Source organism: Caulobacter sp. SRI_008 (genome assembly GCF_057586355.1).
Window position 1 is genome coordinate 166,204 of the sequence record NZ_JBYCZS010000005.1, and the last position, 45,800, is coordinate 212,003.

Below are 45,800 nucleotides of genomic sequence, written 5' to 3' on the forward strand. Positions count from 1 at the left end.
CCGACACGGAGGCCGCCCGCCAGGACATCCGGCCGCTGCGCATCGCCCTCCTGAACCTGATGCCCGACAAGCCGACCACCGAGCGCCACTTCGCGCGCCTGCTGGGCGCCAGCCCGCTGCAGATCGAGCTGTCGCTGATCCAGATCTCGGGCCACGCGCCCAAAACCACCTCGGCCGAACACATGCTGGCCTTTTACCGGCCGTGGGACGAGGTGCGCGACGAGCGCTTCGACGGCCTGATCGTCACCGGCGCGCCGGTCGAGACCCTGGCCTTCGAGGAGGTCAGCTACTGGGACGAGCTTTCCCGGATCTTCGACTGGTCGCAGACCCACGTGCATGCGGGCCTGGCCGTCTGCTGGGGCGCGCAGGCTGGCGTGCGCCACTTCCACGGCGTGCCCAAGCACGTGCTGTCGAAAAAGTGCTCCGGCGTCTTCCCGCACGCCAACCTGGCGCCGGCCTCGCCCTATCTGCGGGGCCTGGCCGACGAGATCGACATCCCGGTGTCGCGCTGGACCGAGGTGCGGCCCGAGGACCTGCCGGCCGACGGCTCGCTGAAGGTGCTGCTGGAGTCCGAGGAATCGGGCCTGTGCCTGCTGGAGGACGCCCGCCGCCGCTGGCTCTATATGTTCAACCATCCGGAATACGAGACCGGCACCCTGGCGGCCGAGTATCACCGCGACAGCCTGATCGACCCGACGACGCCGCCGCCGGCCCACTACTTCCCCGCCAACGACCCGACCCGCGCCCCGCGCAACCGCTGGCGCAGCCACGCCCACCTGCTGTTCGCCAACTGGCTGAACGAGGTCTACCAGACCACGCCGTTCGAGCTGGAGACGATCGGGGCGGCGTAAGGACACCTCTCCCTATGAGAGAGGTTTTTTGTGCGCGTCCCAAAGTCCCTTCAGCACCGCCGGCGCCAGGCCCGGCAGGTCCTCGGCGATCAGGCCCGGGCCGTGCGCCGCCGCGCATTCGGCGTGGATCCAGGCGCCGGCGCAGGCGGCGTCGAAGCTTTCCATGCCTTGGGCCGCGAGACCGGCGATGAAACCGGCCAGCACGTCGCCAGAGCCGGCGGTGGCCAGCCAGGGCGAACCGTTGAGGTTCACGGCCGTACGGCCGTCGGGGGCGGCGATGACGGTGTCGGGGCCTTTCAGCAGCACGATCGCCCCGGCGCGGCGAGCCGCCTGCCGGGCGGCGGCGATGCGTTCCGGAGCGGTCTTCAGCAGGCCGGGGAACAGCCGCTCGAACTCGCCCGGATGCGGGGTCAGCACGTCGTCGCGGTCGAGGCGGGCGAAGAGCTCGTCGGGCGCGTGGGCGAAGCTGGTCAGGGCGTCGGCGTCGACCACCAGGGCCGCGCCGGTGCCGGCAAGAGCCGTGAGATTGCGGGCCGTCGCCTCGCCCACCCCGGCGGCCGGGCCGATGACGGCGGCGGCGGCGTTGGCGGCGCGCTCGGCCAGATCGGTGTCGGTCTCGAACGGGGCCAGCATCACCGCCTCCAGATGGGCGGCGTTGACCGCCAGGGCGCTGGGCGGCGACAGCAGGGTCACCACCCCCGCCCCGATCCGCAGGCCAGCCCGCGCCGACAGCCGCGCTGCGCCCGTGCTCCAGGCCTCGCCACTGACCACCACCAGCCGGCCGCGCGCATGCTTGTGGGCGTCGTTCGAGGGCCAGGGGAAGCGCGCGCCCCAAAGCGACGGGTCGTTCTCGAAGAGGTCGCCGGCGCCGGTGTCGGAGAGGCCGATATCGACCACCTCCACCTCGCCGCAGGCCGCCCGGCCCATCCCTCCCCCTGGCGCGAGCACGTGGGCGGGCTTGCGGCGGTGGAAGGTGACGGTCAGGGCCGCCGCCAGGGCGCGGCCGGCGATCGGCCGGCCGGTGTCGCCATGGATCCCGCTGGGCGTGTCGATGGCGACGATGCGGGCCGACAGCCCCTCGGCGGCGCGGGCCAGATCGTCGGCCAGACCTTCCAGCGGCCGCGACAGGCCGGCGCCGAACAGGGCGTCGACATAGAGCTCGGCGGGGCTGAGCGCGGGGTTCAGCGGATGGATCTCGCCGCGCCAGCGCTCGGCGGCCCAGCGGCAGGACGGCGTGGCGGGCGGCGCCAGAGCCTCGACCCGCACCGGCCAGCCGCGCCGCTTCAGGTGGCGGGCGATGACATAGCCGTCGCCGCCGTTGTCGCCGGGGCCGCACCAGACCACCACCGGACGGCGCGACCAGCGCCCCCGGATCGCCTCGGCCGCGCCCTTGCCGGCCCGCTCCATCAAGGTGGTCGCCGGCGTTCCCGCCGCCACGGCCGCCGCATCGGCCGCCGCATCGGCCGCCTTCATCTCCGCGACGGTCATGATCTGGCGAGGCATGCTGGGCTCCATCAAAGAACGCCGGTGGAGGCTTCCCTGCCTTTCTCGACGAGCGCCAAGCCATTGTCGATGACCTCGAAGACGGTGACGCTGGTGTGGTCGGGCCGGAAGCTCATCACCGCCGCCGAACCTTCCGCCGCCGCGACGGCGGCGTTGAGGGCGACGAAGTGGCTGAAGACGGCGTATCCCTCGTATCGCGCCAGAGCCTGGGCCACTTCGCGTGTCCAGGCCAGGTAGTCGCGGTCGCCCTCGATTTCGGCCCAGTCGCCGGCGAAGGCCTGCCTCAGCCAGGCGGGCCGCGCTTCGGGAGACAGGGCGGCCGGGGTCGGGATCTCGCCGACCGCCGGCTCGATCTCGACCGAAACGCCCAGCAGCGCGGCCAAAGGCTCGGCGGTCTCGCGGCAGCGGCGCAGGGGCGAGGAGACGACACGGGTCGGGCGCTCGTCCGCCGGCAGGGCGAAGAGCGCGGCGGCGACCGCCCTCGCCTGCTCCTGGCCGGTCTCGTCCAGGCCCGGATCGTCGTCGTGGCCGCCCCAGGTCGCGGCCGGCTTGCCGTGGCGGATGACGTGGACGCGGCCCATCAGGCGGCGTCCGGCGTGAAGAGGTTGCGCACGCCGTCGGGATGGGGGCCCGCCGTTCCCGTCCGCCCCACGCCCTCGCGGCTTTCGAGATCGGCCAGGGTCGCCGGATCGTCGGGGGTGTTGGCCACGAACCGCGCGCCGTCCGCAGTACGGCCGACGACGATGCCCATGCGCGGCCCCTGGCGGGCGTGGACGACGGTGTAGGTCTCGATGCTCGCGCGCCCCTCCGGCTTCTCGACGATCGGCGGATGCGGCAGGGCGTCGATCTCTTTCTGGATCACCGCCGGATCCTCGCGCCGCCATTCGCCCTCGACCGGGCGGGTCGAATAGATCCCGACCGACTGCTTGGTCAGGAACCAGCCGTTGGCGGTCGACAGGCCATAGGCGCCTGGCCGGGCGCGCAGCCGCTCGACCAGCCGGGCCACGGCGTGGAGGCTGTAGTTGTTCCCCGGCCCGCCGAAATAAGGCAGGCCGCCGGTGACGGTGAGGCCGCGCGGATCGTCCAGCGCCAGGCCCAGTTCCTCGGCGGCGATCTGCACGGCCGAGGGGAAGCAGGAATAGAGGTCGATCAGGTCGAGGTCCTCGAGCCCGATCCCGGCCATCTCCAGCGCCCGCTGGCCGGTCAGGCGGATGGCGGGGCTGGAGTGGAAGTCCTGCCGCTGCAGAGGGTACCAGAGGTCGGCGGCGTCGGCGCAGCCGTGCAGGAACACCCAGCGGTCCTCCGGCACGCCCAGTTCGCGAGCCATGCCGACGCTGGCGACCAGCACGGCGGCCGACTGGTCCACCTCCATGATGGCGTTCAGGTACTTGGGGTACGGATAGCCGACCATGCGGTTGCGCTCGGTCACCGTGACCAGTTCCTCCGGCGAACGCTCGACCGGGAACCAGGCCTCGGGATCGGCGGCGGCGACCTTGCTGAACGGCGAGAACAGCGCGCCCAGCCGCGCCTGATGGTCGGCCAGGGACCGCCCGTCGCGGGCCCGCAGGGCGTTCTCGAACAGCGGATAGGTGTTGACCGGATAGCCCAGGCCATGGGCGGCTTCCTGCTCGGTGACGCCGGGACGCGGGTCGCCGATGCGGACGGGTCTGGTTTCGATGTCGTCGGCCCAGCCGTCGAAGCCCAGGCCGCCCTTGGCGCGCTTCATCAGCGAGCCGAGGAATTCGGCGCCGGTGACGATCCCCAGCCGCGACTCGCCGCGGGCGATGCGCTCGGCCAGGATGTTGATCGCCTGCTGGGGGCTGTTGCCGCCGGTCTCGGTGTAGACCGCCCAGGCCGGATCGGCGCCCAGCGCCCGGGCCAGGCTGGCCGGCGGATCCGACAGGCGGGGAAGCGGCAGCTTCGAAAGCGCGCCCGGAGCGTCGATGCTGAACGCTACGACCGCCAGAGCGTCCAAACGCGCAAGAACCGTCCCCGCGACTCCCGTGTCGGCGTCAGCGCGTTTCGCCGCAATTCTCAGCAATTCCAGCGGCGAAGGCGAATTTTCGGCCGGACCGCGAAACGTGAACTGCCCCGCGCCGATCAAAACCGGCGTCTCGTCCCGCATGTTCGCCCCCGTTCAAACGATTGTTTTCGTAATCCTAGGCGGGGTTGGGGGCGCGGCAAGGCCGTTTTGAGCCACAATTCCGAAATGCATATTTTTCGATCAAATCTCGCTCAAGATTTGCTCATATGCCAAAACCGAAAGCGGAAGCACGACAATCGCGAGACAGCCTGCTTGTGGCGTCCGGGGCGGCGTGATCCTTGCCGCTCAAAGTCAGAGGCCATGCGTCGTCCGGCGCGGAAGAGACCGATGAAAAAGATCGAAGCCGTCATCAAGCCGTTCAAGCTGGATGAGGTCAAAGAGGCGCTCCAGGACATGGGCGTTCAAGGCATGACCGTGCTGGAAGCCAAGGGCTACGGCCGCCAGAAGGGCCACACCGAGCTCTATCGCGGCGCCGAGTACGTCGTGGACTTCCTGCCCAAGATCAAGGTCGAGGTGGTCGTCGAGGACAGCCAGCTCGAACCCGCCCTCGAGGCGATCACCAACGCCGCCCGCACGGGCCGCATCGGCGACGGCAAGATCTTCGTCTCGGAGATCACCGAAGTCGTTCGCATCCGGACCGGCGAAACCGGTCCGTCCGCCGTCTAACGGCGATCCTCAGACTTTACTCGCTCAAAGGGGATATCAATGAGCACCGCCAAGGAAATCCTGGACCTGATCAAGGAAAAGGACGTGAAGTACGTCGACGTCCGCTTCACGGACGTTCGCGGCAAGCTGCAGCACGTGACCTTCGACATCGACCTGGTCGATGACGACTTCCTCAACGACGGCACCATGTTCGACGGCTCGTCGATCGCCGGCTGGAAGGCCATCAACGAGTCGGACATGAAGCTGCGTCCGGACCTGACCTCGGCCATCATCGACCCGTTCTACCAGCAGACCACCCTGGCTCTGTTCTGCGACGTCGTGAACCCCGACGACGGCACCCCCTACAACCGCGACCCGCGCTCGATCGCCAAGGCCGCGCTGAACTTCGTCAAGTCGGCCGGCGTGGGCGACACCGTCTACTTCGGCCCGGAAGCCGAATTCTTCATCTTCGACGACGTGCGCTGGTCGACCGCTCCGGAAAACACCGGCTACTCGTTCGACTCGAGCGAACTGCCGGTCAACTCGGGCAAGGTCTATCCGGAAGGCAACATGGGCCACCGCCCGGGCCCCAAGGGCGGCTACTTCCCGGTCAACCCGGTCGACTCGGCTCAGGACCTGCGCGGCGAAATGCTGGCCGTCATGGGCGAGCTGGGCATGAAGCCGGAAAAGCACCACCACGAAGTGGCGCCCGCCCAGCACGAGCTCGGCCTGAAGTTCGACACCATGGTCACCATGGCCGACCGCATGCAGCTCTATAAGTACGTGATCCACAACGTGGCCCACGCCTACGGCAAGACGGCCACCTTCATGGCCAAGCCGATGTTCGCCGACAACGGCTCGGGCATGCACGTGCACCAGTCGATCTGGCAGGACGGCAAGCCGCTGTTCGCCGGCGACAAGTACGCCGGTCTGTCGCAAGAGTGCCTGTGGTACATCGGCGGCATCATTAAGCACGCCAAGGCCATCAACGCCTTCTCGAACTCGACCACCAACAGCTACAAGCGCCTGGTGCCGGGCTACGAAGCCCCGGTGAAGCTGGCCTACAGCTCGCGCAACCGCTCGGCCTCGATCCGCATCCCGCACGTCGACTCGCCGAAGGCCAAGCGTCTGGAAGCCCGCTTCCCCGACCCGATGGGCAACCCGTATCTGACCTTCGTCGCCCTGCTGATGGCCGGCCTGGACGGCATCATCAACAAGATCGACCCGGGCGCTCCGGCCGACAAGAACCTCTACGACCTGCCGCCCCGCGAGCAGAAGAAGATCCCGGAAGTCTGCGGCTCGCTGCGCGAAGCCCTGGAAAGCCTGGACAAGGACCGCGCCTTCCTGAAGGCCGGCGGCGTCATGGACGACGATTTCATCGACAGCTACATCGAGCTGAAGATGGAAGAAGTGATGCGTCTGCAACTGCACCCGCACCCGGTCGAATTCGAGATGTACTACAAGTGCTAAGCCTTACGGCCTGAAGCACTTTGGGATCGGCCCGGGGCGCAAGCTCCGGGCCTTTTCTTTTGGAGAGGAAGTATGATCACGACCAGCTGCCACTGCGGGGCCGTGGGCTTCGAGATCGAGACGGCGCCGAGCGAAGTGACCGACTGCAACTGCTCGATCTGCCGCCGCTACGGCGTGCTGTGGGCCTATTACAGCCCCACGCGGGTGCGCCGCGTCGAGAGCGGGCCCACGGATACGTACGAGTGGGACGATCGCTCCATCGCCTTCCACCGCTGCCGCGCCTGCGGCTGCGTCACCCACTGGAGCTCCAACGACCCGACGCGCGACAGGATGGGGATCAACGCGCGGCTGATGGAGCCGGACGTGCTGGCGGCCGCGCGGGTGCGGCGGCTGGATGGGGCGGTGAGCGAGCGGTACGTGGACTGAGAAGCGATCTCGCTTCCCAGTCCCGTCGTAGCCTAAGCCAAGCCGATCAGGCGTCGGCCTGAGTGATCCCCTCGCGGAACTCGTCGGCGGGAACGAAGGCGGCGCCGTCCTCGTCCAGCACCCATGCGCCCTTGAAGGCGGCATGGTCCGGGTCGAGATCCGCGTCGAGCAGGTCGCCCTCATAGAGGCCGACATTGGTGTAGTCGAAATCCAGCGACAGCTGGCTGGCGAGATCGAGCATCTCGTCCGCCATTCGGCGGGCGTAACCCAGGGCTTCGCTCTCGTTGGAGAACTCGTCCGTCAGGGTGTTCACCTCCGCTGAATCGCTGCCTTGGGTCGCGCTGGTGGTGACGATGGTGAAGGCGGGCATTGGTCATCTCTCGAAGGTGTTGAACCACTCACCTAATCCCATTCGCCGGGAAGAGCGGCCCTATTTTGAAAAACCTTTCGCCGACGGCAGCGACGGCGGCGAGACCCAGCCCCAGGCTAGGCGCCCCCGCGGGCGTCCTTCCGCGCGGTGCGATATGTCTTCTGGGCCTTGCCGAGGCGGCGACGCTCGGCGTCCTTGAACGCCCGGGCCGCATTCTTCTCCACCGCGGCCGCTTCCTGGGCGAGCTTGCGGAAGTGGTCCCAGCGCCCGCGGTCGAGATCCCCGCTCAGCAAGGCGCTCTGCACCGCGCAGCCCGGTTCGTTGGCGTGGCTGCAGTCGCCGAACTTGCAGGTTTCCGCCAGGCGCTCGATGTCGTCGAACACCTGGGTCACCCCCTCGTCGGCTTCGACCAGCCCCACTTCCCGGACGCCGGGCGTGTCGATGATCAGTCCACCGCCGGGCAGCAGCGCCAGTTCGCGGTGGCTGGTGGTGTGCCGGCCACGATCGTCGGCCTCGCGGATGGTCTGGGTGGCCATGCGCTGCTCGCCCAGGAGCGTATTGACCAGGGTGGATTTGCCGACGCCGGACGAGCCGATCAGGACGCAGGTCTCGCCGGGGGCCAGGTGGGCCAGCAAGGCTTCCAGGCCACGCCCTTCGCGCGCCGACACGATGACGACCGGACAGCCGGCGGCCAGGGCCTCGACCTCGGCGGCGAGAGACGTCGCCTCGGCGCAGATGTCCGACTTCGTCAGCACGACCACGGGACGGGCCCCGCTCTGCCAGGCGGCGGCCAGATAGCGCTCGATGCGGCGTGGATTGAGGTCGCTGTTCATCGACGTGACGATGAAGGCCAGATCGACGTTGGCGGCGACGACCTGGGGGGTCTGCACGCTGTCGGCGGCTCGGCGGACCAAGGCGGTGCGGCGCGGCAGCACGGCCTGGATGACGGCGGTGCGCTCGGCCTGGTTCATCGACAACGCCACCCAGTCGCCGACCGCCGGATGGCCCGCCTCCTGGGCTTCATGGCGCAGGCGACCGGAAAGCTTGGCGCGCACCTCGCCCTCGTCCGTGATCACCAGATAGCCGTTGCGCTGCTGCACGACGACGCGGCCGGCCAGGTAGCCCGCGCGGTCGTGAGGCTTGAAAGCCTCGGCCAGCAGATCCGACCATCCGTAGTTCTTGATCAAGTTGAGCTTCCATAAGGCGGCGATCGGCCCTCGCCGATGTTCGAGGACGTCCATAGAGCAGCTTTCCCAAGGACGTCGAGGAAACCCTGATCGTCGCTGGAAACTACAATCCGACCCCGCCCACCGGCGTGGTCTCGAAACGGTGGCCGAAGCCGGCGATGATCGGCCGGGCCTTGGCGATGGCGGCCTGCACGGCCGGCAGCTTCAGCGACCCCGCGTGGCTGTCCTTGTCGGTCCAGACCTCGGTGATCCAGATGGCGTCGGCGTCGGTCGGGTCAAGCGCGAGAATGTAGGACAGGCAGCCGGGCATCTCGCCCGTCCCCTCCTTGAGGATCGCGACCAGGTCGTCGCGCTTGCCGGGGGCGGCCTTCATCTGACCGATCAGTCCGTACATCGTCTTGTCTCCCGCGAGCGCCAGCGACGGCGTCATCGCCGCGGCCGCGCCGCCGATCATCACCAGTCGCCGGTCCAGTCCTGTCAGCATATCGCTCACTCCGGCTTGCACTCGCCCTCGTGAGCGACGCTGGCGCCCTTTGCGGCCGCGCCGCAGGCGTTGCCGTAGGTCTTGCCGTCGCAGCCGCAGACGGGGCGATAGTCCATGGTGCAGACCTGCGGCCGCTTGCGGCAGATGCCCGAGGCGTCGGCGACCGTCCGGCAGGCGCCGACCGGCATCACGCAGGACAGGCCCTCGCCGCACTGGAAGCCGGCGATGCCGCCGCACATGCCGCCGGCGGCGACCGGAGCGCGCGACATCGGCGGGGGAGCGCTGGTGGATGGACCCGCGGGCTGGGCCGCGCAGGCGGTCAGCAGAATGGCGGCCAACAGGGCCGGAACGGGGCCCAGCAAGGAACGAAGGCGCATCGTGGTCCTCCCGCGTCGATTCAACGTCAGGAGGCGATCCTCGCACGAAGCGCAAGCGACAGACAAACGTCGCCATCGGGGAAAAATGGGGCGCCGATCGGCTTGATCAGGGGTCTGAATTAGTCTGTCCTCGCCGCCTCTTCCGAGAGTCGGGGAAAGTTCATGACGAGATGGGGTACGACGGCCGCGGCCGTCAGTCTGCTGGCGCTGGGGCTCGCCGCCTGCGCCACCACGGGCACGACGGCCAAGCCAGAGACCAGCGCCAAGCCGGCCGAGAAGGCGCAGGCCAAGCCGCTGCCCAAGGGCCTGGACGGCGAGGCCTCGTCGGGCTTCCCCTCGACCTATGCTCCCCTGCCCTCGCGCCCGACCGCCTTCGTCGGGGCCACGGTGCTGACCGCGACCGGCCAGCAGATCGAGAACGGCGTGGTCGTCGTGCAGGACGGCAAGATCCTGGCCGTCGGCGGTCCCGACACCGCCATCCCGGCCGGCGTCGTCACCATCGACGCCAAGGGCAAGTGGATCACCCCCGGCATCATCGACGCCCACAGCCACCTGGGCGTCTATCCCTCGCCCGGCGTGCAGGCCAAGTCGGACGGCAACGAGGCCACCGATCCCAACACCGCCCAGGTGTGGGCCGAGCATTCAGTGTGGCCGCAGGATCCGGGCTTCAACCGCGCCCGCGCCGGCGGGGTGACCACCCTGCAGATCCTCCCCGGCAGCGCCAACCTGTTCGGCGGCCGCTCGGTGACGCTGAAGAACGTGCCCTCGACCACCATGCAGGGCATGAAGTTCCCCGGCGCGCCCTACGGCCTGAAGATGGCCTGCGGCGAGAACCCCAAGCGCGTCTACGGAAGCAAGGGCCGCTCGCCCTCGACGGCGATGGGCAATGTCTACGGCTACCGCAAGGCCTGGATCGACGCGGCCGACTACGCCCGCAAGTGGGACGACTACCGCGCCAAGAAGGACAAGGGCGAGAAGGCCGACGCCCCCAAGCGCGACCTGCAGCTGGAGACCCTGGCCGGCGTGCTGAAGGGCGAGATCCTGGTGCAGAACCACTGCTACCGCGCCGACGAAGAGGCGGTGATGATCGATATCGCCAAGGAGTTCGGCTACAAGATCACCATGTTCCACCACGCGGTGGAGAGCTACAAGATCGCGCCTCTCCTCGCCAAGGAAGGCATCTGCTCGGCGACCTGGGCGTCGTGGACCGGCTTCAAGATGGAAAGCCTGGACGGCATCGACGCCAACGCCGCCATGGTGTGGAAGGCCGGCGCCTGCGTCGTCATCCACTCCGACGACCCGATCATGACCCAGCGCCTCAACCAGGAGGCCGCCATCGCCATGACCGCCGGCAACAAGCTGGGCTACGGCATCAGCCGGGCCGAGGCCATCAAGTGGATCACGGCCAATCCGGCCAAGGCCATGGGTATCGCCGACAAGACCGGCAGCCTGGAGGTCGGCAAGGCCGGCGACATCGTGGTGTGGAACCGCGATCCGTTCAGCGTCTACGCACAGGCCGAGCAGGTCTATGTCGACGGGGCCCTGACCTACGACCGCAAGGACCCGCGCTATCAGCCCAAGTCCGACTTCGAGCTCGGCCAGCCCGGCCAGGGAGCGTTCAACTGATGATCCGTTCAGCTCTTCTTTCCGGCGCGGCCCTGATCGCCGTCGCCGCCGGTCCGGCTTCCGCCCAGACCTTCGCCATCGTCAACGCCCGCATCGAGCCGGTGTCGAGCGCGGCCATCCCCTCGGGGACGATCGTCGTGCGTGACGGCAAGATCGCCGCCGTCGGCGCCGGCGTCACCGTCCCGGCCGGCGTGCCGACGATCGACGCCAAGGGCGGGGTCGTGACCCCCGGCCTGGTGGCCCCGTCGTCCAACATCGGCGCCTCCGAGATCGGCGGCGTGCGCGAGACGCGCGACGACGGCACCGGCGACGCCCTGTCGGCCGGCTTCGACATCGCCTACAGCGTCAATCCGGCCTCGCCGATGATCGGCCTGGCCCGCGACGGCGGGATCACCGCCTCGGCCGTCACGCCGGTGCTGTCGGGCGTGGGCGGCGGCGCCCACGAGCACGCCGACGACGGCGTGGTCGAGGAGATGACCGCCGGCAAGGACGGCGGCGGCGATCCCCCGCTGTTCGGCGGCCAGGCCGCCTTCGTGCGGCTGAAGGCCGGCGAGGCCGACATCGTCTCGAAGTCGAAGACCGCCGTGACCCTGTCGCTGGGCGAAGCCGGGGCGCGCGCCGCCGGCGGCTCGCGCGGCGCGGCCATCGTGTTGGTCAAGTCGGCCCTGGAGGACGCCCGGGCGTTCGCCAAGAACCGCGCCGCCTTCGAGCAGGGCGCGACCCGCGCCTACGGCCTCTCGCGCCTCGATCTCGAGGCCCTGGTCCCGGTGGTGCAGGGCAAGTCCCCGCTGCTGATCCGCGCCCACCGCGCCTCCGACATCCGCCTGGCCCTCAAGCTGGCGGCCGAGGAGAAGATCAGGATCGTGCTGGAAGGCGCCGAGGAAGGCTGGATCGTCGCGCCTGAGATCGCCCGCGCCGGCGTGCCGGTGATCGTCGACACCCAGGCCGACCTGCCCGACAGCTTCGAGACCCTGGGCTCGCGCCTCGACAACGCCGCCCGCCTGAACGCGGCCGGCGTCACCGTGGCGATCAACGGCGCGCGAGACTTCAACAACCTGCGCCAGGAGCGGCTGAACGCCGGCCTCGCCGTCGCCAACGGCCTGCCCTACCCGGCCGCCCTGGCGGCGATCACCCTGACGCCGGCGAAGATCTGGGGCATGGCCGACAAGATCGGATCCCTCGATGTCGGCAAGACCGCCGACCTCGTGCTATGGACCGGCGATCCGCTGGAAACCACCAACTGGGCCGACAAGGTGTTCATCGGCGGCGTCGAACAGCCCGCCGACAGCCGCCAGACCCAGCTGCGCGACCGCTACGCCGCCGGCGACAACGGCCTGCCCCCGGCCTACCGCTAGGGTCGGTTCGCAGGACTGAAACGAGAGCCGCGGCGCCTACGGGCGTCGCGGCTTTTTCGTGGGCGACGCGCCGCTAAACCTTGGTCTAGCCACCCCCTCCCCATGCGCTCACCGCCAAGACCTATGGATGGCTACCTCGCCAACGTCGCCGGGCCGACAGTCGGGCGGTCATCCAGCGAGGTCCGCAGCGGCGCTCCGGATGACGACAGCCAACAGGAGACGGCAATGTCGGACATCATCATCACGGACAAGCAACTGTCCGCCTCGGCCTACACGGCGATCATCAACGCCCCGATCGAGGCGATCGACATCGCCGACTGGCTGTTCAACCTGCCGGAGGCCGAATACCAGCGCTGCTGCGCGCCCGATCACATCTCGGCCGGCGCCACCTTCACCGACGACGGCCGGCGCATGTCGATCAATGTCGAGATGATCGGCCAGACCCTGATGGTCCAGCACTACGTGGCCGAGATCGCGACCCCGACCCTGTGCCGGATGGTGTCGACCTCGGACGCCTTCACCCCGAACGGCCGCACGCGCGTGCAGGTGATCTGGACGCTGAGCGCCCGGAAGATCGACGAGCGGACCTGCGAGTACACCAACAGCGTGGTCGCCCACCCGACCCAGGCGTTCCTCGACTTCATCGCCTTGCACGGCACGCCGTTCGCGGACGCCGCCGACGCCCGCCAGCGGGACGGCGGCGACCACAACAGCCGCGAGACGCCGCTGTTCGCCGCCAGCATCGAACGCCGCGCCCTGGCGGGGATAGCCGCAAAGGCGGCCTAGCGTGTCGCCATCAGCCCCGGTTTGTCGCCGGGGCTGACCACGTCCACTACGGCCAGACGTTGTTCGACGTCACGCTGTCGCCGCCCGTCGGCACGTCGCAGTCGTTGAAGGTGATCGCCACCGACTGGCCCCAGTTGGTCGAGTCCGCCTGGACCTGGAAGTGCAGGTGCGGGCCGGAGGTGCGGCCGGTGTTGCCGGAGGTGGCGATCGGCTGACCCCGCTGGACGGTGTCGCCGACCTTCACCAGCACGCCGTTCGGCTGGATGTGGAAGTACCAGCTGGTGAAGCCGCCGGGATGGCGGATACGCACGGCGTTGCCCCAGTTCTGCAGGCTGCCGTTCGCGAACGGGGTGTTGCTGGGCGTGGTCGGGGCGTTGGGGTTGTAGGTGGCGGTCTGGCCTTCCTGCAGCCACTCGACGGTGCCGCCGCGCACGGCCCTGATCTGTGTGCCGGCCGGCATCGAGAAGTCGAAGACGAAGGCCTGGCTGCCGGTGTGCGAGCCGCCGGCGTTGTTGTTGCCCTGGCCGACATTGCGGGTGTCGCCGGCCTTCCATGGATAGCGATAGGCGCCGACGGCGCTGTCCTCCTGCTCGATGAAGTCCATCCGCAGGCCGTCGGCGAAATGGGCGGCGTCCTGGGTCTTGAAGTCCACCGTGCAGCGGCGGCGGCTCCACCACTGGGTTCCCGAACCGGGCCGCCAGACGGCCGCGTAGCGGTCGCCGTCGACGGCCAGGGCGGTCAGGCGGAAACCCTGGTTGAAATAGGTCTGGTCCTGGGCCTCGATCTCGGCCCCGGTCATGCCCGACCGCCACCACTGGGCGCCGGACCCCGGCCGCCAGACGCCGGTGTAGCGGCCGCCGTCGACCTCCAGCAGCGAGAGGCGCAGGCCGTTGTTGAAGTGGGTCGTGTCCTGGGCCTTGAACTGGTCGACGGTCATGCCCGTGCGCCACCACTGCGCGCCAGAACCCGGCCGCCAGACCGCGGTGAAGCGGCCCCCGTCTAGCTCCAGCGCGAACAGGCGCAGGCCCTGGTTGAAGTAGGTCGTGTCCTGGGCCTTCAGCTCGTCCAGCGTCATGCCCGCGCGCCACCACTGGGTTCCGCCGCCCGGCCGCCAGATCGCGGCGTAGCGGCCGCCCTTCACCGACACCGACTGCAGGCGCAGGCCGTTGTCGAAGTGGATCTTGTCCTGGGCCTTGAACTGGTCGAGCGTCATGCCCGAGCGCCACCACTGGGCGCCGTTTCCGGGCCGCCAGACGGCCGCGTAGCCGGTGTCGGCCGCCGCCAGATCGGGCGCGGCCAGGGCCAGAAGACCGGCGCAGATCGCCGGCGTCAGGAACGCACGCATCGACACTCTCCCGTTTCGGGCGTCGCTTCGCGGGACGCCTCGTGAAATCCAGACGCTTTGGCCAGATACGATGGAAAGCTTGAACCGTGCGCCGATCGCCGGCCGGGGCCGGAACGTCGCGCGCGAGGAGCCTAGCCCCGCGCGCCGCGACCCGAAAGCGCGAACGGCCCCGCCGGACCAGCCGGCCGGCGGAGCCTCGCCGGCGTCAGGTCGACCAGGTGATCTTCACGATGGTCGGGTTGTCGCTGTTGTAGGAGACGGTGTGTTCCGAGCGCCGGCTGCTGGTGATGGCCAGCTTGTAGGTGTCGCCGGTCTTGTCGGTGAAGGCCAGGTTGATGCTGCCCGAGCCGATGCCGGCCGGTCCCTGGGCGTCGACGTCGACGCGATAGCTGTAGATGCCGGAATTGGGCACCAGCCGGATGCCGTAGACCTTGCCTTCGCTGTTGCCAACGATGCAGGAACTGAGGTCGAGGCTGCCGTTGATCGACACGGCGTCGCCGACCGACAGATTGCCGTTGGCCGTGCCGTTGGTGGAGCCGCAGTCGGTGGTGGTGAATTCGTCGACGCCAGCCGTCGCTTCCACGGTGCTCATGACGTTTCTCCCTTTGGAACCGGCCGCCCCATGGGCGGGCGGCGGGACGATCGAATCAACCCTGAGGCAAGACAAGCCAAATACACGTGATAGTTGTTAAGCTTGTATGCGCGCCGGAAACGTGCAGCTGCGCGCATGCCGACGCTTTCCTTGGGGGCGGCCACGGGTCATACGGGGCGAGACCCCCGAATCGCCGCAAAATCATCCGATGTCTTCCAAAGACCCCAACTCGCTGTTTTCGCTGTTCGACGACGACGCCCTGGCGCCGCCGAGCGCCCCGCCCCTGCCCGCCCGCGAACCCCATCCCGAGCCCAAGCCGCAACCGCCGCCTCCGCCCCCTCCGGGCAAGGCCGAGGCCGCCGCGCCCCAATCGTCAGGGGCCCCTTCGTCGGGCGGCTACGACGCCAGCTCGATCGAGGTGCTGGAAGGGCTGGAGCCCGTGCGCATGCGTCCGGGCATGTACATCGGCGGCACCGACGAGCGGGCCCTGCACCACCTGTTCGCCGAAGTGCTCGACAACTCGATGGACGAGGCCGTCGCCGGCTTCGCCAAGCTGATCGAGGTCAAGCTCGACGCCGACGGCTACCTGTCGGTCAAGGACGACGGCCGCGGCATGCCGGTGGATCCCCACCCCAAGCATCCAGGCAAGTCGGCGCTGGAAGTGATCATGACCGTCCTCCACGCGGGCGGTAAGTTCAGCGGCAAGGCCTACGAGACCTCGGGCGGCCTGCACGGGGTCGGCGCCAGCGTCGTCAACGCCCTGTCGGAACTGGTCGAGGTGACCGTCTGGCGTGACGGCTTCGAGCACCGCCAGAGCTTCGCGCGCGGCAAGCCGCTGGGCCCGGTCGAGAAGATCCAGCCCAGCAGGAAGCGCGGCACCATGGTGCGCTTCAAGCCCGACGAGCAGATCTTCGGCGAGGGCTGCGCCTTCAAGCCGGCGCGCCTGTACCGGATGACCCGGTCGAAGGCCTATCTGTTCCGCGGCGTGCAGATCAAATGGTCCTGCGCTCCGGAGCGCATCCACGACCAGACCCCGCCCGAGGCGACCTTCCACTTCCCCAACGGCCTGGCCGACTTCTTGGCCGAGCGCACCAAGGGGCTGGAGACGGTGACCCCGACCAGCTTCTCTGGCCGCATCGAGCGCCAGGGCGAGGCCGGCGCGGTCGAGTGGGCGGTGACCTGGACCCCGCGCGGCTTCGGCGAGCACGACGGCTTCATGCAGTCGTACTGCAACACCGTGCCGACCCCCGAGGGCGGCACGCACGAAAGCGGCTTCCGCGCCGCCCTGACCCGCGGCCTCAAGGCCTATGCCGAACTGAAGGGCGAGAAGCGCGGCGCGATCATCACCGCCGACGACGTAGTGGCCCAGGCCGGCGCGCTGATCTCGGTGTTCATCAAGAACCCCGAGTTCCAGGGCCAGACCAAGGAAAAGCTGTCGACGACCGAGGCCCAGCGCTTCGTCGAGAACGCCCTGCGCGACCCGTTCGACCACTGGCTGACCGCCAGTCCCAAGGCCGCCCAGGCCTTGCTGGAGTTCGTGGTCGAGCGCGCCGAGGAGCGCCTCAAGCGCCGCAAGGACAAGGAAGTCTCCCGCGCCTCGGCGACCCGCAAGCTGCGCCTGCCGGGCAAGCTGGCCGACTGCGCCGGCGGCGCGGTGGACGGCGCGGAGCTGTTCATCGTCGAAGGCGACTCGGCCGGCGGCTCGGCCAAGCAGGCCCGCAACCGCAAGAACCAGGCGATCCTGCCGCTGCGCGGCAAGATCCTGAACGTGGCCTCGGCCTCGGGCGAGAAGTTCACGGCCAACAAGGAACTGTCGGACCTGATGCTGGCCCTGGGAGCCCAGGGCGGCAACAAGTACCGTGAAGAGGATCTGCGCTACGAGCGGATCATCATCATGACCGACGCCGACGTCGACGGCGCCCACATCGCCTCGCTGCTGATCACCTTCTTCTACCGCACCATGCCGGACCTGATCCGCGCCGGGCGGCTGTATCTCGCCCTGCCGCCGCTCTATCGCCTGAGCCACGGCGGCAAGACCGAGTACGCCCGCGACGACGCCCACAAGGACGAGCTCTTGGCCACCATGTTCAAGGGCAAGAAGCCCGAGATCGGCCGCTTCAAGGGCCTGGGCGAGATGATGGCCGCCCAGCTGAAGGAAACCACCATGGACCCGGCCGTCCGCACCCTGGCGCGCGTGACCCTGCCGCGCCACGAGGAGTCGGTGGAAGACCTGGTCGAGACCCTGATGGGCCGCAAGCCCGAGCTGCGCTTCAAGTTCATCCAGGAAAACGCGGCCTTCGCCGCGGACGATCTGGATCTGTGAAGATAGAAACCTCCCCCTGTGGGGGAGGTGATCGCGAAGCGATCGGTGGGGGGCGTGGCTGCGAGATCGGCCCGCTCAGTTGAAGCTGAAGACGTCCCCCCCACCGGCCTTCGGCCGCCTCCCCCACAGGGGGAAGTTCCCCCTCAGTCGCTCCGCGACAGCTCCCCCAAAGGGGGAGCATCTTGGTCTGCTGACTTGCTGGATCCTCCCCCTTTGGGGGAGGTGGCCCGGAGGGCCGGAGGGGGTCGGCGTCAGCCGATCAGCGCCCGCGCCGCAGCCCGCGCCGCCTCGGTGACTTCCGCCCCCGACAGCATCCGCGCGATCTCTTCCTCGCGCTCGGCGGGCGACAGGGGCTCGACCTTGGTGCGGGTGGAGGTGTCGTCGCCGGACTTGGAGATGCGCCAGTGGGCGTCGCCACGGGCGGCGACCTGGGCCGAGTGGGTGACGACCAGCACCTGGGCGTTGGCGGCCAGACGCTTGAGGCGCAGGCCGACGGCGTCGGCCACGGCGCCGCCGACGCCCTGATCGACCTCGTCGAAGATCATCAGGGGCTGCGGACCGCCGCCCTTCGCCGCCAGCGCGGCCTTCAGGGCCAGGGCGAAGCGGGCCAGTTCGCCGCCCGAGGCGATGGCCTCCATCGGGCCGAACGGCGCGCCGGGATTGGTTGAGATCTCGAAGGCGATACGGTCGAGGCCCGTCGGGCCGGCCTTGTCTTCGTCGAGCGTATCCAGGGCGACGCGGAAGCGGGCCTTTTCCAGCTTAAGCGGGCCAAGCTCGGCCTCGACGGCCTTGGCCAGGCGGTCGCCGGCGGCGCGGCGCTCGGCCGACAGGGCTTCGGCGGCGTAGAGATAGGCCTCCCGGGCCTCGGCGGCCTGGGCCTCGGCGGCGACCAGCGCCTCGCCCGAGGTCTCGATGGCCTGCAGGCGGGCGGCGAAGTCGGCGCGGACGGCCGGCAGGTCCTCGACCAGCACGTTCAGCTTGCGGGCCATGCCGCGCAGGGCGAACAGGCGCTCCTCGGTCTTTTCCAGGCGGTCGGGCTCGAACTCGAAGCTCTCGGCGGCCGCGTCGATGGCGGCGCTGGCCTCCTGGGCCTCGACCAGGGCGCGATCGACGGCCTCGCAGGCGGCGGCCAGGCGCGTCATGGCCGGACCGTCGGCAGGCGCGCCGGCGTTGGCGGCGCGATCCCTCGCTCGCTCAAGAGCGCGGAAGGCCGAAGCCAGCTTGCCCGACAGGTTGTCGCCGCCCAGGGCGTCCTGGGCCGAGGCGATGTCCGCCAGGGCCTTCTCGGCCGAGCCCAGCAGAGCCCTCTCCTCGGCCAGCGCCGTCTCCTCGCCATCGCGCGGATCGAGCCGGTCCAGCTCCGACAGGCGGAGGGTCAGTTCCTCGGTCTCGGCCGCGGCGCGGTCCGACAGGGCCTTCAGCTCGGCGGCGGTCTCGCGGGCGGCGCGCCAACCGCTCCAGGCCGAGGACACGGCCCCGACGCTGACCTGGCCATAGGCGTCCAGCAGGGTGCGGTGGGTGCGCGGATCGAGCAGGCCGACGGTCTCGTGCTGGCCGTGCACCTCGAGCAGCAGCGCCCCGAGATCCTTGAGCACGCCGACGCTGGTGGCCTGGTCGTTGACGAAGGCGCGCGAACGGCCGTCGGCCGACAGCTGGCGGCGCAGGACCAGGTCCTCGTCGCGGGCGTAGTCCAGGCCCTTGTCGTCGAGATAGGCGAAGGCGGGATGATCGGGGGCCAGGGCGAAGATGGCGGTGGCGCTGGCGTGGCCGGCGGCTCCACGGCGCACCAGGCCGGCGTCGGCGCGGGCCCCGGTCGCCAGGCCCAGGGCGTCGAGAATGATCGACTTGCCGGCCCCGGTCTCGCCGGTCAACGCGGTCAGGCCCGGCCCGATGGCCAGGTCGAGGCTCTCGATGAGCACCACGTCGCGGATGGAGAGACCGATCAGCATGGTCGCGAGGATCGCCGGGAATCGCAGTTTTTCAAAGGGGGATGGGCAGCCCTTTGAGAACAAAAGAAAAACGGGCCGTTTTGCAACGGCCCGCCTGTCTGATGTCTCTTCTGATGTCTCTGCTTACATCCCGAGGACGCCCATCAGGCCGCCCTTTTTCTTCTTCTCGCCCGGAGGCGCGAGGGTCGCGTCCTTGTCGCGGGTCAGGACGCGTTCGAGCAGGTTGCGCTTGTTGCCGGCCTTCAGCGGCTCGACGGCGGGCTTCAGGCCCGCGTCGTTCAGCAGCTTGTAGGCGTCGGCGTACCAGCGGTCGCCCGGGAAGTTGTAGCCCAGCACCGCGCCGTTGCGCTTGGCCTCGTCGTTGAGGCCCAGGGTCAGATAGGCCTCGACCAGGCGGTAGAGGGCTTCGGGCGTGTGCGAAGTGGTCTGATGGCGGTCGACGACGGTCTTGAAGCGGCCGATGGCGGCCAGGGTCTTGCCGTCGCGCAGGTACCAGCGGCCGATGGCCATTTCCTTGCCGGCCAGCTGGTCGTTGACCATGTCGATCTTCAGGCGGGCGTCCTGGGCGTATTCGCTGTTGGGATAGCGCTGGACGACGTCGCGCAGGGCGGCGAGCGCCTGCTCGGTGGCGGCCTGGTCGCGGTTCACGTCGACGATCTGCTCGAAGTAGCAGACGGCCTTCAGGTAGAAGGCGTACGAGGCCGACGGATTGCCCGGGTACAGCGAGATGAAGCGGTCGGCGTCGCCGATCGCTTCGGAATACTGGTTGCCCATGTAGTGGGCGTAGCCGGTCATCAGGATCGAGCGGCGCGACCATTCCGAATAGGGGTGCTGACGCTCCACTTCGCGGAAGTAATCGACGGCTTCGTTCCAGCTGCCGCGGTCCAGGCGGCTTGAGCCGGTGGAGTACAGCAGTTCGACCGGACGCTCCTCATAGACGAGGGTCGGCTTCTTAGGCTTGCCGGCGCAGGCGGTCACCGACAAGGCGGCGAGCACGGCCATGATGGAAACGGCCGAACGTCCCGAGATTTTGCGAAGCACGGACTCTCTCACCCTAGAAGCATTAGCGCGCCCCCGCGCCGAACCAAGGCTTCTACACCACGTCGATGCGGGCGCAAATGAAAGCCGAAGCGGCGGGAGCGTTCCCCCGATTGATCAGACCGCTTCGGCGAGCTCCGGCGCATAGGCGCGCCAGCGCCAAGCGCGCGGTTGCCCCATCAACGCACGAACCGCGGCGTTATTGAGGCCGTGTCCGGCCAGGATTCCTTCGAACCTGCCAAGGATCGGAGCGCCGATGACATAAAGGTCGCCGACGGCGTCCAGGGCCTTGTGGCGCACAAACTCGTCCGAGCGGCGCAGGCCTTCGGGATTGAGCACGCGGTCGCCGTCGATGACCACGGCGTTCTCCATCGAGCCGCCACGGGCCAGGCCGATGTCGCGCAGGGCCTCGACCTCGCGCAGGAAGCCAAAGGTGCGGCAGTTCGACAGTTCCTTGCGGAAGCTGTGCTCGTCGATGACCAGATCGACGCGCTGGCGGCCGATGGCCTTGCTGGCGAAGGCGATCTCGAAGGCCACTTCGAAGGATTCGGCCGGAGAAAGGGTGGCGCGCTTGTCGCCCTCGATCACCTCGATCGGCGACAGGATCTCGATGTAGCGGCGCGCGGCTTCCTGCCGGCGGCGACCGGCGCGGTCGAGAATCTGCACGAAGGGCTCGGACGAGCCGTCCATGATCGGCACTTCGGGACCGTCGAGCTCGACGACGCAGTTATCGACCGACAGGGCGGCCAGGGCGGCCATCAGGTGCTCGATGGTCGAGACGCGGACGTCGGCGGCGTTGGCGATGACGGTGCCCAGCTGGGTCTGCACCACGGCGTCACCGCGAACCGGCACGCGGTTGTCGCGGTCCTGGACGTCGGTGCGCACGAAGACGATCCCGCTGTCAGGGGCGGCGGGGCGCACGGCGACGCGCACATGCGCGCCCGTGTGCAGGCCGATCCCTGCGAAGATCACCGGTCCTGCGACCGTGTGCTGATGATAAGGCGAAACCGACACGAGAAACCTTTGATCTACTTTGGGAGCGGCTCTAGCGGCCGCCTATTCGTCCCCATTTACCGTCTACGAGCTTCGCCGCGCCGCAGCAATGCAAGTCCTGTTTCTGATTGTTACCTCCCCAAGGCCTTGTGGGATAAGGCGTTTTCGCCATTTCGACGCCCCATTTCCGCCTTGCTCTCAGACGGCGCCGCAGCATGCTCCAGCCTCGGCGGAAACCTTTACCCTCGCCCCTGGCATCGGACGCAAGGCGCCGCTAGGCTCCGCGCGTTTTCTGGCATCAGAGCCGCCTGGACCACGACTTCCATGACCAAGACCTTGCGCATCGCCGCCTCCGCCCTCGCCCTTTCGCTCGCCGCCTTCGCGGTAGCCCCGGCCGCTTCCGCCCAGGGTCGAGGCTTCACCGCCAAGGACATGGTCACGCTCGAGCGCGTCAGCGAGCCCAGGGTGTCGCCGGACGGCCGCCAGGTGATCTACCTGGTGCGGACGATGAACCTGCCGGCCAACAAGGCCTCGTTCTCGCTGTGGGTCGCCGACCTGAAGGCCAAGATCGCCCCGAGGCGCCTGGCGGTGTCGGACGGCGGCGTCTCCAGCGCCCGCTGGTCGGCCGACGGCAAGAGCATCTACTTCCTGTCGGGCCGCGCCGGTTCCGACCAGGTGTTCCGCACCGACGTGTCGGGCGAGACCGCCGTCCAGGTGACCAAGGCCCCGTTCGACGTCGGCGCCTTCAAGGTGTCGGCCGACGGCAAAACCGTGGTGGTCAGCCAGGCCGTCTTCCCCGACTGCCCTACCCTGGCCTGCACCCAGGAGCGCCTGGACGCCCGCAAGGCCCAGAAGACGACCGGCGTGGTCTACGACAAGCTGTTCATCCGCCACTGGGACACCTGGAACGACGGCACGAAGAACCATCTCTACGCCTACACGCTGGACGCCTCGGGCGTGGCTACGGGCGAGGCGAAGGCGCTGATGGCCGGCTTCGACGGCGACGCGCCAACCAAGCCGTTCGGCGGCGACGAGGACTTCACCATCAGCCCCGACGGCAAGACCGTGGTGTTCTCGGCCAAGGTCGCCGGCCGCGACGAGCCCTGGCAGACCAACTACGACCTGTGGTCGGTTCCGGTCGACGGCTCGACCAAGCCCGCCAACCTCACCGAAGACAACAAGGCCTGGGACGCCCAGCCGACCTTCTCGCCGGACGGCAAGACGGAAGCGTGGCTGGCCATGAAGCGCCCGGGCTTCGAGGCCGACCGCTTCGGGATCATGGTCCGCGAGAACGGCAAGGTGCGTGAAGTGGCTCCGACCTGGGACCGCTCGGCCCAGTCGATCACCTTCAGCGCCGACGGCAAGACCATCTACACGACCGCCGAGGACGTGGGTCAGACCCGGTTGTTCGCCATCGACGTCAAGACCGGCAAGGCTGCGGCCCTGACCGGCGAGGGCCACGTCAGCGCGTTCAGCGTCGCCGGCGGCCAGACCGTCATCGCCCAGGACAACCTGAAGACCCCAGGCCAGCTCTACGCCCTCCTCCCGAAGGGCAAGGGCGAGCCGATCAAGCTGACCGGCCTCAACGCCGATAAGCTGGACGGCGTGGCCATGGGCGAGGCCGAGCAGTTCAGCTTCAAGGGCTGGAACGACGAGACCGTGCACGGCTATCTGGTCAAGCCCGCCAACTTCGACCCGTCGAAGAAGTATCCGGTGGCCTTCCTGATCCACGGCGGCCCGCAGGGCTCGTTCGGCAACCTCTTCCACTACCGCTGGAACGCCCAGACCTACGCCGGCGCCGGCTATGCCGTGGTGATGATCGATTTCCACGGCTCGACCGGCTACGGCCAGGGCTTCACCGACGCCATCAGCCAGCACTGGGGCGATCGCCCGCTGGAAGACCTGCAGAAGGGCTGGGCCTTCGCGACCCAGAAGTATTCCTTCCTCGACCAGGACCGCGCCTGCGCCCTGGGCGGCTCGTACGGCGGCTTCATGATCAACTGGATCGCCAGCCAGTGGAAGCAGCCCTGGAAGTGCCTGGTGAACCACGACGGCATCTTCGACAGCCGCTTCATGGGCTACTCGACCGAAGAGCTGTGGTTCAGCGAGTGGGAGAACGGCGGCGCGCCGTGGGAGCCCAACACCACCTACGCCAAGTTCAACCCGGCCGACCACGTGGCGCAGTGGAGCGTGCCGACCCTGGTCGTCCAGGGCCAGAACGACTTCCGCGTGCCGCTTGAGGAAGGCATCGCCACCTTCACGGCCCTGCAGCGCAAGGGCGTGCCCAGCAAGCTGCTGTACTTCCCCAACGAGAACCACTGGGTGCTGAAGGCCCAGAACTCGGTCCAGTGGCACGACGAGGTGCTGGGCTGGCTGAACGAATGGACGGGGAAGTAAGGCGCGAAAGCAAACTCCTCCCTCGCGCAGCGGGGGAGGTGGCGCGGCGCGAATACGCGCCGTGACGGAGGGGGCGAGTGACAGAGCGCCTTGCGCGCCGCCGCCCCCTCCACCGCTTCGCGGTCCCCCTCCCCCGTTTCGCTTTGCTGCTCGGGGGAGGAATAATCAGATCCGGCCCGTCGCGACCGACCAGGTCAGGCGGGCCTTTTTTTCGAGTTCGCCCAGGTCGCGTCCCCTCGCCTGCTCGCCCGCCAGGGCGACGACGGCCACGGCCGGGAAGGCCGCGATCGGCAAGGCCTTGAGCTCGGCGCGAGCCACAGCCTTCTGACCGGCCACAAGGGCCTGCACGTCGGCGGCGGTCCACTTGAACGGCAAGCGCGAGCGGCCGGCCAGCTTCAGCCGCCACAGGCCCGCCAGGCCGTAGGCGCGGGCCGCGGCGCGCACGGACGCCGGATCGGCGGCGGGGTCGAGGCGCTGGGCGACAAGACCCGCCAGAGCGCCGGCGGTGGCGTCGAGATAGGCCAGCACGGCGGCCTCGTCGGCGAAGGGCGTTTCTTCCAGGTCGGCCAGGCGCGCCTCCGCCATCCGCGCCAGGGCCAGCGGATCCACGCCCGAGGCGGCCAGGGCCTCGACGGCGGGGTGCTTGCGCGGCGGCTGGCCGGCGGCCAGTTCTTCCATCGCCTCGCGCCACCAGGTCAGGCGGATCTCGCCCATCAGGGCGTTGGTGACGCCCCCGGCCACCCGCGCCAGTTCGTAGTTGAAGGCCAGCAGGGCCACGACATCGGCCCGCGCCGCCAGGTCGGCGACGAAGCGGCTGGCCAGCCAGCGATCCGGGTCCATGCGGCGGACCAGGTCGTCGAGGCCGGAATCGTAGGGGTTGTCGGGGGCGGCGGACATGGCGCGGCTTATGCCCCCGTATGCCCCAAAGAAAAAGGCCCGCCGGATGGGCGGGCCTTGATCCGAACCATTCGGCCGATCAGCCGAACAGCGTCTGGTACATCGTCATCGTCACCAGCATCGGGATGCTGAGCAGGGTGTTGATGCGCGAGAACAGCATGGCCAGCTTGGCTGCCTTGGCCTTGGTCTCGTCATCGACCGGCACGAGGCCCAGGGCCCGCTTCTGGTTCGGCCAGATCACGCCCCATACGTTCACGAACATGATCGTCGCCAGCCACATGCCCATGCCGATGAAGGTGAAGCCCATGTCGACGCCGCGCTGGTAGCCGTGCCAGGCGCCCAGGGTCATGGCCTCCATCAGGTAGCCGCGGCTGAAGGCCACGATCATGCCCATCAGCCAGGTGGCCAGAGCCGCCCAGCGGAACCAGAACAGGGCCTCGGGGGCGATGTACTTGGTCACCGCCGGCTTCAGCTCGGCCGGGATGCTCGGCATCACCCGGATCTGCACGAAGTTGAAGTAGTAGAGCAGCCCGATCCACAGGATGCCGAACAGCACGTGCAGCCAGCGGAACACGGCCTGCCAGTAGGCGCCGTGGAAGCCGCTGGGGCTATGCCCGAAGCCGAACACCATGATCAGGGCCAGCACGAAGCTGACGATGATGGTGCTGCGGAAATTGGTGAGGATCCCGGACAATTCAGCCCCCTGAAGCCGTTGCGTGGCGGCCAGGATAGGGACTGCGGGAGAGTCGGGGAAGCGACCCCCTCAGTCGCTCCGCGACAGCTCCCCCAAAGGGGGAGCATCTGCGGCGTAGATCCTCCCCCTCTGGGGGAGGTGGCCCGGAGGGCCGGAGGGGGTCTTCACACCGCGATCAGCGCCGCGGCGAGCCGGCGGCCTTCGCTGGCCAGGACGTTGTAGGTGCGGGCGGCGGCCTCGGTGCTCATGAACTCGAGACCCAGGCCCGCGGCCTTCAGAGCGTCGCGCACGGGGCGCGGCGGCAGAGCGTTGGCTAGGCCCACGCCCAGCAGCACGAACTCCACCGCCCCGCCCGCGGCGTAGACCGGGGCGAAGGCTTCGGGCGTGAGGTCGGCCAGCGACGTTGCGCCCCAGTCCACCGGCTGATCGTCGATGATCAGCAGCGAACCGGGACGCCAGACGCCGGAGACCCGGAAGCCGCCGCCGCCCCAGGAGTCGATCGACGGGGGCTGGCGCGGAGTGAGCGCCTGGCTCACGGCCGGCTGGCCGCGCCGAGCTTGATCGGCTTGGCTTCCTCGTCGCCTCGCTTCAGGCCCCAGACCAGGATGATCGGCAGGGCGATGTAGATCGACGAATAGGTGCCGATGATGATGCCGAACACCATGGTGAAGACCAGCGGGAACAGCACCGGGCCGCCGAAGATCATCGTGCCGCCCAGCGCCAGCAGCGCGGTCGAGCCGGTGATGATCGTCCGCGACAGACGCTCGTTCTCCGACAGGTCGATGATCTCGCGCAGCGGCGTCGACTTGTACTTGCGCAGGTTTTCCTTGAGGCGGTCGAAGGTGATGACCTTTTCGTTCATCGAATAGCCGATGACCGTCAGCAGGGCCGCGACCGAGGTCATTGAGAACTCGATCTGCATCACCGACAGCACGCCCAGGGTCAGGATGATGTCGTGGAACACGGCCACGACGGCGCCGACGCCGAACTGCCACTGGAAGCGGAACCAGATGTAGCCGAGCATCAGCAGCAGGGCGATGCCCAGCGCCTTGAAGCCGCCCATCAGCAGCTCGCCCGAGACCTTGGCGCCGATGACGGTCGGCGCCGGCATGGTCATGCCGGGGAACTTGGCGATGATCTCGCCCTTGATGCGGTTGGCCTCGACCTGGGCGTTGCCGCCCTCGGTCGGCAGGAAACGGACCATCGCCGAGTTCGGCGCGCCGAAGCCTTGGACCTGCACGTCGTGCGCGCCGGTGCCTTTGGCCACTGCGCGCAGCTTGTCGAGGTCGATGGGCGCGGTCGCGGGCGTACGGGCCTCAAGGGCGACGCCGCCCTTGAAGTCGATGCCCAGGTTCAGGCCCTGGGTGAAGAACGACACGCCCGAGCCGAGGATCAGGACGAGCGAGATAACCGCGGCGACGGGCGCCCAGCGCACGAAGCGGTAGTGGGTCGAGCGCGGGATCAGGCGGATGAGGGGCCAAGCAGCCATGAGCTTTGATCCTTACGCGATCGGCAGCTTCTTCGGCTTGGCGGCCTTGAACCACCAACCGATGAGCACTTGAGTGATGATGATGGCGGTGAACAGCGAGGTGAACACGCCGATGGCCAGGGTCCAGGCGAAGCCCTTCACCGGACCCGAGCCGAAGCTGAACATGATGCCGGCCGAGATCAGGCTGGTGATGTTGGCGTCGAGGATCGACACCAGCGCCAGCCGGTAGCCGGTGTCGGCCGCCGACATCGGCGATCGTCCCGCGGCCGCCTCGTCGCGCATACGCTCGTAGATCAGCACGTTGGCGTCGACGGCGACGGCGAGGGTCAGGATCAGGCCGGCGATGCCCGGGAAGGTCAGGGTCGCCTGGGTGAACGACATGATGCCGACGATCAGCAGCACGTTGGCCACCAGGGCCATGGCCGCGAACACGCCGAACAGGCCGTAGGCCAGGATGATGAAGACGAACATCGCCGCGGCGCCGATGGCCAGCGAGATGGCGCCGGCCTTGACCGCGTCCGCGCCCAGTTCGGCGCCGACGGTGCGTTGCTCTTCGATGTTCAGCTGGGCCGGCAGCGCGCCGGAGCGCAGCAGCAGCGACAGTTCCGCGGCGCTTTCGACCGTGAAGTTGCCGGTGATCTGGCCCGAGCCGCCCAGGATCGCGCCCTGGATGGTCGGCGCGGAGATCACCTTGTTGTCGAGGACGATGGCGAAGCGCTTGCCGATATTGCGAGCGGTGGCGTCGCCGAACTTGCGCGCGCCAGGGCCCTTGAAGCGGAACGAGACCACCGGGCGGCCGCTCTGGCCGTCGAAGGCCTGGTCGGCGCTTTCGAGGTCGTCGCCCGAAACCAGGGCGCGCTTCTTCAGGGCGTAGGCCGGCGCGTAGCCATCGGCGCTGGGCACCATGACGACGCCGGGCGGCATGCGGCCCGACTGCATTTCTTCCGGCGTGACCGTTTCGTCGACCATCTGGAAGGTCAGCTTGGCGGTCTTGCCGATCACGGCCTTCAGGCGTTCGGGATCGCTTTCACCGGCGGCCTGGATGACGATGCGATCGGTCCCTTGGCGGGTGATCGTCGGTTCCTTGGTGCCCAGGCTGTCGATCCGGCGACGGATGGTCTCGATCGACTGCTCGACGGCCTTGGCGGCGTCGGCGCGGGCGGCCTCGGGCGCGAAGGTCAGTTCGATACGCTGGTCGGACTTGGTCGAGACGACCACGTCCTTGGTCAGCGCGCCCGGCAGCGGGCTGCCGAGCTTGTTCAGCTCGGTCACGGCGGCGGCGACCTTCGAGCCGTCGTCGATCCGCACCGAGATGACGCCGCCCGTTTCACCCAGGCCGTTGAAGCTGATTCCCGCCGTGCGCAGGGTGGTGCGCGTGTCTTCGACCAGGTTGCCCAGGCGCTCCTTGCGCAGGGCGGCGGTGTCGACCTCGTACAGGAGGTACGACCCGCCCTGGAGGTCGAGGCCGAGGTTCAGCTTCTGCTTGGGAACCCATCCCGGCAGGGCGTCTAGCGTCTTCTGCGGCAGCAGGTTCGGCAGGGTGAAGACGATGCCGAAGATCACCGACAAGGTGACGATGGCGATCTTCCAGCGGGATAGGCTCAGCATGGACTACGGGGCTCTCGACGACGCCGGGGCGCCAGGGCGGGCTAGTTGGACCTGATCTTACTCAGTTCTTCGGATCGTTGGCCGGAGCGGGATCGCCCTTGGCCGTGACTTCGGTGATCATGCCCTTGCGCACCTTGACGGTGACGCCCTGGGCGATCTCGACGCCGACTTCCTTTTCCTCGACACGGACAACCTTGCCGAGCACGCCGCTCGACAGCACGACGTTGTCGCCGCGCTTCAGGTTGTTGATGGTAGCCTGATGTTCCTTCTGACGCTTCTGCTGCGGGCGCAGGATCATGAAGTAGAAAAACACGATCAGGATCACAGGCAGGCCAAAAGCCTGGATCAACGCGTTCGGATCGCTCGGCATAACGTCTCCAAGAATTTCAAGCGGCAGGGGACGTCTGAAATGGGGCCCCCGCCAAGTCGGCGGAAGCTATGCGTTCACCCTCCCTTTTGCAATGAGGGCGCTTTTGCAATACCGGCCCTTTTGCAATGCCAACCCTTTTGCAATGAGAGCGCGAGGGGGTAAGGAGCGTGGCCATGACCGAAGCCGCCCTGCCCCTGCTCGCCCGTATCGCCGACGCCCTGGAGCGCCTGGCCCCGCCAGCCACCGTCGCCCCGGACTTCAGCGGCGCGCGTCTCTTCCGCCATGAGCCGGTATCGGGCGCCTTCCTGCCCGCGCCCGACTACGCGATGGATATCGAGCTTTTGGTGGGGATCGAGCGCCAGAAGGACCGCTTCATCCAGAACCTGCGCCGCTTCGCCACCGGCTTGCCGTGCAATCACGTGCTGCTGTGGGGCGTGCGCGGCACGGGCAAGAGCTCGCTGACCAAGTCGGCCTTCATGGCCCTGACGGCCGAATATCCGGACCTGAAGCTGGTCGAGGTCGATCGCGACGAGGTCGCCGCCCTGCCCCCGCTGTTCGACGCCCTGCGCGTGCGGAGCGAGCGCTTCGTGGTGCTGTGCGACGACCTGTCGTTCGAGGACGGCGCGGCGGCGGCCAAGGCCCTGAAGTCGGCGCTGGAAGGCGGCGTGGCCGGCCCGCCGGAGAACGTGCTGTTCGTCTCGACCTCCAACCGTCGCCACCTGATGCCGCGCGACCACGCCGAGAGCCAGGGCGCCATCGCCTCGGCCGAGAACGCCGAGGAGGAGATGAGCGTCTCCGACCGCTTCGGCCTGTGGATCGGCTTCCCGCCCATGGACCAGCCGACCTACCTGGCGGCGATCAACACCTACGCCGAGCGCTTCGGCCTCAAGGTCGAGAACCTGGAGCGCCGGGCCCTGCAATGGTCGCAGTTGCGTGGCGCGCGTTCGGGCCGGGTGGCCTGGCAGTTCGTGCGCGACCTGGCCGGCGAACTGGGCGTACATTTGCCCGCATAAGAAAACATCGGGGGAGGCGCGGCAATGGCCAAGCCGTGGTTCAGGGTCAAGCGGTTCGGCTACGGCGCGGGGTTGCCCTGCGCCTGGCAGGGCTGGGTCGTTCTGGCCGTACACCTGGCCTTGCTGATCGCCGCTTCCGCCCTCCTGGCGGGCCGCCCTCTTCCGCTATCGATCGTGGTGATCACGTCGACCCTGGGCGTGGTCTGGATCGCCTGGAAGACCAGCGACGCGCCCTGGCGCTGGAGGGATGGCGGAGAGGACTGAGGCAACCGCTCTCCCCGCCCCCTCACATCGTCATCCCGGAAAGCCCGAAGGGCTTATCCGGGACCCAGGGGACTGGGCGCAGCGATCAGGTTCGCACTCGTTAGCCGGCGTACTGCGGCCGCCCCTGGGTCCCGGCTCTCCGCTTCGCTCCGGCCGGGATGACGAGGAGTTTGGCCTCAGTTCTTTTTGGCGTCCTTGACGGCGCCTTCCAGGTCGCCCGAGCGCACGCCGCCGACCACCTTGTCCTTCTTGCCTTCCTTCTTGAGTTCCTTGTCGCCGGTGATCGTGCCGACGGCGGACTCGACCTTGCCGGTGGTCTTCTGGGTCTTGCCGGCGTCCTTGTCGCAGGCGGAAAGGCCCAGCAGGGCGACGGCGGCGACAGCGGCGAGGGAAAACGGACGGGTCAGGTTCATGCGGTGAAGCTCCATGTGTGGAAGCTCAACGCGCCTTGTCGCGCTTTGGTTCGCCCTGCCTAGAGCCTCAGGCCGGTTCGACGACCGGCGGAGTCTTCTTCTCCGTCAGGGCCACCAGGGCCACGCCCAGCATGGTCGCCCCGCCGCCGATGACCAGCTGCGGCGACAGGTCGTCGCCCATGAACAGCACCCCGATCGTGCACGAGACCAGCGGCGTCAGCAGGAAATAGGGCGTCACCCGCCCGGCCTCGCGCCGCTGCACCAGCCAAAACAGCAGGGCGCTGGCCCCGATGGTCGAGACCACGCCGGCGAACACCACGCAGGCCCAGGCGATCGGCGGCGCGGCCGTAACGCGGGGGATCACGTCCGGCTCGAAGGCGAAGGACAGGGCGATCAGCGCCGGCGCGGCGACCAGGGCCGTCATGCCCTGCACCTTCAGCGGCTTCACGCCCGGGGTCTTGCGCACCAGCACCGTGGCCACCGCCCAGATCGCGGCGGCGATGACCCCCAGCACGATGGCCGGCAGGTCGGCCGCGCCATGGGGATCGAGACTCATCCACGCCACGCCGGCGAAGGCGACGGCCAGCCCGGCGACAGCCGGCATGCGCATGGTCTCGCCCAGCATGCGCCAGGCGAACAGGGCCGTGAACGGGATCCACAGCTGGGTGGCCACCACCAGCGGGCTCAGCGACTTGGCCATGCCGAACGCCAGATAGATGATCCCGAAGTGGATCGGGCCCGACAGCAGCACGATCGCCAGAAGCCGCTTCCAGTCGGGAAACGGCGGCCGCACGAACGGGAACAGGAAGGCCAGGGCCAGCGCGAAACGCAGGCCGCCCACCATCATCGGCGGCAGGGCGGCGGTCGCCACCTTGGCCGCGGCGTTGTTCAGCCCCCAGGTCATGATGATCGCCAGGATCGCGAGACGCTCGAGCGTCGTCAGGGGGCCGGTGGAGGCGGACATGGGGCCGCTTGGATCAGACCCCGCCGGTTCCTTCAACCCCGCCAGCGATTACGACGTCGCGAATGGCCGACAGCAGGATTTCCAGGTCTGTGTCCGGGGTGGTGAAGGCCGGCGTCAGATAGACCACCTTGCCCATCGGCCGGATCCAGGCGCCCTTCTCCGCGAAGGCCTGGCACAGCGCACCGACGGCCACCGGCGAGGCGAACTCGACCACGCCGATCGCGCCCAGCACCCGCACGTCGACGACGCCCGGCGCGCCGCGGCACGACTCCAGCCCGGCCTTCAGCGCGGCCGAGATCCGCGCCACGTCGGCCTTCCAGGTCCCCGCTTCGAACAGGTCGAGAGAGGCGTTGGCGGCGGCGCAGGCCAGCGCATTGCCCATATAGGTCGGCCCATGCATCAGAGCCGCGCCGGCGTCGTTGGACCAGAAAGCCTCGAACACCTTGCGCGAGGCCACAGCCGCCGACAGCGGCAGGGTTCCCCCCGTGAGGGCCTTCGAAAGCGTGACGATGTCGGGCTCGATCCCGGCCGCCTGCATGGCGAAGAGCGTCCCCGTGCGGCCAAAGCCGGTGAAGATCTCGTCGAAGATCAGCAGCACGCCGTGCTTGTCGGCCAGGCGGCGCAGGCGGCGCAGCACTTCGGGGTCGTGGAACAGCATGCCGCCGGCGCCCTGCACCAGGGGCTCGGTCAGCATGGCGGCGATCTCCCCGCCCCGCTCGGCGAGCAGGGCGTCGAGCGCGGCTTCGGACGCGTCGTTCAGGGGCAGGTCGGCGATCACCTGGCTCGGCATCACGCCCGAGAACAGGCTGTGCATCCCCTCCTCCGGGTCGCAGACCGTCATCGTCGCCAGGGTGTCGCCGTGATAGCCGCCGCGGAACGACAGGAAGCGCGTGCGCCCGCGCTCGCCGCGATTGATGTGGAACTGCAGCGCCATCTTCATGGCGATCTCGACCGAGACCGAGCCGGACTCGGCGAAGAACACGTGGTCCAGCTCGCCCGGCAGGATCGCCGCCAGCCGCGCGGCGAGGCGATAAGCCGGCTCATGGCCCAGGCCGCCGAACATCACGTGCGGCATGGCCTTCAGCTGCTCGCGCACGGCGGCGGCGATGTGGGGATGGTTGTAGCCATGCACGGCCGTCCACCAGCTGGCGATGCCGTCCACGAGTTCGCGCCCGTCGGCCAGAACCAGCCGCGAGCCATGCGTGCGCACCACCGGAAGCGGCGCCGGGGCCGTCTTCATCTGGCAGTAGGGCCGCCAGACATGCTTGGCGCCTTCGGTGAGCCAGTCGGGGGTGCTCATGACGATCCTTCGTTGCGCCGGCGGGGTGGCTTGCCTAGAGCGTCCCGGCCCACCCACGCAAACGGGAATCTGGGCGAGGAATTGGAATGCACAGTCTGGACGCCTTCGCGAGCGGCAAGCTCGCGGCCCTGGAGGCCATGAGCCTGCGCCGCCGGCTGAAGCCCACCCGCCGCCTGCCCGGCGCGATCGTCGAGCGCGACGGCAAGCGGCTGCTGTCCTTCTCCTGCAACGACTATCTGGGCCTGTCGCAGCACCCCGCCGTGATCGCCGCCGCCCAGGCCGCCGTAGCGGACTACGGCGCGGGCTCCGGCGCTTCGCGCCTGGTCACCGGCGACAGCCCTCTGATCTCGGAACTGGAGGCGCGCCTGGCCCGCCTTAAAGGAACCGAGGCCTGCGTGGTGTTCGGCTCCGGCTACCTGGCCAACACCGGCGTGATTCCGACCTTCGCCGGCAAGCAGGACGTCGTCTTCGTCGACGAGCTGGCCCACGCCTGCATCTGGGCCGGGGCGCAGCTTTCCGGCGCCAAGGTGGTCAGCTTCCCGCACAACGACAGCGACGCCCTGGCCGAATTGCTGGCGGAGCACCGCTCGACCTTCCGCCACGCCATCGTCGCCACCGACGGGGTGTTCTCGATGGACGGCGACGTCGCGCCGCTGGACTGGCTGTCGGCGGTCTGCGAGGCCAACGACGCCTGGCTGCTGGTCGACGACGCCCACGGCGTCGGCGTGCTGGGCGAGGGCAAGGGCACGGCCGCCCTGTTCCCCGACGCGGTGATCCCGCTGCAGATGGGCACCCTGTCCAAGGCCCTGGGCTCCTACGGCGGTTATCTGTGCGCCTCGCAGAGCGTGGTCGACTTCCTGAAGACCCGGGCCCGCACCGTCGTCTACACCACCGGCCTGCCGCCGGCCTGCGCCGCCGCCGCCATCGCCGCGCTGGACCTGATCGAGGCCGATCCCGTCTTCGCCGCCGAGCCGCTGCGCAAGGCGCGGCTGTTCACGCAGGTCGCCGGCCTGCCGCGCGCCGAGAGCCCGATCGTGCCGGTGGTGATCGGCGAGGCCGATGCGGCCCTGGCCGCCTCCACCGCCCTGGAGGCCGAGGGCTTCCTGGTCGTGGCCATTCGCCCGCCGACGGTGCCCGCCGGTACCGCCCGCCTACGCCTGGCCTTCAGCGGCGACCATCCGGACGACGAGGTCCTGCGGCTGGCCGCCCTCGTCCGCCCCTATGTGGACGCGAAAGCATGACCGCCCTGTTCGTCGCCGGCACGGGCACCGACATCGGCAAGACCCACGTCGCCTGCGCCCTGATCCGGTCGCTGAAGGCGCGCGGTATCGCGGTGGACGCCTTCAAGCCGGTCGTCAGCGGCTTCGATCCCGAGGATCCCTCCGCCAGCGATCCCGCACGCCTCGCCCAAGCCCTGGGCGACCCTGCCGCCCTGCCCCGGATCTCGCCGCGCCGCTATCTCGCCCCGCTGGCCCCGAACCTAGCCGCCCGGCTGGAGGGCGACACGCTTGCGCTCGAAGACCTCGCCGCCGACTGCCGCACGGCCCTGGCCGGCGACCACGAGCTGATGCTGGTCGAAGGCGCAGGCGGCGTCATGTCGCCCCTGACCGACGAAGCGACCAATCTCGATCTGATCGCCGCGCTCGACCTGCCGGTGCTGCTGATCGCCGGCTCGTATCTCGGTACCATCAGCCACGTGCTGACCGCCCTGGTGGCCCTGCGGGCCCGGGGCGTGACCATCGCCGCCATCGTCATGAGCGAGAGCCTCGACGCGCCGGACCTCGTCCAGACCGCCGACGCCCTGCGCGCCTTCGAGCGCGAGACGCCGATCTTCCTTGCGCCGCGCGACGAACATTGGGACGCAAGCCAACTGGCGGAGCACTTGGGCAAGGGGCTTTAGGACCATGCGCGTGGCGATGATCGGCCTGGGCGACATCGCCCGCAAAGCCTACCTCCCGGTGCTGGGGATCCGCCCCGACGTGCATCTGGCCTTCGTCACCCGCAACACCGCCACGCTCGACGACCTGGGCGCGGCCTGGCGCGTCGACCGACTGCACACCGATCTCGACGAGGCCCTGGCCCAGGGGCTCGACGCCGCATTCGTCCACGCCGCGACCGAGGCCCATCCGGAGATCGTCCGCCGCCTGATCGAGGCCGGCGTGCCGACCCTGGTCGACAAGCCGATCGCCGACACCTTGGCGGAAACCGAAGCTCTGGTGGACCTGGCCGAGACGCGCGGCGTGTCGCTGGCCGTCGGCTTCAACCGCCGCTTCGCCCCCTCATACGTCGCCGCCGCCGGCCTGAAGGCGCCGCTGGTGCTGATGCAGAAGAACCGCCGCACCTATCCCGACGGCCTGCGCCGGGCGGTGTTCGACGACTTCATCCACGCCATCGACACCATCCGCTTCCTGGCCCCGACGGCGAACGAGGCGCGGATCAGCGGCAGCGCGATCGACGGCAAGATGCGGCACGCCAGCCTTCACCTCAAACGACCGGGCGTAGACGCCTTCGCGATCATGAACCGCGACAGCGGCGCCGACGAGGAGGTGCTGGAGGTCTCGGGGCACGGCGCCAAGCTGCGGGTCGCCGAACTGTCCGACGTCATCGACTACGCCGGCGGCGAGCGTCTGACCCGGCGCGGCAACTGGACCTCTGTCGGCCGCCAACGCGGCTTCGAGGGCCTTGTCGAGGCCTTCCTGTCGGCCGTGCGCGAAGGCCGCCGGCTGTCGCCCCTCGACGCCCTGGAGACCCATCGCCTGTGCGAGCAGGTCGTCACGGCCCTGACGCCGACCGCCTAGGCCGGCGCCGAAACCGCCCCCGCCTCAGGCTTGGGCTTGCGGGGGATAGGAGACGACAACGCGCTGGCCGTCGGGGTCGACGGTGTGGAACTTGAAGGTCTTGCCGGGGAAGACGTTGGCGGCGAGGTCGGCGAGGATCTCGTCCTGGCCGCCGAACGGAGCGACCAGCTCGATCAGCCAGGGACGATCGCCGGCCTGCCATTCGTCGGCCCGCAGCTTCTTGGCGCCGGCCACCAGGCGCTCTTCGGTCTCCTCGGAGACGAAGGCCCAGAAGGCCACCGCGGCGGGGCTGTTGGGACCATTCCAGATGCGGAACTGCTCGAGCAGCACGGCCGGCATGGCGAACCATTCCAGATCGCCGATGAACAGCTGCTTGTGCACCGGCGACTGGGTCAAGAGCCAGGTGATCTCGCCCAGAACCTGGGACACCGTCTTCTGGGGAGCGGTCGCGGAAGCAGCGCCGTCGGCCATGATCGAAACTCCGTTGGGTCGGCCGGCTCTCCATCGTGGAGAGCCGGCGCTTGTACTCAGGGTGGTAGCAGTTAGGTCCTAGGCCGTCAGCAGCGGCTGGGTCGCCTTGAGGCCGGCCGAGGCCGCCAGCGGCGTTTCGCGCGAAGCCCCGTCGCGGCTCCAGACCGCCGCCCCGCCGCCGGCCTGGCCGCCGAAGCCGGCCATGGCTTGGCGCAGCAGCGCCTGGTTCTGGACCAGCGACGCATCCAGCGCGCCGGAGGCGGCCAGACCCGAGCCTTGGCCGGGCCCTGCGTCCATCGCCGCCAGCCGCGCGGCCAGCGAGCCGCCGCCCAGCAGGTCCGAACCAGCCTCCTGACGCCACCAGGCGCTGGCGGACTGGTTGGCCCCGCCATAGGCCGAGCCGGCGTCCAGCGGCTCGCCGCCGGCCAGCGACAGGCCCAGGCCCTGCGAGCCGAAGCTCACGCCCAGGCCCGAAGCGTCGGCGGCCGAAGCCCCCTGCCCGCCGGCCTGGCCCAGACCCGTGACGCTTACCGACCGGGCCGCCTGGGCGTAGCCCTGGTCGACCACGTCCTGACGGGCCTTGGCCGCGGCGTTGAGGTCGTTGGCCAGGGCCTGCTGCGTGGAGATCAGCCGCACCTTGCCCTCCGGCTGCTGGCCGGTGAGCCAGCTGGCCTTTTCCGAGGCGCTCATCTTCGTCCACCGCGCCGCGATGGTCGCATCGACGCGGTCGTGGTCGCTGAAGTCCAGCTGGGCGGCGGCCTTGACCTCGCCGTAGCTGGCGCCGAGTTGGTCGAGCAGCGCCTTCTTGACCTTGATCCGGGCGGCCTGGGCGGCCGTCTTGGCGTCATTGGTCAGCTGGCCAAGCTCGCCGTCCTCGTCGGCCGCGCCCCACTCGGCCTGGTAGGCGCCGCCGTCGAGGCCGTTCGAGCCCAGCACCCGCCGCGCCAGGGCCACGTCATAGCCCTCGCCCGTGCGGCCGTCGGCCCAGATGAAGCTGATCGTGTTCTGCACGAAGCTTTCGGTGGTCTGGTCGCGGGTCTGGCCGGTGGCCAGGCCGCCCAGGTTGATGGCCGCGATCCCGGCCTGTTCCAGCGTGCGCAGCTCCTTGGCCGTCGAGCGGCCGTTCTGGTTGGCGTCGACGAACAGCAAGATCTTGGAGAAGTCCTTGTCGTTCTTGTCGAGCAGCCCGTCGCCGTTGCTGTCCCAGGTGCGCAGGCCTTCCAGGTCGCTGGTCGCGCCCGGCTTGTCCTGCACGAACGACAGTTCCGACAGCTGGTTGATCGCCCCGTCGCCGTTGCGGTCGACCGCCAGGAAGCCGTCGGTCGGCCCCACCCAGCCGATCTGCGAGACGCCGCCGCCGGCCGTCCTGACCACCACGCTGGAGCTTTCCACCGTCGACAGGTCCAGCCCGTCGCCGTCCAGGTCCAGGGCGATCGGATAGGCGTAGTCGTAGTTGTAGGTGATGCTCTGGGTCCAGGCGATGTCGAGCTTGCGCAGGTCGATCGAGGTCCCGCCGGCCAGCACGTACTCGACCGTGTTGAAGCTCTCGTAGAGGACGGTGTTGGAGTAGCCGTCCATGGTCACGTACTTGACCCCGCCGCCGACGATCTGCACCCGGTCGGCGACCTGGCTGGCCGTCAGCGCCGTGTTGGAGAGGTTGCGCGCGCCGATGTAGAGGTCGTTGCCGACCACCTGGTAGATCACGTCCTCAGCCGCCACCGAGGCCCCCAGGGCCAGGGTGTCCTCGCCGCCGGTGTCCCAGATGATGTCCAGCCCTTCGCCGCGGTCGTAGCCGAACTGGTCATCGCCGTTGGAGGTGTGGATCTGGTCGTTGCCCAGCCCCCCGATCACGACGTTGCCGTTGCTCTCCACCTGGCCGCTCTGGGCGCCCCAGACGATGTCGTCGCCGTTCATCGCCATGATCAGGTCGGAATTGGTCTTGCTGCCAACCAGGGTGGTGGAGTTGTCGTCGCTGGCCACGCCGAAATTGACCGAGCCGATGTCGAGCTGCGAGGCGCCGCCCATGTCGATCGACTTGATCTTGTTGTTGCCCGCCGTCGGATAGAAGTTGGCCCCGATCCGCACCTGGGCGTCGCCCCGGATGCCCAGGTCCAGCCAGCCGCTCGCCCCGCCCGCTGTGCCGCCCCACAGGTCCGAGAACTTCACGTCTTCGCCGAACGAGACCACGTTCCAGCCGGCGCTGTCCTCGACGATGGTGTCCGAGCCGTGCCCGCGATTGAGAACATAGGTGTCGGCGCCGGCCCCGCCGTAGAGATAGTCGTTGCCGGCCCCGCCGATGAAGGTCTCGTCGGCCGCCCCGCCGCCGATGGTGTCGGCATAGTCCGTGCCCACCACGCCCTCGACGCCGGTCAGCGTGTGGTTCGATACCACGCCGTCGGTCCCGCGCACCTGGGCGTAGCCGCTGCCCAGGTTGATGTTCAGGGCCGCGACCGTCGTCGTCGTGGTCTCATAGTGGCCGCCCGTCGACACCCAGTACTGCGAGTAGTCGTAGTAGTCGTACTCCCAGTAGCCGTCCTCGACCCAGGTCTGGTAGGTCGAGGTTCCGCTGGCGAAGCCCTCCGAATAATCGACGAAGTCCTTGCCCTCGCCGCCGACATAAGTGTCCTCGCCGTTGGTGGCGAGGAACCAGTCGTCGCCGGCCAGGCCCTCCAGGCGGTTGTGGAAGAAGTTGCCCTTCAAGAGGTCGTCGCCCGCCGAGCCGCGCAGGTTTTCGATTTCCTGGAAGGTGTCGCCCTCGGCGTCGCCGCCGAACGCCTGTCCGTTCGAAAGATCGACATAGACGGCTTCCAGCGAACCTTGATAGCTGGCGGTGTCGTAGTAGCCGCCCCCGACCAGCAGGTCGGCGCCCGCGCCGCCTTCGAGGATGTCGTCGCCTTCGCGGCCATAGAGCTGGTCGTTGCCCCCGCCGCCCTTGAGCACGTTGTTGCCCGCGGTGCCGTACAGCCGGTCGCCGTACTCCGAGCCCGTAGCGTTCTCGATGCTCAGCAGGCCTTCGCTGGTCACCCAGGCGCCGGTGACGGCGTTGGTGACGATCGCCGCTCGGCTGATCGGATTGCCGGCAACGACATCGGGATGGCCGTTCCATTCCGGCGGCCTGTAATCCAGATCGAACGCCACGCCGAAGGAGAGCTGCTCGGCGCTGATCGTGTCCTTGCCGTTGGGATCGCTGTTGGGGTCCATCGTGCCCCCCCAGAACCAGTTGAAGGTGGCGTCCTCGGCGATCAGGAAGGTGTCGTCGCCGTCCTCGCCCAACAGGCATTCGGAGCCCTGGCCGTCGGCAAGAACGTCGTTGCCCGCGCCGCCGAACGCCCCGTCCGCGCCATCGCCCGCGGCGAGGTAGTCGTCGCCGTCGCCGCCCCAGAGGTTGTCGTTGCCCGCGCCGCCGATCAGCGTGTCGTTACCGGCTCCGCCTTCCAACGCGTCATTGCCGGCTTGGCCGTCCAGCCAGTCCCAGCCATCGCGGCCGTAGAGATAGTCGCCGCCCTGGCCGCCGATGAAGATGTCGTCGCCGCCAGAGACCGTCGTCCAGTAGGACGTGTCGACCCACTCATAGTCCCAGCCGTTGTAATAGTTGTAGCCGTCCGAGACGTATTCGTCGTGATTGTCGTCGATCACCACGCCGCCGATGGCCATCTGCTGATCGATGAGGTCATTGCCCGACGTGGCGGGCCCCGGCGTGCGGTTGACGTAGCCGATCTGGCTCAGGTCATCGATGCGGACGGCCTGCCCCTGCGTCGTCCAGTCGGCGGCGGCGCTGCTGACGGGACGCGAGGTCGGCTGAGTAAAGAAGGCATAAGGATCGGACTCGCCCGTCGTCACCATGCGCAGGTTGATCCGGCGATAGACCGTCCCGGGCGGCGCCGTGGCCGTGCCGCTGATAAGGTTGAAGTTGGCCAGGTTGCCCTGGTAGGCGCCGCCCTCCAGACCCTGGCCATTCATGTAGGCCGCGCCGATGTATTGCCGGTTGGCGTCGTAGAACTCGATCAGCAACTGCGTCGTCGAACGGTGCTCGGCGGCCATCACCGAGGCCTCGTAGACCGTACCGGCCGTCGAGATCATCCAATCGGACCGATTGTCGACCAGGCCGCCGGCCGAGGTCGCGCCGCCGACGTGCGTCCAGAATACGTCGTTGCCGTTGCCTGACCAGTCCACGCTCAGATTGACGCTACGCACATAGTTGGGCACGCCCCAGACGGCGATGTCCCAGCCAGCCAGGCTCTGCTGGAAGCGGCTGTTGACGATGTCGTTGTCGCTCGGCGCGTCGATGGCCTGCGGCAGGACCGAGAACAGCCCGTCGGACGTCTCGCCGCGCGCCTGGATCTCGATGGCGCTGCCTTGATTAACGACGCGAATGTCCTCGTAGGCCACGCCGTGGCCTTTCAGGTCGAAGCTGTCGAGGAAGCCGCGCAGCCCGCCGTAGAAGTCGGAGGTGGCGAACTTGTCGAGACTCAGTTCGCCGACGCGCTGGAGCGTCGCCTGCCAGGAAGCGGAGAAGGATGTCGGCGTAGCCTTGGTGATGATGGAGTCGATCACCGCCTTGTTGGCGTTGTAGGCGTTCTGGTCGGCGGCCGAGAGCGGCTTGTCGCCCATCGCGAACACGGCGTTCACCAGCGCGGTGTTCTGCTCGTAGAAGGACCGTTCGGCGCTGCTGAGGCTGTCCCAGCCCTTTTTCAGTTCCGCATCGATCAAGCCTCGATACTGGCGATAGACGCGATAGTCGTTGCCCGACTGGATCTCCCCCAGAAGCGTCATGAGGTCGGTCGCCGTGGAGCGGGTGATCGCCCGCTTGGCCAGGATGTCGCCCCCAACGATCTTGGTGTTCTTGATGGCGCTGAGCGAACCGAACTCGACGGCCTGGTCCGCCGAAGCGAAGTTCGTCTGAGCTCCGTTGATCTTGACCCAGATCTGGTTGCCCGTGTGACCGTAGATCTGGGTGGTGCCGACGCCGTTCAGATTGCTGACATAGCCCGTCGTGTTGGCGTACGAGATCATGCTGATCACGCCGTTCAGCGTGTCGCGCGCCGTGGTGGCCATCGTGGTGACGAGATCGCGGTTGCCATTGTTGGTCACCGTGACCGCGCCGAGTTCATAGCGGGCATAGGGGATCTGCAGCACGGTCTCGGCGTTCGCGCTCGGAACCTTCGGCTTCTTCTTGCCGAACAGATTGCCGATCAGCGCGCCAAGCACGAAGCCGATCAGCGCGCCCACACCGGGCGCGATCACATTGGCGGCCATCCAGCTGCTGCCGAAGAGCGAGGCGCCCAGCGTGGTTCCCGCCGCCGTCGCCGAGGCGCCGATCGTGACGCCGATGGACGAAAGCGCCCAACTGCCGATGGCGCTGCCGAGAGACGAAAGGATGCCCGCCGCCTGCGTCCGCGGCTGTACGATCATCGAACCGAGCTTCGCGCCCAGGAAGCTGGCCACGGCGGTGGCGGCGAAAGCCCCGGCGCCGCCCACGATCTCGCCGCCGGTAACCTTCGGGGTGTTCCAGAAGGTTTCGCCGTTGAACCCGGCGAAAGCGGAATCGAAGCCGCCGGCGGCGATATTGCCAACGACGGTGTTGACCACCGAACCGGCCATGGTTCCGAACACGTCGCCGATCGCGCCGTGAAGCTTGAGGGCCTGGCGCAGTTCGCTGGTGATCGTGGAGCTGATGAAGCCGACCCCTGCGTTGGTCAGGGCCGTGCCCAGCCCCTTGGCGGTGAAGGTTTCCTGAACCCCGACCTTGACGGCCGAGATGACGCCCGCGCTGGCGTTCAGGGCGAGTTGCCGGCCCACTTGCAGACCGATCTGACCGAACACCGCACCCGACACGCCCGACAGGATCTCGTTGCCGCCGCCCAGCAGGGAACCGATCTGCGAGCCGATTGTCTGCCCCAGCACGCCCCAACGCGCGGCGCGGTCCAAGGCCTGAGCGCGGGTGAGGACCTCCAGGCCATTATCGCCTTCCACCACGATGGATTCGACAGAGTCCGATCCCTCGGTGCGGGTCAGCGCCTCGGCCACGGCCTGCCCCGGAGCCGGGCATACGTTGCTGCCGGCGGTTAGAAGAGCAGTCGCGGTATTCAGATCGCGCGCAGCCTTGTTAGTCAGCTTGATCTCGGACGCCAGGACACCGTCACGATGGTTTTTATTGTTTTTCTGGATGACGCCATGCGCCTCCAAAGTCTCGATATCAGCCTTTGAAAATACGGCCTTCGTGGTCGCGTACTTAACCTCAAGCAAATAATATTGCCTAGAAACTTCTCCGGCAAAATTGTCCTTTAATCGCTGCACCAACTCCGGCACTTCAGATGATAAGACACCAATTCCACCAGGATTATTCGCTATCGCATTCGCCGCTTTTGAATATACAGGATCAGATGCCCACCAATTATTGGAATAATACGACGACGACAACGCCGCCAAAGATCCAAAATTAGATATTGGATTCGCATTCGAGAAACTTCCCGCGTAAAACGCATGGCCATTCTGACTAGATATATGAAATATCTCATGAATTATGATCGCCTTCAGGGTCAGCTCATCGTAGGGATTTCCCGCGGCGTCATATGATTGAACGACAATAATGGGATTATTCGGATCTGCGGTCGTGACACCGCCGTGCCCGGTACCCTTCAGCCTTTTATCCGAGAAAACGATCGTAAGATTACCATTCGCCCCGAGACCGCTCAGCGTATTCCGCAAGCCCGCCAAGTCCGCGGCGTTGTTCGTGCCGGCGCTGTCATTGATGAAGTTGATCGTATCGAGCGCGAACTGATACCGATCCAGGGTCACCCGGCTGACCCCGTCGTACATCGAACCGCTGAGCGCTGACGCCCCCGCGCCTGGAGCCAGGACCGACAGCGAATAGGACCCCGCCGCGACCTGCCCCTTGAAGCCGGTCAGATTGACATTCGGCCCGAGCGACCGGCCATAGGCCAGCGCTCGCCTGAAGTACACGGGCAGATCGCAGGACGCGATCGCGTAGCTCGGCAGCATAGATTTAGTGACAGCCATGACCCCACCTCATGCCAGATCGTCAATGTTGGTCGGCGCCGGACCCCACGGGTCCTGACCGCGCCGCGATGCAGTCGAGCCGCGCCTCGAAAGTCAGATCTCGAGAGCGGGCGCAGTTTTTCGGAGCGACCGCTCCGCTTCGGGAACCAGCGAGCCGGCGCATGCGGTCGGGAGCGGAGTGATAGAGAGACGAGAGCATCCGGGAATCGGCGAACACCGGCACGAAGCCGCTGGGCCTGCGCTCCCCCTCGCCCGTCTGGCTGGCGATCCATCGATCGAGATAGGCCGACCGGCCTCGCTCACCGCTCAAATGGACCAGCGCCCTCAGATCTAGCGCGGCCGCATACAGCTGAAGATCGGGCTCGCTCGAAATTCCGCAGCCAACGACGCGATCGTCCGCGCGTCGACACCGGAGAACTTCTCTGGCGATCGGCTTCAGGACCGGATCAAGCACATCGCCAAGCCCAGCCCGGGCCCGATCATCTCCAGGCGACAGAGCCTCCAGGAGAGCAACGTAGTAGACATAGCGGGCGTTCGCCTCCGACAGGCGCCGACAGGACGGTTCCGACGGCCGGTCCCGACAGCCATCCTCGGCTCGCCGCAGCGTCGCCAGAGCACGCCCCGCCGCCTTGATCACCCCCTCGTCGAGAGGGACCTGAACACCCTTGAGTTCGAGCCAGACGCGCTTGGCGATGTCCGGAACGCTCCCGCGATAGGACGCGCACGCTCGCTTCGACGAACCGGGACGCGCGCACCCCACGACCTCGTCCAGACCGATATCCAGCCCAGACGCGGCGGAGGACGGCGCGGGGCCGCTCACGCTCCGAGGCGTGGCATAGGTGTAGTCGAGCGCATAGATCTGGCGATCGAGATCCGAGGGCGACAAGGGCTCTCCGCCACCCGGTTCCGCCCAGGCCTGCCCGGCCAGCGCGAGGCCGGCGACCGCCAGGCCGATCAGGGCCAACATGCCCGGGCGGTCACGGCGCGCTCCGAGATGCAAACGCCTCGACGCCCCCGCGGAACGCAGAAATAGGCGCCTGACGCCCTCGCTCCGACAAACGCTCACAAACGAACGAGCCACGTAACGCCCCGCCAAACGATACAAGCGAGAGCTTAAGCGACATCACCTAATGGTTGCAATTGAGAAATACTGTCTCAATCGTCGAATTTTCCGAATTTAACGGAAATTACGTGCGACGGCCGGGCGCGCACCCACCCTTCCAAAACGAAAAAACGGCCGGCTCCTCGCGGAGCCGGCCGTCTTCAGATCCAGGCGCTCAGGCGAGCCCTTAGAACGGGATTTCGTCGTCCAGGTCGGCCGAGAAGCTCTCGCGCGGGCCGCTGGGCTGGCTGCGCGGAGCGCCGCCGCCGAAGTTGCCGCCGCCTTGGCCGCCGCCGTAGCCGCCACCGCCGCCGCCCTGGCCATAGCCGTCGTCATAGCCGCCCGACGGAGCGCCGGCGCCGGCGCCGTCGCCACGGCCGCCCAGCATGGTCAGTTCGCCGCGGAACTTCTGCAGCACGATCTCGGTGGAGTACTTTTCCTGGCCCTGCTGGTCGGTCCACTTGCGGGTCTGGATCGCGCCCTCGATGTAGACGGTCGAGCCCTTGCGCAGGTAGCTCTCGGCCACCTTCACCAGGTTGTCGTTGAAGATCACGACGCGGTGCCACTCGGTCTTTTCCTTGCGCTCGCCGCTGGAGCGGTCGCGCCAGGTCTCGGACGTGGCGATGCGCAGGTTGGCGACGCGGTCGCCCGAATTGAGGGTGCGGATCTCGGGGTCGGCCCCGAGGTTGCCGACCAGGATGACCTTGTTGACGCTGCCAGCCATTTGGCGAATGCCCTATTCTCGCCCGGCGACCCTATGCGCCGGAATCTCAAGCGGAGACGTTAACGACTCAGCAAGGCGGAAATCAAGAATTGTTCACCAAACGTTCCTGTGAACAGAGAGCGGTTATCCACCGCCCTCTCCTCGCCTCCCGGAAACGGTCCTAGCGCGCCGGCAAGGCGCCGGGCACGGCCAGACGGCCGTCGCCCGTGCGCACCAGCGACATGAACCGGGCGCCTTCGTAGCTGTCGCCCAGATAGATGCCCTCGCGTTCCACGAAGATGAACTTGCCCTGGTAGGAGCCGGTCAGCTGCTCCTTGCGGAGGCCCATGCGCAGGAAGCGGATGCGCATCCCTTCCAGCGTGGCCGCGCAGGTCTCCATGTTGGGCACGTTGCGTTCGACCGAGTTGAACTGCAGCGTGCCGTCCTTCTTCTCGATGACGTGGTTGCAGACGCCCTGGTCGAAGGGCGCGCGGGTGGCCTTGACGCAGCCCGACAGGCCGCTCGCGGCGACGCCGAGGGCCAGGACGGCGGCGATGGGGGAAACGCGCATCAGAGAACTCCTTCGGCCCAAGAGCCTTTCCCGGCGGGAAAGGCTCTCATTCAAATATCCATAGCGCGGCCCGGGCGGGTTGACCGCCCAAACTTGACTCCGCCGCGCTCTAGCCGACGCTGGGAATGGCGCAGTTGGCGGCCTGCTCCACCACCAGGTGGAACGAACGGTTGTCGGACGAGGCCTCGACGCGGCCCGGCAGCAGGCGCAGCGTCTCGTCGCCCCAGCGGCCGTAGGTGGCGCCGCCCGGACGCTCGCACTTGCCGGCGAAGAGCTGCTGGATGCAGGCGTTCTGGGTGATCTCGCCCGGCAGCTTGTTCCACTGGCCGCCGAGATAGCGCTGGCAGACGGCCAGGGGCGCG

Annotated in this window: 40 protein-coding genes and 3 pseudogenes (1 of these 43 running past the window's edge); 14 read left to right on the forward strand and 29 right to left on the reverse strand. The window is 68.3% G+C overall.

The features are described 5' to 3' along the window. Positions 1–851 carry the 3' portion of a homoserine O-succinyltransferase gene (locus AC2YHT_RS06725; RefSeq protein ID WP_487288790.1) on the forward strand. It extends 70 nt beyond the left edge of the window, so only the last 851 of its 921 coding nucleotides appear in the window; the start codon falls outside the window, past its left edge; it ends in the stop codon at positions 849–851. 12 nt (positions 852–863) lie between these two features. Here the strand turns inward: AC2YHT_RS06725 and AC2YHT_RS06730 are convergent, their stop codons facing one another. Genes AC2YHT_RS06730 through AC2YHT_RS06740 form a run of 3 tightly spaced genes read right to left on the reverse strand, consistent with a single transcriptional unit; the run spans position 864 to position 4,479 of the window. Next, on the reverse strand, positions 864–2,354 hold the full coding sequence (locus AC2YHT_RS06730) for an NAD(P)H-hydrate dehydratase (RefSeq protein ID WP_487288791.1): 1,491 nt from the start codon (positions 2,352–2,354) through the stop codon (positions 864–866). A gap of 11 nt (positions 2,355–2,365) precedes the next feature. Beyond that, a complete protein-coding gene (locus AC2YHT_RS06735; protein ID WP_487288793.1) occupies positions 2,366–2,935 on the reverse strand; it encodes a histidine phosphatase family protein in 570 nt (189 codons plus the stop codon). Next, positions 2,935–4,479, reverse strand: a complete 1,545-nt coding sequence (locus AC2YHT_RS06740; RefSeq protein WP_487288795.1) for an acetyl-CoA acetyltransferase — start codon at positions 4,477–4,479, stop codon at positions 2,935–2,937. Before AC2YHT_RS06740 ends, AC2YHT_RS06735 begins: the two co-directional genes overlap by 1 nt. A gap of 246 nt (positions 4,480–4,725) precedes the next feature. Here AC2YHT_RS06740 and AC2YHT_RS06745 point away from each other — a divergent pair, with 246 nt between their 5' ends. The 3 genes from AC2YHT_RS06745 (at position 4,726) to AC2YHT_RS06755 (ending at position 6,939) form a co-directional block, all read left to right on the forward strand. Beyond that, a complete protein-coding gene (locus AC2YHT_RS06745; RefSeq protein ID WP_035089775.1) occupies positions 4,726–5,064 on the forward strand; it encodes a P-II family nitrogen regulator in 339 nt (112 codons plus the stop codon). Positions 5,065–5,103: 39 nt separating this feature from the next. Next, positions 5,104–6,513: a type I glutamate--ammonia ligase gene (gene glnA, locus AC2YHT_RS06750; protein ID WP_487288797.1), complete on the forward strand. Its 1,410-nt coding sequence runs from the start codon at positions 5,104–5,106 to the stop codon at positions 6,511–6,513. 72 nt (positions 6,514–6,585) lie between these two features. After that, entirely contained in the window at positions 6,586–6,939 is a 354-nt protein-coding gene (locus AC2YHT_RS06755) for a GFA family protein (RefSeq protein WP_487288798.1), read from the forward strand. A gap of 46 nt (positions 6,940–6,985) precedes the next feature. Here AC2YHT_RS06755 and AC2YHT_RS06760 read toward each other — a convergent pair whose 3' ends face one another. The 4 genes from AC2YHT_RS06760 to AC2YHT_RS06775 all read right to left on the reverse strand — a co-directional run bounded on the left by AC2YHT_RS06760 (position 6,986) and on the right by AC2YHT_RS06775 (position 9,357). Then, entirely contained in the window at positions 6,986–7,309 is a 324-nt protein-coding gene (locus tag AC2YHT_RS06760) for a hypothetical protein (RefSeq protein ID WP_110121825.1), read from the reverse strand. Between the two features lie 116 nt (positions 7,310–7,425). Next, positions 7,426–8,496, reverse strand: coding sequence for a ribosome small subunit-dependent GTPase A (gene rsgA / locus AC2YHT_RS06765; RefSeq protein WP_487288800.1), 1,071 nt, complete (start codon positions 8,494–8,496; stop codon positions 7,426–7,428). A 103-nt stretch (positions 8,497–8,599) separates the two neighbouring features. Further along, complete coding sequence (locus tag AC2YHT_RS06770; protein WP_487288802.1) at positions 8,600–8,980, reverse strand: putative quinol monooxygenase; 381 nt, start codon at positions 8,978–8,980, stop codon at positions 8,600–8,602. Positions 8,981–8,985: 5 nt separating this feature from the next. Continuing rightward, a complete protein-coding gene (locus AC2YHT_RS06775; RefSeq protein WP_487288803.1) occupies positions 8,986–9,357 on the reverse strand; it encodes a Kazal-type serine protease inhibitor family protein in 372 nt (123 codons plus the stop codon). A 162-nt stretch (positions 9,358–9,519) separates the two neighbouring features. On the opposite strand from AC2YHT_RS06775, the gene AC2YHT_RS06780 reads away from it, so the two are divergent. From AC2YHT_RS06780 to AC2YHT_RS06790, 3 genes are all read left to right on the forward strand, one after another. Further along, complete coding sequence (locus tag AC2YHT_RS06780) at positions 9,520–10,983, forward strand: amidohydrolase (protein WP_487288804.1); 1,464 nt, start codon at positions 9,520–9,522, stop codon at positions 10,981–10,983. Next, complete coding sequence (locus tag AC2YHT_RS06785; protein WP_487288806.1) at positions 10,983–12,338, forward strand: amidohydrolase family protein; 1,356 nt, start codon at positions 10,983–10,985, stop codon at positions 12,336–12,338. Before AC2YHT_RS06780 ends, AC2YHT_RS06785 begins: the two co-directional genes overlap by 1 nt. A gap of 225 nt (positions 12,339–12,563) precedes the next feature. Continuing rightward, on the forward strand, positions 12,564–13,124 hold the full coding sequence (locus AC2YHT_RS06790) for a hypothetical protein (RefSeq protein ID WP_487288807.1): 561 nt from the start codon (positions 12,564–12,566) through the stop codon (positions 13,122–13,124). Between the two features lie 46 nt (positions 13,125–13,170). Here the strand turns inward: AC2YHT_RS06790 and AC2YHT_RS06795 are convergent, their stop codons facing one another. Both AC2YHT_RS06795 and AC2YHT_RS06800 read right to left on the reverse strand, forming a co-directional pair. Beyond that, a complete protein-coding gene (locus tag AC2YHT_RS06795; protein WP_487288808.1) occupies positions 13,171–14,469 on the reverse strand; it encodes a M23 family metallopeptidase in 1,299 nt (432 codons plus the stop codon). Positions 14,470–14,674: 205 nt separating this feature from the next. After that, positions 14,675–15,061, reverse strand: a complete 387-nt coding sequence (locus tag AC2YHT_RS06800) for a hypothetical protein (RefSeq protein ID WP_110121817.1) — start codon at positions 15,059–15,061, stop codon at positions 14,675–14,677. A 208-nt stretch (positions 15,062–15,269) separates the two neighbouring features. On the opposite strand from AC2YHT_RS06800, the gene parE reads away from it, so the two are divergent. Then, positions 15,270–17,384 carry a DNA topoisomerase IV subunit B gene (gene parE, locus AC2YHT_RS06805; protein WP_487288809.1) on the forward strand — a complete coding sequence of 705 codons (2,115 nt, stop codon included), beginning with the start codon at positions 15,270–15,272 and terminating at the stop codon, positions 17,382–17,384. A gap of 251 nt (positions 17,385–17,635) precedes the next feature. On the opposite strand, the gene recN is transcribed toward parE, so the two are convergent. The 3 genes from recN to lpxC all read right to left on the reverse strand — a co-directional run bounded on the left by recN (position 17,636) and on the right by lpxC (position 21,385). Beyond that, on the reverse strand, positions 17,636–19,333 hold the full coding sequence (recN, locus tag AC2YHT_RS06810) for a DNA repair protein RecN (RefSeq protein WP_487288810.1): 1,698 nt from the start codon (positions 19,331–19,333) through the stop codon (positions 17,636–17,638). 123 nt (positions 19,334–19,456) lie between these two features. Further along, positions 19,457–20,386, reverse strand: a complete 930-nt coding sequence (locus AC2YHT_RS06815) for an outer membrane protein assembly factor BamD (RefSeq protein ID WP_110121813.1) — start codon at positions 20,384–20,386, stop codon at positions 19,457–19,459. A 102-nt stretch (positions 20,387–20,488) separates the two neighbouring features. Beyond that, positions 20,489–21,385 (reverse strand): UDP-3-O-acyl-N-acetylglucosamine deacetylase, encoded by an 897-nt coding sequence (gene lpxC / locus AC2YHT_RS06820; protein WP_487288812.1) that lies wholly within the window; start codon positions 21,383–21,385, stop codon positions 20,489–20,491. 303 nt (positions 21,386–21,688) lie between these two features. Here lpxC and AC2YHT_RS06825 point away from each other — a divergent pair, with 303 nt between their 5' ends. Then, entirely contained in the window at positions 21,689–23,761 is a 2,073-nt protein-coding gene (locus tag AC2YHT_RS06825) for a S9 family peptidase (RefSeq protein ID WP_487288813.1), read from the forward strand. 14 nt (positions 23,762–23,775) lie between these two features. Here the strand turns inward: AC2YHT_RS06825 and AC2YHT_RS06830 are convergent. From AC2YHT_RS06830 to yajC, 7 genes and pseudogenes are all read right to left on the reverse strand, one after another. After that, positions 23,776–23,901: pseudogene (locus AC2YHT_RS06830) on the reverse strand (hypothetical protein); the annotation flags it as partial. A 25-nt stretch (positions 23,902–23,926) separates the two neighbouring features. Continuing rightward, on the reverse strand, positions 23,927–24,658 hold the full coding sequence (locus AC2YHT_RS06835; RefSeq protein ID WP_487288814.1) for a squalene/phytoene synthase family protein: 732 nt from the start codon (positions 24,656–24,658) through the stop codon (positions 23,927–23,929). Positions 24,659–24,737: 79 nt separating this feature from the next. After that, a complete protein-coding gene (locus tag AC2YHT_RS06840; protein ID WP_487288815.1) occupies positions 24,738–25,352 on the reverse strand; it encodes a urate hydroxylase PuuD in 615 nt (204 codons plus the stop codon). 164 nt (positions 25,353–25,516) lie between these two features. Further along, on the reverse strand, positions 25,517–25,888 hold the full coding sequence (locus AC2YHT_RS06845) for an Mth938-like domain-containing protein (protein ID WP_487288817.1): 372 nt from the start codon (positions 25,886–25,888) through the stop codon (positions 25,517–25,519). Then, entirely contained in the window at positions 25,885–26,841 is a 957-nt protein-coding gene (gene secF / locus AC2YHT_RS06850; protein ID WP_487288818.1) for a protein translocase subunit SecF, read from the reverse strand. The genes AC2YHT_RS06845 and secF overlap by 4 nt, the downstream gene beginning before the upstream one ends. Positions 26,842–26,853: 12 nt before the next feature. Next, a complete protein-coding gene (gene secD / locus AC2YHT_RS06855; protein WP_487288819.1) occupies positions 26,854–28,449 on the reverse strand; it encodes a protein translocase subunit SecD in 1,596 nt (531 codons plus the stop codon). 61 nt (positions 28,450–28,510) lie between these two features. After that, a complete protein-coding gene (gene yajC / locus AC2YHT_RS06860) occupies positions 28,511–28,819 on the reverse strand; it encodes a preprotein translocase subunit YajC (protein WP_487288820.1) in 309 nt (102 codons plus the stop codon). Between the two features lie 173 nt (positions 28,820–28,992). Between yajC and AC2YHT_RS06865 the strand changes: the two genes are divergently transcribed. After that, on the forward strand, positions 28,993–29,832 hold the full coding sequence (locus AC2YHT_RS06865) for an ATP-binding protein (protein WP_487288822.1): 840 nt from the start codon (positions 28,993–28,995) through the stop codon (positions 29,830–29,832). 24 nt (positions 29,833–29,856) lie between these two features. Further along, positions 29,857–30,096, forward strand: a complete 240-nt coding sequence (locus AC2YHT_RS06870) for a hypothetical protein (protein WP_487288824.1) — start codon at positions 29,857–29,859, stop codon at positions 30,094–30,096. A gap of 53 nt (positions 30,097–30,149) precedes the next feature. On the opposite strand, the pseudogene AC2YHT_RS06875 reads toward AC2YHT_RS06870, so the two are convergent. The 4 genes and pseudogenes from AC2YHT_RS06875 to AC2YHT_RS06890 all read right to left on the reverse strand — a co-directional run. Beyond that, positions 30,150–30,257: pseudogene (locus AC2YHT_RS06875) on the reverse strand (hypothetical protein); the annotation flags it as partial. A 15-nt stretch (positions 30,258–30,272) separates the two neighbouring features. Further along, the gene (locus AC2YHT_RS06880) at positions 30,273–30,509 is read right to left on the reverse strand and encodes a hypothetical protein (protein WP_487288825.1); all 237 of its coding nucleotides are present in this window, start codon (positions 30,507–30,509) and stop codon (positions 30,273–30,275) included. A gap of 67 nt (positions 30,510–30,576) precedes the next feature. Next, positions 30,577–31,473, reverse strand: coding sequence for a DMT family transporter (locus AC2YHT_RS06885; RefSeq protein ID WP_487288826.1), 897 nt, complete (start codon positions 31,471–31,473; stop codon positions 30,577–30,579). 13 nt (positions 31,474–31,486) lie between these two features. Then, a complete protein-coding gene (locus AC2YHT_RS06890; protein ID WP_487288827.1) occupies positions 31,487–32,773 on the reverse strand; it encodes an adenosylmethionine--8-amino-7-oxononanoate transaminase in 1,287 nt (428 codons plus the stop codon). Positions 32,774–32,859: 86 nt separating this feature from the next. Between AC2YHT_RS06890 and bioF the strand changes: the two genes are divergently transcribed. The 3 genes from bioF to AC2YHT_RS06905 are packed head-to-tail and all read left to right on the forward strand — an operon-like array spanning position 32,860 to position 35,571. Next, positions 32,860–34,014: an 8-amino-7-oxononanoate synthase gene (gene bioF, locus AC2YHT_RS06895; RefSeq protein WP_487288828.1), complete on the forward strand. Its 1,155-nt coding sequence runs from the start codon at positions 32,860–32,862 to the stop codon at positions 34,012–34,014. Further along, positions 34,011–34,673 (forward strand): dethiobiotin synthase, encoded by a 663-nt coding sequence (gene bioD / locus AC2YHT_RS06900; RefSeq protein WP_487288830.1) that lies wholly within the window; start codon positions 34,011–34,013, stop codon positions 34,671–34,673. The genes bioF and bioD overlap by 4 nt, the downstream gene beginning before the upstream one ends. A gap of 4 nt (positions 34,674–34,677) precedes the next feature. Next, positions 34,678–35,571, forward strand: a complete 894-nt coding sequence (locus AC2YHT_RS06905) for a Gfo/Idh/MocA family protein (RefSeq protein WP_487288831.1) — start codon at positions 34,678–34,680, stop codon at positions 35,569–35,571. 24 nt (positions 35,572–35,595) lie between these two features. On the opposite strand, the gene AC2YHT_RS06910 is transcribed toward AC2YHT_RS06905, so the two are convergent. The 6 genes and pseudogenes from AC2YHT_RS06910 to AC2YHT_RS06935 form a co-directional block, all read right to left on the reverse strand. Beyond that, positions 35,596–36,042, reverse strand: a complete 447-nt coding sequence (locus tag AC2YHT_RS06910; protein ID WP_487288833.1) for a toxin-activating lysine-acyltransferase — start codon at positions 36,040–36,042, stop codon at positions 35,596–35,598. Positions 36,043–36,120: 78 nt separating this feature from the next. Next, complete coding sequence (locus tag AC2YHT_RS06915; RefSeq protein WP_487288834.1) at positions 36,121–42,069, reverse strand: hypothetical protein; 5,949 nt, start codon at positions 42,067–42,069, stop codon at positions 36,121–36,123. Positions 42,070–43,084: 1,015 nt separating this feature from the next. Further along, positions 43,085–44,029 carry a hypothetical protein gene (locus tag AC2YHT_RS06920; RefSeq protein ID WP_487288835.1) on the reverse strand — a complete coding sequence of 315 codons (945 nt, stop codon included), beginning with the start codon at positions 44,027–44,029 and terminating at the stop codon, positions 43,085–43,087. 322 nt (positions 44,030–44,351) lie between these two features. After that, a complete protein-coding gene (gene ssb / locus AC2YHT_RS06925; protein WP_487288836.1) occupies positions 44,352–44,888 on the reverse strand; it encodes a single-stranded DNA-binding protein in 537 nt (178 codons plus the stop codon). 160 nt (positions 44,889–45,048) lie between these two features. Next, positions 45,049–45,438, reverse strand: a complete 390-nt coding sequence (locus AC2YHT_RS06930; protein WP_110121796.1) for a hypothetical protein — start codon at positions 45,436–45,438, stop codon at positions 45,049–45,051. Positions 45,439–45,547: 109 nt separating this feature from the next. Next, positions 45,548–45,800 (reverse strand): annotated as a pseudogene (locus tag AC2YHT_RS06935) (hypothetical protein); the annotation flags it as partial.

Bases quoted from the DNA above. Each gene is read 5' to 3' on its own strand.
- AC2YHT_RS06730 (WP_487288791.1), bottom strand. From the start codon at position 2,354: ATGCCTCGCCAGATCATGACCGTCGCGGAGATGAAGGCGGCCGATGCG.
- AC2YHT_RS06735 (WP_487288793.1), bottom strand. From the start codon at position 2,935: ATGGGCCGCGTCCACGTCATCCGCCACGGCAAGCCGGCCGCGACCTGG.
- AC2YHT_RS06740 (WP_487288795.1), bottom strand. From the start codon at position 4,479: ATGCGGGACGAGACGCCGGTTTTGATCGGCGCGGGGCAGTTCACGTTT.
- AC2YHT_RS06745 (WP_035089775.1), top strand. From the start codon at position 4,726: ATGAAAAAGATCGAAGCCGTCATCAAGCCGTTCAAGCTGGATGAGGTC.
- glnA (WP_487288797.1), top strand. From the start codon at position 5,104: ATGAGCACCGCCAAGGAAATCCTGGACCTGATCAAGGAAAAGGACGTG.
- AC2YHT_RS06755 (WP_487288798.1), top strand. From the start codon at position 6,586: ATGATCACGACCAGCTGCCACTGCGGGGCCGTGGGCTTCGAGATCGAG.
- AC2YHT_RS06760 (WP_110121825.1), bottom strand. From the start codon at position 7,309: ATGCCCGCCTTCACCATCGTCACCACCAGCGCGACCCAAGGCAGCGAT.
- AC2YHT_RS06770 (WP_487288802.1), bottom strand. From the start codon at position 8,980: ATGCTGACAGGACTGGACCGGCGACTGGTGATGATCGGCGGCGCGGCC.
- AC2YHT_RS06775 (WP_487288803.1), bottom strand. From the start codon at position 9,357: ATGCGCCTTCGTTCCTTGCTGGGCCCCGTTCCGGCCCTGTTGGCCGCC.
- AC2YHT_RS06780 (WP_487288804.1), top strand. From the start codon at position 9,520: ATGACGAGATGGGGTACGACGGCCGCGGCCGTCAGTCTGCTGGCGCTG.
- AC2YHT_RS06785 (WP_487288806.1), top strand. From the start codon at position 10,983: ATGATCCGTTCAGCTCTTCTTTCCGGCGCGGCCCTGATCGCCGTCGCC.
- AC2YHT_RS06790 (WP_487288807.1), top strand. From the start codon at position 12,564: ATGTCGGACATCATCATCACGGACAAGCAACTGTCCGCCTCGGCCTAC.
- AC2YHT_RS06795 (WP_487288808.1), bottom strand. From the start codon at position 14,469: ATGCGTGCGTTCCTGACGCCGGCGATCTGCGCCGGTCTTCTGGCCCTG.
- AC2YHT_RS06800 (WP_110121817.1), bottom strand. From the start codon at position 15,061: ATGAGCACCGTGGAAGCGACGGCTGGCGTCGACGAATTCACCACCACC.
- parE (WP_487288809.1), top strand. From the start codon at position 15,270: ATGTCTTCCAAAGACCCCAACTCGCTGTTTTCGCTGTTCGACGACGAC.
- recN (WP_487288810.1), bottom strand. From the start codon at position 19,333: ATGCTGATCGGTCTCTCCATCCGCGACGTGGTGCTCATCGAGAGCCTC.
- AC2YHT_RS06825 (WP_487288813.1), top strand. From the start codon at position 21,689: ATGACCAAGACCTTGCGCATCGCCGCCTCCGCCCTCGCCCTTTCGCTC.
- AC2YHT_RS06835 (WP_487288814.1), bottom strand. From the start codon at position 24,658: ATGTCCGCCGCCCCCGACAACCCCTACGATTCCGGCCTCGACGACCTG.
- secF (WP_487288818.1), bottom strand. From the start codon at position 26,841: ATGGCTGCTTGGCCCCTCATCCGCCTGATCCCGCGCTCGACCCACTAC.
- secD (WP_487288819.1), bottom strand. From the start codon at position 28,449: ATGCTGAGCCTATCCCGCTGGAAGATCGCCATCGTCACCTTGTCGGTG.
- yajC (WP_487288820.1), bottom strand. From the start codon at position 28,819: ATGCCGAGCGATCCGAACGCGTTGATCCAGGCTTTTGGCCTGCCTGTG.
- AC2YHT_RS06865 (WP_487288822.1), top strand. From the start codon at position 28,993: ATGACCGAAGCCGCCCTGCCCCTGCTCGCCCGTATCGCCGACGCCCTG.
- AC2YHT_RS06870 (WP_487288824.1), top strand. From the start codon at position 29,857: ATGGCCAAGCCGTGGTTCAGGGTCAAGCGGTTCGGCTACGGCGCGGGG.
- AC2YHT_RS06880 (WP_487288825.1), bottom strand. From the start codon at position 30,509: ATGAACCTGACCCGTCCGTTTTCCCTCGCCGCTGTCGCCGCCGTCGCC.
- AC2YHT_RS06885 (WP_487288826.1), bottom strand. From the start codon at position 31,473: ATGTCCGCCTCCACCGGCCCCCTGACGACGCTCGAGCGTCTCGCGATC.
- AC2YHT_RS06890 (WP_487288827.1), bottom strand. From the start codon at position 32,773: ATGAGCACCCCCGACTGGCTCACCGAAGGCGCCAAGCATGTCTGGCGG.
- bioF (WP_487288828.1), top strand. From the start codon at position 32,860: ATGCACAGTCTGGACGCCTTCGCGAGCGGCAAGCTCGCGGCCCTGGAG.
- bioD (WP_487288830.1), top strand. From the start codon at position 34,011: ATGACCGCCCTGTTCGTCGCCGGCACGGGCACCGACATCGGCAAGACC.
- AC2YHT_RS06905 (WP_487288831.1), top strand. From the start codon at position 34,678: ATGCGCGTGGCGATGATCGGCCTGGGCGACATCGCCCGCAAAGCCTAC.
- AC2YHT_RS06910 (WP_487288833.1), bottom strand. From the start codon at position 36,042: ATGGCCGACGGCGCTGCTTCCGCGACCGCTCCCCAGAAGACGGTGTCC.
- AC2YHT_RS06920 (WP_487288835.1), bottom strand. From the start codon at position 44,029: ATGTTGGCCCTGATCGGCCTGGCGGTCGCCGGCCTCGCGCTGGCCGGG.
- ssb (WP_487288836.1), bottom strand. From the start codon at position 44,888: ATGGCTGGCAGCGTCAACAAGGTCATCCTGGTCGGCAACCTCGGGGCC.
- AC2YHT_RS06930 (WP_110121796.1), bottom strand. From the start codon at position 45,438: ATGCGCGTTTCCCCCATCGCCGCCGTCCTGGCCCTCGGCGTCGCCGCG.